The following is a 55,479-nucleotide window of genomic DNA, read 5'->3' as shown; positions in this document are numbered from 1 at the left end:
TCGGCGCCCGGGTGGGCGCCGCGGTCTTCGAGACCGGGGAGGCGCTGATCGCCTCCCCGGACGTGGAGGCGGTGGTGGTCTGCTCGTGGGGGCCGACCCACGAGCAGTACGTGCTGGCCGCGATCGCCGCGGGCAAGCCGGTGTTCTGCGAGAAGCCGCTGGCCACCACGGCAGAGGCCTGCCTGCGGATCGTGGAGGCCGAGGCCGCGTCCGGCAGCCGGCTGGTGCAGGTGGGCTACATGCGGCGCTACGACGCGGCGTACCGGGCGTTGAAGGCGGTCCTCGACGGCGGCGAGATCGGGACGCCGCTGATGATGCACTGCGCGCATCGCAACGCCAGCGTGCCCGGCTTCTACGAGAAGGAGATGGCGATCACCGACACCGCGGTGCACGAGATCGACATGGTGCGCTGGATGTTCGGTGAGGAGATCACAGGGGTGCGGGTGCTGGTGCCGCGCCGCAGCGCCAACGGGGGACAGCTGCAGGACCCGCTGATGCTGGTGCTCGAGCTGGCCGACGGGGTGCTCGTCGACGTCGAGATCTCGGTGAACATCCGGTACGGCTACGACATCCGCGGCGAGATCGTGGGCGAGAACGGCACGGCGTCGCTGGGATCGCTCAGCCCCGTGCACGTGCGATCGGCCGGGCGCTCCTCCGACCCGGTGCCGGCCGACTGGCGGGAGCGCTTCCTGCGGGCGTACGACATCGAGTTCCAGGAGTGGATCGACTCGCTGCGCGCCGGCGGGCAGCCGGTCGGGCCGAGCGCCTGGGACGGTTACGCGGCCGCCGTGGTCTCCGACGCGGGCGTGCTGGCCCTGCGAACCGGCGAGCACGTGCCGGTGGTCCTGGCCGACAGGCCCAAGCTGTACGCCGCGGAGGTCACCGCGCCCCGTCCCGTCGCCTCCGGTGGCGCGGCATGAGGATCGCGCTCGATCCCTACATGCTGCGCCGGGTGCCGCTGCTCGAGCTGCCGCGGGTGGTGGCCGACCTGGGCTACCACCACATCGAGCTGTCGCCCCGCGACGACTTCCTGCCGTTCTTCGTGCACCCGCGGGTGGACCGGGCCGGGGTGGCGGCGTTCCGCAAGGCGCTGGCGGACGCCGAAGTCTCCGTCGCGTCGGTGCTGCCGCTCTACCGCTGGTCCGGGCCGGACGAGGACGAACGGCAGGCGGCCGTACGGTACTGGAAGCGCGCCATCGAGATCACCGTCGACCTCGGCGTGAACGTGATGAACTCCGAGTTCAACGGCCGGCCTTCCGAGCCCGGCCGTAGCGAGGCCCAGTTCTGGCGCTCGATGGAGGAGCTGCTGCCGATCTTCGAGCGGGAGGGTGTGCGGCTCGTGCTCGAACCGCACCCCGACGACTTCATCGAGGACGGCCTCGGGGCGGTCAACCTGATCCGCGGCATCGACTCGGAGCTGGTCAGCTTCCTCTACTGCGCCCCGCACACGTTCCACCAGGGCGGCAACCTGGCCGAGATCCTCCGGTACGCGGGTCCGCTGCTCACCCAGTTGCACATCGCCGACACGTTCGACTTCCGTGCCTCGTCCGGGCTGCGCTACATCGTCAACCCGCCCGGCTCGCCGGCCCGCATCCACCAGCACCTGGACATCGGCCAGGGCGAGGTCGACTGGGACACGTTCTTCCGCACGCTGTCCGAGGTCGGCTTCGACGGCATCGCCACGGTGTGCGTCTTCGCCTGGGAGGAGCGGGCGGAGGACAGTGCCCGCTACAACCTGAGCCAGATCAACCAGTACGTGCAGAAACACGCCCGCCAGCCCTGAGCGCGCGTGGGGCCGCCGTTGTCCCGGCGGCCCCACAGCGTCTGCCTCGACCCTTTCCGCGTCAGGCCACCCCTTGCCCGCGGCGTCTTTCTCGCGGCGGCCCCCTTTCCGCGGCGGCCCCCTTCCCGCGGCGGCCCTTCCCGCGGCGGCCCCCTTTCCGCGGCGGCCCCCTTCTCGCGGCGGCCCCCTTCTCGCGGCGGCCCCCTTCTCGCGGCGGCCCCCTTCCCGCGGCGGCCCCCTTCCGTCGGACGCCTTGGCGGGTGTCAGTCGATCAGGGCGGCGTAGCGTGCCAGGTAGAGCGGCCAGCCCTGGTCGTTGGCGACGCCGTCGCGCAGCGACTCCCAGCCCGGGCCGTGCCGGTCGAGGTTGCGGTGCTCGAGCTCCACCCGCGTCCGGTCCGGCGCCTCCGCCACGAACCGCACCTCCACCTCGCTGGTGTTGTTGTCGAGGTCCGCCTCGATCTGCCACTGAACGCCGATGTCCCAGCTGAACACCACCCGGTCGGGCGGCTCGTAGGCCAGCACCCGCGCCCAGGCGCACTCGCTGCCGTCCTCCGCGCGGTCGTAGATGCGCCCGCCCACCCGCCGCTCGAACACGGTCTCGGCGATCGGCGAACTCATGATGTTGTGATCCCTCGGCTTGATGTCCGCGAACCGCGTCGTGAACACCTCGAACGCCCGCTCCAGCGGCGCCCGCACGACGACCTGTCGCAGAACCACCTCGGTCGTTGCCTCGGTCATGATCTCTCCTCGTCCTCGACGATCTCGGAAAAGCCCTGCAGTGTCCGCTTCCAGAACATGTCGAGCTGGTCGCGGAGCGCGGAGACACCCGCGGGGTTGAGCCGGTAGACCCGCCTCGTGCCGGACGCCTCGTCCTCGACGAGCCCGGCGTCCTTGAGCACCCGCAGGTGCTGCGACACCGCCGGCCGGCTGATCGGCAGCTCGTCCGCCAGCTCGCCCACGGCCCGTGGCCGTTCGGCCAGGCACTGCACGATGGCCCGCCGGCTCGGATCCCCCAGGATCTCCCACCCGTCGGCCCCTTGGTAAGTAGCCACGAACGGTAAGTTACGGCTTACCGAACCGCGAGTCAACCACTTCGGCGGAGGCAAATCCACGCCGGCCGTCACAACCGCCGTGCCCGTGTCCCTGCCGCTAACACCCTGGACGACCAGCTCGCCGCCGTGCCGGTCGTCGACGCTCGTGCTCCCGGCCGGTGCTCCTCAGCCGTGCATGCTGCGCGTCGCCCCGGCCCGCGCCGTCGGCGGCATCGCTGCTGGTGGAAGTGCGGCGGATCGACAGGCGGGCCGGCGGTCGGCACCATGCCGTGCATGGCTGCGGAGACATGGACGGCGCTGACCTCGCTCGGCGGGGTCGCCCTGGGTGGTGGGCTCTCGTATCTGGTGCAGCGCACCACCCAGCGAACGGCCGCGCGCATCGAGCAGAGCAAGCAGGAAACGGCCATGACGGAGGCGCGGCGGGCGGAGCGGCTGGCGTTGCTCGAGCGCTTCATCACCGTCGCCGCCGACGCGGAACGGTGTGCCTTCGCCCGCCCGCCGCACTGGCAGGAGGGCGACGAGTGGCACGCCCCAACGCAGGCTGTCATGCACCGCTTCTGGGTCGAGGAACGCATGATCCGGGTCCTGTTCCCGGTCGCCGTCCACGACGCCGCCCGCGCCTACTTCCTCGTCCTCAACGGCGCGGTGTGGGAGGGGCTCCCCGAGGGCCGGACCGTCGCCGACGTGATCGAGCAGCCGCACCTCACCTTCCTCGACACCGCCCGCGCCGCCCTGGGCTGACCGGCCCGGCACCGCCCGCGCGGCCCCGGGCTGACCGGCCCGACACCGCCCGCGCGGCCCTGGGCTGATCAGCTCGACGCCCCGCCCATGCCGCCGTGGGCTGATCGGCTCGGTTGTCAGACGCCCGCCTTGTCGGCGGCGGCGATCAGGTTGTCGGCGGCCAGGCGGAGACCCTCGATCTGGTCCAGTTCGGTGTCCTCGTGCTCGATGTTGACGGCCATGTCGGGGTCGATGGCGTGCAGCGCCTGGAGGAACGGCACCCAGAAGTCGTCGACACTGTGCCCGCGGCCCACGGCGACGAACTGCCACGACGGCTCGGTGGGCCATTGGTTGAGCGTGTTGCGGCCGCCGAGGTTGAGCGGGTTGCGGTCGGCGGGCGTGCGCGCGAAGCGGTCGTCCAGCACCCCGAAGCGGCGCACGTTCGCGTCGTTGATGCGCGTGTCCTTGGCCGCGGCGTGGAACACCCGATCGCCCAGGTACTCGGTGGCGGCCACGGGGTCCATGCCCTGCCAGAACAGATGGCTCGGGTCCATCTCGGCGCCGACGTGGGTGGCGCCGGTCTGCTCGATCAGCCGCAGCAGCGTGGGCGGGTTGAACACGAGGTTGTGCGGGTGCATCTCGATGCACACCTTGACGTCGGCGTCGGCGGCCCGCGCCTGGATGTCGCGCCAGAACGGGACGGCCACCTCCTGCCACTGGTAGTCGAGGATGTCGAGGTACTGGCTGTCCCAGGGGTTCACCACCCAGTTGGCCGCCGTCGCGCCGGGGTGGCCGCCGGGAAGCCCCGACATGGTCACCACGCGCCGCACGCCGAGCAGCGCCGCCAGCTCGATGCTGCGCCGCAGGTCGTCGGCGTGCCGGGGGCCGACCTGCGGGTCGGGGTTGAGCGGGTTGCCGTTGCAGTTGAGGCCGGTCAGCGTGATGCCCGCCTGGGTGTAGCGGCCGAGGTACTCCTCGCGGGCGGCCGCGCTGGCGAGCAGTTCGTCGATCGGGATGTGCGGCGCGGCGACGAAGCCGCCGGTGTTGATCTCGGCGCTGGTGAGCCCCAGCTCGCCGAGGATCTTGAGGGTGTCGTCGAGGGAGCGGTCGTGCAGGCACGCGGTGTAGGCACCGAGGCGCATGGTGGTCTCCTTCAGAGCTGGGCGGGCTTGTCGGTGGCGGACACGACCGCCTCGAGGACGCGCAGGTTGTGCAGGCCGTGGGCGAGGTCGGGGCACGGCGGCAGGCCTTTCGCGCCGGCGATCTGGTCGAGGAACGCGCGTGCCTGGTAGACGAAGAAGTCGTTCTGGCCGTGGCCGACCGTGGGGAAGTCCATCGGCAGGCCGCCGGCCACGTAGGGGTGCCAGGGGCCGATGTGGACGGTGCGTGCGCCGTTGACCGCGGGCTCGGCGCTCGCGTCGACGATGCCGAACTCGGCGGGGCGGGTCATGTCGAACGAGGCGCTGCCGTTCTCGCAGAACAGGTCGACCCGCAGCGTGTTGGCGTGCCCGAAGGCGACGCGCGACAGCGAGAACGTGCCGACCGCCCCGCTCGCGTAGTTGGTGGTGAACGTGCAGACGTCCTCGTTCTCGACGGGGACGAGCTCGTCACTCACCCGTACGCCCCCGGCGTGACCGACCGCGACACCCAGCGGCCTGGGCCGCTCGGTCACCAGCGTGGCCATCGTCGTGCCCTGCACGCCCGTGGTCGGGCCGCAGAAGAACTCGGCCAGGTCGGTCAGGTGGCTGCCGATGTCGGCCAGCACGCCCGAGCCCGGGCCGCCCTGGTAGCGCCAGCTCATCGGGCGCAGGGGGTCGAAGCCGTAGTCGCACCAGTAGTTGCCGACGAAGTGGCGCACCGGGCCGAGGGTCTGCTCCACCTGCTGCTTGATGGCGTTGAGGGCGGGGGAGCGGCGGAACGTGAAGCCGACCGCGCCGACCTGTCCCGCAGCGGCGGCGGCCGCGGCCACCATCGCCTCGCCGTCGGCCACGCCGGGCGCCAGCGGTTTCTCGCAGAGCACGTGCTTGCCGGCGGCGAGCGCGGCCTCGGTCACCTCGCGGTGCAGGCTGTTGGCGACCGCGACGCTCACCGCGTCGACGTCGGGCGCCTCGACGACCGCGCGCCAGTCTGTCTCGGCGCGCTCGTAGCCGTAGCGGGCCGCCGCGTCGGCGGCGAAGGGCTCGTGCAGGTCGGCGATCGCGACGAGACGGGGAGCGGGCCGGTCGAGGCCGAACACGGTGGCGGCCTGACGGTAGGCGTTGGCGTGGGCGCGGCCGACCATGCCCGCGCCGATGACTGCGACTCCGGTGGGCATCCGGCACCTCCTGAGGGGGATGGCGTTTAAAGCGCTTTAAGGCCCCTGTAATATCGATGTTGATCTCGCACGGTGTCAAGGCCTGCACGGGGAGTGAAAAGTGGATCAGCGACCGCGACTGTCCGACGTGGCCGAACGCGTCGGCGTCTCGCCCGCCTCGGTCTCGCTCGTGCTGCGCGGCGCGCCCGGTCCGAGCGCCGAGACCCGCGAGCGCGTGCTGGCGGCCGCCGCCGAGCTGGGCTATCGCGCCGACCGCACGGCCAGCCTGCTCGCGCGTCGCCGGCGCCACCTGCTGGGCGTGCTGCTCGACGTGCGCAACCCGTTCCACGCCGAGCTGGCCGAGGAGATCCACGTCGCGGCCGACCGGGCGGGTTACGAGCTGGTGCTGTCCACGCTCACCCGCGACCGCGACGAGGCACGCGCCGTCGAGACGCTGCTCGACTTTCGCTGCGAGGCGCTGATCCTGCTCGGGCCCGACGCCTCCGACGACGAGCTGGGCCGGCTCGCCGCCCGGGTGCCCTGCGTGGTGGTCGGCCGGATGTCGCGCGGCGCCGGGGTCGACGTGGTGCGCCCCGCCGACGACGTGGGGGTCGACGCTGCCCTCGACCACCTGATCGCGCTCGGGCACACGCGCATCGCGTTCCTCGACGGCGGTCGCGGCGCGGTGGCGGCTGCCCGGCGTCGCGGCTACCGCCGGGCGATGCGCCGGGCCGGCCTGCCCGCGCAGGTGCTGCCCGGCGACCACACCGAGCAGGGTGGCATCCGCGCGGGCCGGCTGCTGGCCGCCGACCCGCGGCGCCCCACCGCGGTCGTGGCCTCCAACGACCGCCTCGCCGTGGGCCTGATGGACGCGTTCGTCCGCGCCGGCGTCGACGTGCCGGGCCAGGTCTCCGTGGTCGGCTACGACGACAGCACGCTGGCCCACCTCGCCCACATCGACCTCACCTCGGTGAACCAGGACGCCCCGGCCCAGGCGCACAACGCGGTGCTGGCCGCGGTCTCGCGCCTCGACGGCGGCCGCACGACGGCGAGCGAGATGGTGCTCGTGCCCCGCCTGGTGATCCGTGGCAGCACCGCCGCGCCGGGAAATGTCGTACCCCCCGGGCATGCTCCGCCGGTAACGTCGTTGCCCAGCTAGAGCCGCATCCGGGAGGAAAGCCGTGTATCGCCAGGTGCCCGCGCAGGTCGATCTGCCCGCGCTCGACCACGACGTCCTGCGGTTCTGGCAGGCGAGGCAGATCTTCGCGCGCAGCCTCGAGCAGTCCGCGGGCCGCCCCGAGTGGGTCTTCTACGAGGGGCCGCCGACGGCGAACGGCATGCCCGGCGCCCACCACATCGAGGCCCGCGTCTTCAAGGACGTCTTTCCGCGCTACCGCACCATGAAGGGCTACCACGTCGCTCGCAAGGCCGGCTGGGACTGCCACGGCCTGCCCGTCGAGCTCGCGGTGGAGAAGGAGCTCGGCTTCAGCGGCAAGCAGGACATCGAGGCGTACGGCATCGCCGAGTTCAACGCCCGGTGCCGCGCGTCGGTCACCCGGCACACCGACGCGTTCGCCGAGCTCACCGAGCGCATGGGCTACTGGGTCGACATGGCCGACGCCTACCGCACGATGGACCCTGGTTACATCGAGTCGGTCTGGTGGTCGCTGCGGCAGATCTTCGACCGCGGCCTGCTGGTGGAGGACTTCCGCGTCGCCCCGTGGTGCCCGCGCGACCAGACCACGCTCTCCGACCACGAGCTCGCCCAGGGCTACGAGACCGACGTCGACCCGGCGGTCTACGTCCGTTTCCCGCTGACCTCCGGGCCGCTCGCCGGCCGGGCCTCGCTGCTGGTCTGGACCACCACGCCCTGGACGCTGGTGTCGAACACGGCCGTCGCGGTCCATCCGTCGGTCACCTATGTGGTGGTCACCGACGGCGCCGAGCACCTGGTGCTCGCCGAGCCGCTGGCTGCGCAGGTGCTCGGCGAGGGCTGGACCGCCACCGGCGAGACGTTCACCGGCAAGGAAATGGAGCGCTGGGCCTACCGGCCGCCGTTCGACCTGGTCGAGGTGCCCGACGCGCACATCGTCATCCTGGCCGGCTACGTGACGACCGACAGCGGCACGGGCCTGGTGCACCAGTCACCCGCGTTCGGCGCCGACGACCTGGCCAGCTGCCGGGCCTACGGCCTGCCGATGGTCAACCCGATCCTGCGCGACGGCACGTTCTCCGCCGACGTGCCGCTGGTGGGCGGCCAGTTCTTCCGTACGGCCAACGAGCCGCTCGTCGAGGAGCTGAGCCGCACCGGTCTGCTGTTCCGCCTCGAGCCCTACGAGCACCAATATCCGCACTGCTGGCGCTGCCACACCGCGCTGATCTACTACGCCCAGCCGTCCTGGTACGTACGGACCACGGCCGTCCGCGACGAACTGCTGCGCGAGAACGAGAAGACCACGTGGCAACCCGAGACGGTCAAACGCGGCCGGTACGGCGACTGGCTGACCAACAACGTCGACTGGGCGCTGTCGCGCAACCGTTACTGGGGCACGCCGCTGCCGATCTGGCGGTGCGCCGACGGCCACCTGACCTGCATCGGCTCGCTCGCCGAGCTGGGCGAGCTGGCCGGCCGCGACCTGTCCGGGCTCGACCCGCACCGGCCGTTCATCGACGAGGTGACCTTCGCCTGCCCGCAGTGCGCGGCCACCGCCACCCGTGTCCCCGAGGTCATCGACGCCTGGTACGACTCGGGCTCCATGCCGTTCGCCCAGTTCGGCTACCCCTACCGCAACAAGGAGCTGTTCGAGCGTCGTTTTCCCGCGCAGTTCATCTCCGAGGCGATCGACCAGACCCGCGGCTGGTTCTACACGCTGATGGCCGTGAGCACGCTGGTGTTCGACCGCTCGTCCTACGAGACCGTCGTCTGCCTCGGCCACATCCTCGCCGAGGACGGCCGCAAGATGTCCAAGCACCTGGGCAACATCCTCGAGCCGATCCCGCTGATGGACGCGCACGGCGCCGACGCGGTCCGGTGGTTCATGGCCTGCGTCGGCTCCCCCTGGTCCGCGCGCCGCGTCGGCCACACCACGCTGCAGGAGGTCGTGCGCAAGACCCTGCTGACGTACTGGAACACGGTCGCCTTCCAGGCGCTCTACGGCCGTGCCGCCGGCTGGGCCCCGTCCGCGGCCGATCCGGCGCCCGCCGAGCGCCCGCTGCTCGACCGCTGGGTGCTCTCCGAGCTCAACGACCTGATCCGCAAGGTCGACGAGGCGTACGCGGCGTTCGACACGCAGGAGGCCGGCCGGCTGCTCGCCGCGTTCGTCGACGACCTCTCGAACTGGTACGTGCGCCGCAGCCGCCGCCGCTTCTGGCGCGGCGAGCCGGCCGCGCTCGCCACGCTGCACGAGGCGCTGCGCGCGGTGACGCTGCTGATGGCGCCGCTGACCCCGTTCGTCACCGAGCGCGTGTGGACCGACCTCGTCGTCGCGGTCGACCCGGAGGCAGCCGAGTCGGTGCACCTCGCTGCGTTCCCCGAACCGGACGCGTCGCTGGTCGACCCGGCGCTGTCGGCGCAGATGGCGCTGGTGCGGCGGCTGGTCGAGCTGGGCCGGGCCGCGCGCGCCGAGTCCGGCATGAAGGTGCGCCAGCCGCTGTCCCGCGCGCTCGCGTCGGCGCCCGGCTTCGGCGACCTGCCCGCGGGCCTGCTCGCCGAGATCGCCGCCGAGCTCAACGTCGGCGAGGTCGCCCGGGTGGCGGGCTCCTTCGTGGACACCACGGCGAAGGCCAACTTCCGTACGCTGGGCCGCCGGTTCGGCAAGAGGGTGCAGGCCGTGGCCCGGTCGATCGCGGCGGCGGACGCCGCCGAGCTGAGCGCCGCGCTGCGCACCGCCGGCACGGCCACCGTCGAGGTCGACGGCGAGGCGATCACACTCACGCCCGACGAGGTCGTCATCACCGAGACCCCGCGGGCGGGCTGGGCCGTGGCCTCCGACGCGGGCGCCACGGTGGCCCTCGACCTGTCGCTGACGCCGGAGCTGCGCCGCGCGGGCATCGCCCGCGACGCCGTCCGCCAGATCCAGGAGGCGCGCAAGGCCAGCGGCCTCGAGGTCTCCGACCGCATCGAGCTGCGTTACCGCGCGGGCGACGACGAGACCGCGCTGGCGCTGACCGAGCACGGCCCGCTGGTCGCCGACGAGGTCCTCGCCACGTCCTACGCCGCCGGCGATCCCGGCTGGCCCGAGCCACGCGAGTTCACCGACGAGTCGATCGGCCTCACGTTCTGGCTGCGCCGGGTGTGAGCCACGGTCACCAGGCCAGCCAGACTGCGTTGTTCGCGGGCAGGAGAGGAGGTTCCCAGCGGTCCTCGAGGTCGTCGTCGCCGGGCCGGTGGCCGGCGTTGTACTCGCCCCGGGCGCGGTGGAGCACGTCGCGGGCGGTGCGGCGCATGGGCGTGTGATAGATCGTGTGCTCGAAGCCGGGCGTCATGCGGTCGCCGTAGACCTTGGCCGCGAAAACGTAGCCGCCGCGGAGCCGGTGACGGCAGGGCGGCCGCCGACGACGGCCCGCGCCCACGGAAGGGCCGGCGGGGGAAGGGTGGGCGCCGGAGAAAGGGCCGCCGCGGTGGGCGTCGGCGGAAGGGGCGCTGCAGTGCGCGTCGGGCGAGGATTCGCTGCGGTGGACGTCAGGGGAGGGGTCGCCGCGGTGCGCGTCGGAGGAGGGGCCGCTGCGGTCTGCGTCGGGCGAGGAATCGCTGCGGTCGGCGCCGGAGGAGGGGCCGCCGCGACGAGCGTCGGGCGACGGGCTGTCGCGGTGGGCGTCGGGCGACGGGCTGCCACGGTGGGCGTCGGGGGACGGGCCGCCGCGACGGGTGTCGGGGGAAGGGGCGCTGGGGCGGGCGTCGGCCAGGGTCTCGACGTGGCAATGGCCGTGTCGGTGGTCGTGGGTGAGGACGCCGGTGAAGTACTCGGTCACCCAGCCGGGGCGGGTGCGGTCGGTCTTGCTCATGTCTGCCGTCCTGACGGCGGGCCGCCCGCGCCGCCACCAAGGCGACGTCGGGAAGGCGGCCGCACCTAGGAGGGCGGCAGGTAGGGCGCGTCGGCGATCACGGCATCGATCATAGGGGTCTAGGCGCAGCCGAGAATGCCCGCGCGCTGCTTGGCCTGCAGGACGTGGCGGGCGGCGTCGTCGACGCGGGCGCGGAACGCCTGGTCCTTGCCGGCCCGGGCGATGAGGGCGCCGGCCATGGGCGCGGCGTCCGACGGCACGATCGTGAGCACCAGGTCGCCGCCGGCGGCGACGAAGCGTACGGCTCGCTGGGCGGGTGACCAGCCGGTGACCGCACGCGCGGCGCCCAGGTCGTCCGAGACCACCAGGCCGCGGAAGCCGAGCCTCTCGCGGAGCAGACCGGTGACCACGGGCTTCGAGAAGGCGGCGATCGCGTCGGGGTCGAGGCGGGGATAGCTCGCCGACGAGATCATCACGCTGGCCGTTCCGGCCCGGATGCCGGCCCGGAACGGGGTCAGGTACGGGTCGTCCACGGTGGCCGTGTCGTCGGTGGCGCCGGTGGAGACGTCGGTGTTGACCCGCACGCGGCCCAGGCCGGGGAAGTGCTTGAGGACGGTGAGCACCCCCTCGTCCTGCGAGGCGGGGACGACGGTTCGGATGGCGGCGGCCACCTTCGCCGGGTCGGAGCCGTACTGGCGGCGGAACGCGCCGATGGGCGGGTTGCGGGTGCCGAGGCTCGCCGGGACGGTGTCCGCGACCGGCGCGAGGTTGAGGTTCACGCCGATGGCGGCCAGGCGGCGGGCGCTCTCGCGGGTGGTGTCCCGCAGGGTCGTTTCCGGGCCGGCGCCGAGGCGGAACGCGGACGGCAGCCGCGGGAAGTCGGGGCCCTTGAGGGTCTGGACGCTGCCGCCCTCCTGGTCGAGCGCGACCAGCATGGGCAGCTCCGCGCGCTTCTGCAGGGCGGCGACGTCGGCCTTGATCCCGGCGGCGCGGTGGGTGCTGCGGCCGCGCAGGAACAGGCCGCCCACCTGGTAGCGGCGCAGGGTGTCGCCGACGCCGCTGGGCGCGTTCACCGGGACGCCGATCATGAGCAGCTGGCCGACGCGCCCGGGCAGGTCGAGGCCGTCCAGGGTGGTGGTCACGCAGTCGGGGGCGGGCGCCGAGGAGGTCGGTGCGGAGGACAGGGCCGTCGAGGAAGGCAGAGCCGGGGAAGCCGGAGCCGGGGAGGATTCCGGTACGGCGGACGGCGGGGCAGCCTCGGGGGAGGAGCTGCAGGCGCCGGCCGTCAGCAGCGCGGCGACCGCGGCGGCGGCCAGGCTTCGTCTCATCGGCGCTCACGCTAGCCAATCCGGACGGACGACGCAGCCGGGCGTGCTCCGATCGGGTGCGGTCCGCGGAGATCTTGTGAAGGCGACGCCGCGAACGGCCCGGAGGCAAGGGCGAGGAGCTGGACGGGGGTCAGCGGGCGCGGAGGCCCTCGAAGGCGAGCGCGGTGACGGCGTCGGCGATGGCCTCGGCGCCGCCGGGGCGGGGGCGGTACCACTCGGTCAGCGAGTTGACCATGCCCAGGAGCAGGCGCGCCGCGGTGCGCGGGTCGACGTCGGGGCGTACGCCACCCTCGGCCTGGGCCTGCTTGACCAGCTCGGTGACCAGGCCGTCGAACTCGCGCCGCCGCGCCAGCGCGTGCTGCTCGGCCTCGGTGTTGCCGCGCACGCGCAGCAGCACCGTCACGTACTCGAACCGCTCGGCCAGCACGAGCACGCTGCGCCGGATCAGCTGCGCGAGCCGCTCGCGCGCCGGCACGTCGAGATCGCGTACCTCGTCGGCCGCCTCGAACAGCCCGTCGAGCGCCCGATCCATCGCCATCTGCAGCAACTGCTCCTTGCCGCTGATGTGGTGATAGACGCTCGACTTGGTGATGCCGAGCGCGACCGCAATGTCGTACATGCTGGTGTAGTCGTAGCCGTTCTCGTTGAACAGCCGCACCGCGGCGGCGAGCACCGCGTCCAGGTCGTGCCCGGGGCGACCGCGCCGGCGAGGCTCCTGAGCGGGTGCCATTGTGCCTCCCAGGTCTTGATTACCGACCGAACGGACGGTAGATAATGATGGTATCCGAGCGCAAGGGAGCGCAGCGCCGATGACCACCCCGGCTGAGTTGTACGACAGGCATTCCGAGCTGCTCGACCAGGCTGTCCGCGCGACCACCGTGCGCGACTACTGGTCGGCCTTCCCCGAGTCACCGAGCAAGTCGGTCTACGGCGAGCAGGCGGCGCCCGAGGGCGAGCGCGCGTTCCGGGCCCTGCTCGGCAAGCCCTTCCCGATCGAGGCGCCCGGCGCCACCGGCAGCGTCAGCACCGAGCGCTCACCCTGGGGCCTCGAGCTGGGCATCAGCTACCCCAAGGCCGACCCGCTCGCGCTGATCGCCGCCGCCCGCGCCGCCACCCCGGCCTGGCGCGCCGTCGGCCCGCAGGGTCGCGCCGGTGTGGCCGCCGAGATCCTCAAGCGGATCAACGCCCGCTCGTTCGAGCTGGCGCACGCGGTGCAACACACCACCGGCCAGGCGTTCGTCATGGCGTTCCAGGCCGGCGGCCCGCACGCGCAGGACAGGGCGCTCGAGGCGGTGGCGTACGCGCTGGCCGCCACCACCCGCATGCCCGGCACCGCCGAGTGGAGCAAGCCGCAGCGCGGCGGCGACCCGTTGCGCCTGAGCAAGACCAGCACGGTCGTCGGCCGCGGCGTCGGCCTGGTGATCGGCTGCAACACGTTCCCCACCTGGAACTCGTACCCCGGCCTGTTCGCGAGCCTCGTCACCGGCAACCCCGTGATCGTCAAGCCGCACCCGGGCGCCGTCCTGCCGCTCGCGATCACCGTGCAGATCTGCCGCGAGGTGCTCGCCGAGGCCGGCCAGAACCCCGACCTGGTCACGCTCGCCGTCGAGGAACGCGGCGACGGCATCGCCGCCACCCTCGCCACCCACCCCGACGTACGGATCGTCGACTTCACCGGGTCCAGCGAGTTCGGCAACTGGCTCGAGGCCAACGCCCGCCAGGCCGTCGTCTACACCGAGAAGGCGGGCCTCAACACGGTCGTCGTGGACTCCACCGACGACTACAAGGGCCTGCTGCGCAACCTGGCCTTCTCGCTGTCGCTCTACAGCGGCCAGATGTGCACCACCCCGCAGAACATCCTGGTGCCGCAGACCGGCATCGAGACCGACGCGGGCCACCGCAGCGTCGACGAGTTCGGCGCCGACCTGTCCGCGGCGCTCGACAAGCTGCTCGGCGACCCGGCCCGCGCGGCGGGCACGCTGGGCGCGATCGTCAACGACGGCGTGCTGGCCCGGCTGACCGAGGCGGGCACCGCGTCCACGGTGATCCACCCGAGCGCCGAGGTCGCCGACGAGCAGAACCCCGGCGCCACGATCCGCACCCCGGTCGTCATCCGGCTCGACGCGGCCGACGAGAAGGCGTACACCCGGGAGTGGTTCGGGCCGGTCTCGTTCGTCATCGCCACCGAGTCCACCGAGCACAGCCTGCGGGTGCTGGTCGAGACCGTACGGGCACACGGCGCGCTCACGGCGCTGGTGCACTCCACGAGCCCCGAGGTGCTGGCCGCGGCGCGCGAGGCGGCTCTCGACGCCGGCGTGCACCTCGCCGAGAACCTCACGGGCGGCGTCTTCGTCAACCAGACCGCCGCGTTCAGCGACCTGCACGGCACCGGCGCCAACCCGGCGGCCACCGCCTCGCTGACCGACGACTGGTTCGTCGCCGGCCGGTTCTTCACGATCCAGTCCCGTCACCACGTCTGAGCAGGGAGACCCTTTCATGGCCGAGGCCTACCTCGTCGGCGGCGTCCGCACTCCGCAGGGCAAGTACGGCGGCGCGCTCGCCGGCTCCCGCCCCGACGACCTCGCCGGGCTGGTCGTGCGCGAGGCCGTCGCCCGCGCCGGCGTGCCCGCCGAGGCGATCGACGAGGTGGTGCTCGGCGCCGCCAACCAGGCCGGCGAGGACAACCGCAACGTCGCCCGCATGTCCGTGCTGCTCGCGGGCCTGCCCGACACCGTCCCCGGCTACACGGTCAACCGGCTGTGCGCGAGCGGGCTCACGGCGATCGTCTCGGCGGCCAACCAGATCCGCGCGGGCGAGGCCGACCTGATCGTCGCGGGCGGCGTCGAGTCGATGACCCGCGCGCCCTGGGTGATGCAGAAGCCGGGCACCCCGTGGGCGCGGCCCGGCGAGGTCGTGGACACGTCGCTGGGCTGGCGGTTCACCAACCCGGCGTTCAAGGCGCACGACAAGCAGGCCGGCACCGGCCCGGAGGACAGGCGGATCACGCTCAGCATGGGCGAGACGGCCGAGGAGGTCGCCGCGCTCGACGGCATCACCCGCGCCGAGAGCGACGCCTTCGCGCTGCGCAGCCACGAGCGCGCGATCGCGGCCATCGACGCGGGCCGGTTCGACGGCGAGATCGTGCCGGTCGGCGACGTCACCGCCGACGAGATCCCGCGCCGCGGGTCCACGCTCGAGAAGCTGGGCAAGCTCAAGCCGGTGTTCCGCGACGGTGGCGTGGTCACGGCCGCGTCGTCGTCCCCGCTGAGCGACGGCGCCGCCGCGCTGGTCGTCGCCAGTGCCGAGGCGGTCGAGCGGTACGGGCTGACGCCGCGCGCCCGCATCGTGACGGCCGCGAGCGCCGGCGTGCCGCCGCAGATCATGGGGCTCGGCCCGGTGCCCGCGACGGAGAAGGCGCTGGCCCGCGCCGGCTGGGACGCGAGCGACCTCGACGCCGTCGAGCTGAACGAGGCGTTCGCCGTGCAGTCGCTCGCGGTGATCCGGCGGCTCAAGCTGGACGAGGAGCGCGTCAACGCCGACGGCGGCGCGATTGCCCTGGGGCACCCGCTGGGCTGCTCGGGCGCGCGCCTGACCGTGACGCTGCTCGGCCGGATGGAACGCGAGAACGCCCGCCGCGCGCTCGCCACGCTGTGTGTAGGCGTGGGCCAGGGCGTCGCGATGCTGGTGGAGCGTCCGTGAGCGGCCGGCGCGGGTCAGGGCTTCGCGATGCTGGTGGAGCGGCTGTGAGCGGCCGGCGCGGAGCGGTGACCACCGGGCGGGTGGCCGGCGTGGGCGGGCCGCGGGACGCGGCGGGGCGGCGATGAGCACGATCGCGGTCGAGGAGCTCGACGACCGGGTCGTGGTGACGTTGCGCCGGCCCGAGGCGCGCAACGCCATCAACGCGGCCATGGTCGCCGAGCTGCACGACGTGTGCGCGGCCCTCGAGGCGCGACCCCGGCTGCTGCTGCTCACCGGCGACGGCGGCACGTTCGCCGCGGGCGCCGACATCGGCGAGCTGCGTGAGCGCGGTCGCGAGCAGGCGCTGCAGGGGATCAACAGCCGGCTGTTCGACCGGATCGCGCGGCTGCCGCTGCCGACGGTCGCCGCCGTCGACGGCTATGCGCTGGGCGGCGGGGCCGAGCTGGCGTACGCGTGCGACGTGCGCCTCGCCTCGCCGGCCGCGGTGTTCGGCAACCCCGAGCCCGGGCTGGGCATCCTCGCGGCGGCCGGCGCCTGCTGGCGGCTGCGCGAGCTGGTCGGCGCCTCGGTCGCCAAGCAGGTGCTGCTCGCCGGGCGGCGCCTCGACGCCGACGACGCGCTGCGCTTCGGGCTGGTCGCCGAGGTCGTGCCGGCCGGGGAGTTGCTCAAGCGGGCGCACGGGCTGCTCGACCGGATGGGCCGGTCGGGGGCGCTGGCGCTGCGGCTGACCAAGCTGGTCGCCGACGGCGGCGGGCACCCGCTGACCGACGACCTCGCGCAGGCGATCCTCTTCGAGTCCGAGGAGAAGCGCGTACGGATGGACGCGTTCCTGGCCGGCGGCCGGTCGTGAGCGCGCCGCAGCCTGCCGTGCCGAAGGTGGTCGCCGTGATCGGCGGCGGCCGCATGGGGGCCGGCATCGCGCAGGTCTTCGCCGTGGCCGGCTCGGCGGTCAGCCTCGTGGAGCGCGACCCGGCGGCCGCGGCGGCAGCCCGTGACCGGGTGGCGATGGGGCTGCTGCGCGCGGCCGGCAAGGGCCTGCTCGCGGAGTCCTCCGACGCGGTGCTCTTGCGGCTGCACCTCGTCGACGACGTGAGCGGGCTGAGCGCCGCCACCGATCTGGTGGTCGAGGCGGTGCCCGAGGACGCGGCGCTCAAGGTGCGCGTGCTGGCCGCCGCCGAGCGGACGGTCGGCGACCAGGCGGTGCTGGCCAGCAACACCAGCTCGCTGTCGATCGCGGGGCTCGCCGACGGGCTGGCGGACCCCGAGCGGTTCCTCGGCATGCACTTCTTCAACCCCGTACCGGCCAGCAAGCTCGTCGAGATCGTGACCGGCCCGCAGACCGGCGACCAGGCGCGGGAGGCGGCCCGGTCGTGGGTCGCCGGGCTGGGCAAGACCGAGGTCGTCGTCCGCGACTCGCCCGGGTTCGCCACCAGCCGGCTCGGCGTGCTGCTCGGCCTCGAGGCGATCCGGATGCTCGAGGAGGGCGTCGCCGACGCGGCGTCCATCGACCGCGCGATGGAGCTGGGTTACCGCCATCCGATGGGCCCGCTGCGCTCCACCGACCTGGTCGGGCTCGACGTGCGGCTGGCGATCGCCGAGCACCTGCACCGTGAGCTGGGCGAGCGGTTCGCCCCGCCGCGGCTGCTGCGCGACAAGGTGGCCCGCGGCGAGCTGGGCCGCAAGACCGGGCAGGGCTTCTTTCCCTGGGAGGCGTCATGAGCGAAGAGGTTTTCACCGCGACCATCGAGAGGGACCAGCGCGTCGAGCCGCGCGACTGGATGCCCGACGGCTACCGGAAGACGATGATCCGGCAGATCGCCCAGCACGCCCACTCCGAGATCATCGGCATGCAGCCGGAGGGCGCCTGGATCACCCGCGCGCCCACGCTGCGCCGCAAGGCGATCCTGCTGGCCAAGGTGCAGGACGAGGCCGGGCACGGGCTCTACCTCTACTCCGCGGCCGAGACGCTCGGCGCCGACCGGGGCGACCTGACCCGCCGGCTCATCGACGGCCGCCAGAAGTACTCGTCGATCTTCAACTATCCGACGCTCACGTTCGCCGACGTCGGGGTGATCGGCTGGCTCGTCGACGGCGCCGCGATCTGCAACCAGGTGCCGCTCTGCCGCAGCTCGTACGGGCCGTACGCCCGGGCGATGATCCGCATCTGCAAGGAGGAGTCGTTCCACCAGCGGCAGGGCTACGAGCTGCTGATGACGATGATGCGCGGCACCCAGGCGCAGCGCGACATGGTGCAGGACGCGGTGAACCGGTGGTGGTGGCCGTCGCTGATGATGTTCGGCCCGCCCGACGCGGAGTCGCCGAACACGGCGCAGTCGATGGCCTGGAAGATCAAGCGCCACACCAACGACGAGCTGCGGCAGCGGTTCGTCGACATGAGCGTGCCGCAGGCCGAGGCGCTCGGCGTCACGCTGCCCGACCCGGACCTGCGGTGGAACCCCGAGCGCGGGCACCACGACTTCGGCGAGGTCGACTGGTCGGAGCTCAAGCGCGTGATCTCGGGCGACGGGCCGATGAACGCCGAACGGATCGGTCACCGGCGCCGCGCCGACGAGGAAGGCGCCTGGGTACGGGAGGCGGCCGCGGCGCACGCGGCCAAGAGGCGGGAGGTGCTCGTATGAGCGAGGTCCGGCACGAGTGGCCGCTGTTCGAGGTGTTCGTGCGGGCCAAGCGCGGCCTCAACCACGTGCACGTCGGATCGTTGCGCGCCGCCGACCCCGAGATGGCCCTGCACCACGCGCGTGACCTCTACACCCGCCGCAACGAGGGCGTCAGCATCTGGGTGGTGCGCTCCGACGACGTGGTCGCCTCCGGCCCCGAGGAGAAGGACGCGTTCTTCGGGCCCAGCGGCGACAAGGTGTACCGGCACCCGACGTACTACGCCATTCCCGACTCTGTCCCGCACATCTGAGGCCGCGATGTCCTTCGACGACGCCTACCAGGCCCTCACCGACCACGACGACGACGCGCGCTGGGCGTACGGGACGGGGTTCGCCGACCCGCTCGCCGGGGTGCCCACCGAGCTGCCCGACGGCGCGGAGCCGGCCGATCTGGCCGCGTACTGCCTGATGCTCGGCGACGACGCGCTGATCCTGTCGCACCGGCTGCAGCAGTGGGTGACCCGCGCGCCCGAGCTCGAGGACGAGATGGCGATCGCGAACATCGCGCTCGACCTGCTCGGTCAGGCCCGGCTGCTGCTGACCCGGGCGGGGGAGGCCGAGGGCGCCGGACGCGGCGAGGACGACCTGGCCTATCTGCGCGGGCCGGAGGAGTTCCGCAACGTACGGCTGGCCGAGCGCGCCGACGCCGACTTCGCCCACCTCGTCGCGCGGCTGCTGGTCTTCGCGACCTGGCGGCTGGCGCTGCTCGAGCGGCTGTCGGCGACCCGCGACCCGGTGCTCGCGGCGATCGGCGCGAAGGGCGTCAAGGAGGTCACCTACCACCGGGAGTACGCGGCCGGCTGGACCGTGCGCCTCGGCGACGGCACCGAGCTCTCCCACCGGCGCATGCAGGCCGCCGTCGACGAGGTGTGGCCGTTGCTGGACGAGCTGTTCGTGCCGCACGAGGTCGAGCAGCGGCTGGCCGCCGCCGGCATCGCGGTCGATCCCGCGTCGCTGCGCGCGGAGTTCGACGCGGTCCTCGCCGAGGTCCTGGAGGTGGCGACGCTGCGCCGGCCCTCGCCCGGCACGTCCGCCGGTGTTCCGGGCCGAGGCCGCGACGGCGTGCACGGCGACGAGCTGCGCGTGATCCTCGACGAGCTGCAGGGCCTGGCCCGCGCCACGCCGGGCGGTGCGTGGTGACCCCGGCGGCGGGCGCGGCCGAGGTGGCCTCCGCCGTCACCGATCCCGAGCTGCCGTTTCTCACGCTGGCGGACCTGGGCATCCTGCGGGAGGTGCGGGAGACCGCGGACGGCGTCGAGGTGACGATCACGCCGACCTACTCGGGGTGCCCGGCCATGGAGGCGATCGGCGCCGACCTGCGCCGGAGGTTGCGCGCGGCGGGCTACGAGCGCGTCAGCGTGCGGACGCTGCTCGCCCCGCCCTGGACCACCGACTGGATCACCGAGTCGGGCCGCGCCAAGCTTGCCGCCGCGGGGATCGCTCCGCCCGGGCCGGCGCCGCGCCGCGCGGGCGGCCCGGTGCCGCTGGTGCTGGGCGTCCGCGAGGAACGGGTCGCGTGCCCGCGCTGCGGCGAGGAGCACACCGAGCGGCTCGCCGCGTTCGGCGCGACCGCCTGCCGGGAGCTGCGGCGCTGCCCGGCCTGCCGGGAGCCCTTCGAACACGTGAAGGAGATCTGACGTGCGCGACTTCCACGCGCTGCGGGTCGCCGAGGTCGAGCGGCTCTGCTCCGACGCGGTGGCGGTGACCTTCGAGGTGCCCGGCGACCTGGCGGACGTCTACGCGTTCCGGCCGGGGCAGTCGCTGACCGTACGGCGCCCCGGCGACGAGCGGGACGAGCGGCGGTCGTACTCGATCTGTGCTCCCGCCGGCGCCCGGCCGCGCATCGGCGTCCGCGAGGTGCCCGGCGGGCTGGTCTCCGGCTGGCTCGTGCACGACGTCCGGGTGGGCGACGCGGTCGAGGTCGCGCCGCCGTCGGGCACCTTCACGCCCGACCTCGAGGCGGGCGGGCGGCACGTGATGATCGCGGCCGGCTCGGGGATCACGCCGGTGCTCTCGATCGCGGCCTCGCTCCTGCCCAACCCCAAGGCCCAGGTCGCCGTCCTGTACGGCAACCGGCGCGCCGACACGGTGATGTTCGCCGAGGAGCTCGCCGACCTCAAGGACCGGCACCCGTCCCGGCTGGAGCTGGTGCACCTGCTGTCGCGCGAGGCCCGCGAGGTGGACCTGCTCAGCGGCCGGCTCGACGGGCCGAAGCTGCGCGCGCTGCTGCCGGTGCTGATCGACGTGCCGGCGGTCGACCACTGGTGGCTGTGCGGACCGTACGGGATGGTCGTCGACGCCACCGAGGTGCTCGCCGAGGCCGGGGTCGCGCCCGAGCGGATCCACCGCGAGCTGTTCTGGGTCGACGAGGCGCCGCCGGAGCCCGTACGCGCGGAGGCTCTCGCGCAGGAGGGCAGCGAGGTGACCGTGCTGCTCGACGGCCGGGCCACGACGATCACCGTGCCGGCGTCCGAGACCGTGCTCGACGGCGCCCAGCGCACCCGGCCCGACCTGCCGTTCGCCTGCAAGGGCGGGGTCTGCGGCACGTGCCGGGCCCGGGTGGTCGAGGGCGAGGTGACCATGCGGCGCAACTTCGCCCTCGAACCGGCCGAGGTGGCCGCCGGGTTCGTGCTGACCTGCCAGTCGACGCCCGCGTCGCCCACGGTGACGGTGAGCTTCGACGACTGAGGCGACGGCTACGGCTTGCGCGCGAGCGCGAAGATCTGGCGCTCCTCGGGGCCGCCGGCCGGGGCGAAGGTGACCGTCTCGATGCTGACCACGGTGAAGCCGTGCGCCTCGAGCACCGCGGCCAGCTCCGGCTCCGGATAGCCCGAAACGGTCACCGGTACGCCCAGGAACTCGACCGGCACGCTGTCGCCGTCGAAGTCGACCATGCCGATGCCGAGGTGCCCGCCGGGCTCGAGCCAGCCGTACGTCTTCTTGAGGGTGCGCTCGATGTCGGCCCTGCTCAGCATCAGCAGCGAGAAGAACGCGGTCACCGCGCCGAAGGTGCCGAAGTCGTCGGGCAGCTCCTTGACGTCGGCGTGCACGAACTCCGCCGCCGGCACCTGCTCGCGGGCCAGTCGCAACATCCCCTCGGAGATGTCCACGCCCACGACCCGGTGATCCGCCTCGGTCAGCAGCTGGGCGGTTGGCACACCCGTGCCGCAGCCCAGGTCGAGCACCGCGGCGCCGGCCGGCAGCAGCGCGGCGATCCGCTCGACGAGCGCGGTCTGGAAGGGGTTGTGGCTGTGCTCGCCCTGGTACTGCTCGGCGAGGTGATCGAAGGCCTCCATCCGCCGCACGCTACCGGCGGTATGGATCTTTCTCTATGAGACGCTCGTCCCCTGTGGACGAGCTCAACGGAGGATCTTGGTGACGCGTTCGCCCGCTATCCGCTCGTCGAGCCGTGCCTCGTCGAGGTGCGCGCAGAGCACGATCGACGCGCCCGCCGACAGCGGCGCCAGCAGCCAGATCAGCGGGTGCTCGGGCCCCGCCGCGTCGATCAGCACCCGGTCGCCGGCGCCGAGGCCGTGGCGCTCGGCCACACCGGCCGCCACCTGAGCGAACTGGGCGTACGTGGTGCCGTCGACGGTGGCGGGCAGGGTCTCGTCCGGCCGAAGCCGCGGGGCGGGCGTGCCGAGACGGGGGGCGCACCGCGGTCGCGAAGTCGAGGTAGCCGTCGGGCACGTCGTGCGGCGCGGAGCCGAGCGCGAACCGGTGGCGGCCGGTCGGAACGTCGTCGAGCCAGCTGCCGATGCGGCTGCGGTGCACGAAGGTGACGTCCAGCGGGTCGCCGGCGGGCTCGAGCCCCGCGGTGGCCCAGCCGCGGATCGACAGCTCCAGCCCGGTCGCCCACGCGCCGAGCAGCACGGCCGCGGTCTGCCAGTGGGGCGGCAGCAGCACGGCGGCGGTGTCGCCCCGGCCGAGCCCGCATTCCTCGGTGAGCAGCGCGGCGGTCGCGGCGGCCCAGCCGCCCAGCTCACCCGCGGACAGCCCGGTCCGCTCGCCGGTCGCGTCGTCGTAGTACGTGATCAGGTCGGCCGCCGTCATGCGAGCAGCCTAGGCACGGCCGGGTGAGCGGCTCAGGCGGCCCGGTCGAGGCGGCGGCAGTACGTGGTCAGGGCGTGCACGGTGCGGGGGCCGGCGACGCCGTCGGGGATCAGGCCGGCGTGGGTCTGGAACGCGCGCACTGCCTCGGGGAGGTCGGCGCCGGCGGGCATGCCGGCCCCGGCCAGCAGCTCGCGGACGCAGGCCGGGTCGGGCGGCGGGGGAGCGTTCCAGCCGATCACGCCGCCGACCGCCGTGCCGACCACCGTGAGCATCGCTCGTGCGGACATCTCGTGCCTCCTGCCGGTTGGGTGACTCCAGCATCGGGCGGCGAGCTGTGCGGGACATCGGACCGGCGTCGCGAGGTGCTGTGCGCCGGTGCGACTTTCGGCCGACCCGCGGGTGTGCCCGGCGGCCGGGGCATCGAGGGCGGTCGTGATCCGCCGCATACAGCCAACCCACAGACGCCTCACCGGCTGCCGACAAGGTCCGGAGCCACTGTTGCCCTACCAGCCAACGAAGTGAGGCGTCGCCATGACCGACCTGATGACCCGGCCCACCCACCCCGACCACACCAGCGGCGACCGCTACCACGACCACGTGTCCCCGCCCCCGCCGCCGGCGCCGCCGTTCGTACCCTCGGAACCGCCCTCACCCGGCGACCGGCGGTGGCCGCGCCGCCTGGCCGGTGGGGCCGCGGTGCTCGCGTTGATCGGCGCCGGGGGCACCGCCGGAGGCGTGGTCGCCGAGCGCTACCTGATCGACCACCCGGACACCGCCGCGACCGCGTCGACCGCGTCCGCCGCCACGACGACCGTCACCGAGGGCGATGACCTCGCCGCGATCGTGAAGGCGGTGCAGCCCAGCGTCGTCACCGTGATGGTCGACGACGCCCGCTCGTCGTCGCTCGGCTCGGGCGTCGTGATCGGCTCGAACGGCCTCATCCTCACCAACAACCACGTCGTCGAGAGCGACGGCACCGTCAGCGTCCGCCTGTCGACCGGACAGACCGTTCCCGCCCAGGTCGTGGCCACCGACACCACCCACGACCTGGCTCTCGTGCAGGCGAGCGGTCTGTCCGGGCTCACTCCGGTCACGTTCGGCACCGACGACAGCGTCGCCGTCGGTGACACCGTGCTGGCCTTCGGCGCGCCGCTCGGCCTCGAGAACACGGTCACCTCGGGCATCGTCTCGGCGCTCGACCGCAGCATCAGCACCGCCACCGAGTCCGCGACCGGCGGCGGCAGTGAGCAGCTCACCGGGCTGCTGCAGACCGACGCCGCCATCAACCAGGGCAACTCCGGCGGCGCGCTGGTCGACCTGTCCGGCCACGTGATCGGCATCAACGTGGCGATCGCCACGGCCGGCGAGGACTCGACCGGCAGCATCGGGGTCGGCTTCGCCATCCCCGCCGGCACCGTCACCGCCGCGATCCAGCAGATGCAGTCCCGGATCGGCTGAGGGTCGAGGGGAATGTGGCCGAGCGGGCCTGCCGGGCGAGGAGCCGGGACCGTACGGTTCGCTGGTGAATCCGGCTGCCGTCCTTCCGGCCCCCGCCCCGCCCGCGCCGCCCCGCCCGGCGGTGGTCACCGTCGCGTTCTGGTTCCAGGTGGCGCTCGTCGGGCTCCTGCTGCTCGCCGTGGGGGTGTCGATCGCCGATGCCGTGCGCTACGACGGCCTGATCGACGAGGCGGCCCGCACCACCACCGCCGACCCGCTGGATGTGGCCTCCGAGCGGGACGGCAACGTGACCGGCCTGCTCGTGGCCGGGTTGCCGCTCACCGTGCTCGCGCTGTGGCTGGGCATCACCGTGCTGTGGGTGCGCCGCGGCAACAACGTGGCCCGCATCCTGACCTGGGTCGGTCTCGCCGCCCCGATCGGACTGCTGCTGCTGGCGTGCGTGTTCGGCAGCTTCATCGGTCTCGCCGGCCTGCTGCTCTTCGGTCTGCTCGCCGGTCCGCTCGAGGAGGAGCCAGCACCGGTGGGCGAGGACGCCGGCTTCGACGATTTCGCCTGGGAGGACGGCGGCTTCTACGACCGCCTCTGGACGCTCGACGGCGGGGGATGGTCGCTGGCGTACGACGCGGTCCGCGGCACGTCGCTGGCGGTCGCCTTCCTGTTCGCCATCGCCACCGCCGTGCTGCTGCTCACCGGGCCGGCGAACCGCTACTTCCGCCCCGACCGCGCGGGCGCCAACCCGCCGAGGCAGACGTACGGCCCCATGCCGTTCCACCCGCCGATGCCGCCCGCATTCTGGAGCCCGCCGCCGTTCGTCCCCGCCCCCGGGCCGTCGCCGTTCGGTCCGCCGGCCGCGCCGGCGCCGCCGGACCCGTTCGTGCCGCCGCCCGCGCCGGCGCCGCCGGGCCCGTTCGTGCCGCCGCCCGCCTCCGGTGGCTCGCCGGAACGCCCGCCGACCCCGTAGGCGCCCGCGGCGAGCCGGCGACCATCGCCGCGAGCGGCCCCGGTCAGCCCGCCAGGTGGCCCCAGCGGTCCTCCAGCTCCCGCCACGTCCCCTGGTCCTCGACCTTGCCGGCGATCAGCACGACCACCCGGTCGGCCTGGCTCAGCGCCGCCCGCTTGGAGGTCGAGCCCACCACCGTGACCCCGTGGGAGCGCAGCGCCCGCCACAGGTCAAGCTCGGTGGTGACGTCGAGCGCCGAGGACACGTCGTCGGCGATCAGCAGCTCGGTGCGCGGCGCCAGGGCCCGGGCGAGCGCCAGCCGCTGCAGCTGGCCGCCGGAGAGCCGGGTGCCCTTGTGCCCGATCAGCAGCTGGAGCCCGCCGCCGGCCGCCGCCAGGTCGTGCTCGAGCTGCGCCGTGGACACCGCGTCGGCGGCGTCCACCTCGTGGCCGAGCCGGATGTTGTCGGCGACCGTGCCGGAGAGCACGCGCGGCAGCTGGGCCACGTAGCCGACCTGGTTGGGCCGCAGGAACACCTCGGGCTCGCCGACCGGCTCGCCGTTCCAGCGCAGCTCGCCGACGTGGTGCACGATGCCGGCCAGCGCGCGCAGCAGCGACGACTTGCCGGAGCCCACGGGCCCCACCACGAGCACCAGCTCGCCGCGCGTGACCGTCAGGTCGACGTCCTGGACGCCGACCGTGCCGTTCTCGTGCACGGCGCTGAACCCGCGCAGCTCCAGCTTGCGCAGCGGGTTGCGCGGGGCGGTCGGCGGCGCGGGGGCGGTGCCGGCCGCCAGGTCGACGCCGGGCACGTCGGCCGAGTACTCCGCCACGCCGGTCATGGCGACCGTGCGGCGGGTCCACACCCGGGCCGAGGGCAGCTGCGACACCAGCGACGCCGTGGTCCAGGCGAACCAGCGGGCGGCGCCCAGCGTGGCGACCGCGATCAGGGTGGCCGCCGCCGACAGCGAGCCGGACAGGTACATGCCCCAGGCTGCGATCGGCAGCAGGCCGCTGGCGATCGACGGGGTGGAGCGCGCCCACACCTGGATGGCGATCTCGCGCCGCTGCAGCTCGCTGCGGGTGCCGTCGAGGCGGGCCAGATGGTCGAGCACCGGCTCGGTGGCGCCCGCGAGTTTAACCGTGCGGGCAGCCGACAGCGACGACACCAGGGCCGTGGCGAACGCCGCGCGCGCGGCCACCGTGCGGCGGGCGGCCGTCTCGAGCCGCGGGCCGAACAGCGTGGCCGCCAGCCCCGAGACGACCATCGTGCCGAGGAAGAACAGCGCCGGCACGAACGACTGCGACGCGAGCGTCATGGCGACGATCATCACCAGGCTGGTGGCGTTGTCGATGAGGTTGTCGGCGAGCATGACCACGCGCTCGGTGTCGCCGCCCTGCGCGACCACCTCGGCGGGGGTGTGCTTGCTGACCCGGCGCGGGCCGATCTGGCCGTGCACCAGGCGCAGGCTGATCCGCAGCATCTGGCGGACCCACCACTCCGGGAACCACGCGCCCGTGTAGTACAGCGTCGGGATCGCGACGATCAGCCCGGCCGCGATGCCGATCGCCGGGTACAGCGGGCTGCCCGCGTCGTCGACGACGTCGGCCCACAGCAGCGGCAGGATCGCGCCGTCGAGGCCCAGCAGCACCAGGAAGACGAACAGCGAGACCGCGCCCAGCCCGTACCGCTTGTCGTTCATGGTCAGCCGGGCGATCTCGCGCATCGTGCGGGCGCGCGGCGGCTCCGGCAGCGGTGGCGGATCGAGCGGGGGCAGCGTGTTGGCCAGCGCCTCGGCGCCCAGCTCGACCCGGGCCGCGGTGTCCCAGTCGTGCTCCTCGACCAGCACGGCGCCGCCGCCCGAAGTGGTCGCCGGGACCGCCAGGTTGCTGCTGGCCATGAGCTCGGCGAAGCGCCGCGACTCGCGCAGCGGGCCCGCCTCGAGCACCTCGCCGTCGGCGAGCACGACCACCTCGTCGCAGCGCTGCACGGACGACAGCCGGTGCGCCACGATCACGCCGATGCGCCCGGCGAGCAGGCGGTCGGTGGCGCGCTGCACCCACGACTCGGTGACCGGGTCCATCCGCGCGGTCGCCTCGTCGAGGATCACCACGTGCGGGTCGCGGACCAGGATGCGGGCGAACGCGACCAGCTGCTCCTGACCGGCCGACAGCTTGTAGCCGCCCTCGCCGAGCTTGGTGTCGAGGCCGTCGGGCAGGCTGTCCGCCCACGCGGTGAGCCCCAGCTCGTCGAGCGCACGGGCCGCCCCGGGCAGCAGCGCGGCGTCGAACAGGGCGATGTTCTCGGCCAGCGTGCCGGCGAGGATCTCCGTACGCTGCGGAACGATCGCCGTCCAGCGGCGCAGGCCCTCCACGTCGAGGTCGTTGAGGTCGACCCCGCCCAGGAACACGCTGCCGCGGGGCACGTCGACCGCCCGCGTCAGCACCTTGGCCAGCGTGGACTTGCCCGACCCGGTCCGGCCGATGAGCGCGTACGACCGGCCGCGCGCGAACGTGAGGCTGATGTCGCGCAGCGCCGGCGGCCGGGTGCTGTCCGCCTCGCCGTAACGGAACGTCAGGTTGCGGACGACCAGGTCGCCGTCCACCGGGGGCACGCCCTCGGTGGGCTCCTGCGGCACGTCCTGCAGCAGCTGCACGCGGCTCCACGCGCCCAGCGCGTTCTGCAGCTCGGGCACCATGCGGGTGACGTGCTCGAGCGTGCCGCCGAAGCCGAGCGCGAGCAGCCACACCGCCGTCAGCCGCGCGCCGTCGATGTGCTCGTTGATCAGCGCCCACGCGCCGACGACGACGAGAACCGCGATGAGCGTACGGGTGATCGCGCCCGCCCCCATCGTGATGCGCGCGGACGAGCGCCAGACGAGCCGCCCCCGCCGCAGCACCTCGGCGGCGCGTTGCGCGTACAGCCGCCGTACGTAGGGAGCCGCCAGGCTGGTGCGGACGTCGTCCTGACCGTGGATCGACTCCTCCATCACCGCGGCCAGATCCGACCAGGCCTCCTCCTCGGAGATCCGCAGCGGCGAGATGCGCTGGATCGGCTTGCTCAGCGCCAGGTAGAGGATGATCGACACGATCACCATGCCGATGCCCGCGGGCCACCACACGAAGAACGCGGTCACGATCGAGAACACCGCGACGGCCACCGACTGCGCGATCCGCACCCCGCTGCCGCGCAGCTGCGCGCCCACCTCGTAGACGTCGGCGTCGATGCGGTCGAGCAGCTCGCCGACCGGCGTGTTCTCGAGCGTCGGCAGGTCCTGCCCGAACGCCACCCGGTTGAGCCCGCGCCGGATCCGCGCCGCCCAGTCGGCCGTGAGCCGCGCGGCCACCAGCCCCACGAAGACGTCGCTGAGCACCGAGGCGACCAGCGCGGCCGCCAGTACCCCGAACAGCGGCGCCGACCGGTTGACGAGCACCTGGCCGGCCAGCGCCAGCGCGCCCGCCGACCCCGCCGCCCCGACCAGCACGAGCGCCGCGGCGAGCGCCGTGCGGCCTCTCGAGGTGGCCCATAAGTCGCGAAGCAGGCGCATGGAGATCGTCCTCTGCGGGGGTGGGGTGGGGTGGCGGTGCTTCCATCCTCACAACCCGGCAGATGGTGTTCAACGGAATTACGTCGCGCACCGGCATGGCGCCTGTCACCATCGGTCGTCGTGGTTCCCGCAGCCGTACGCGCCAAGGCCCTGGAAGCCGGGGCCACGGCCTGGCTGGCCGCCCTGCCCGCGCTGGCCGCCGAGCTGGCCGGTCGCTGGGGACTGCGCCTCGGCGACTCCTACGGCGACGCCACCGAGGCGTACGTCGTGGCGGCCACCCGGCCGGACGGCACTCCGGCCGTGCTCAAGCTCGTCGTGCCCCGCCCCGGCAACGCCGCGGATCACGAGATCGCCGTGCTGCGGCTGGCATCCGGCAGCGGGTGCGCCCGCCTGCTCCGGTGCGACCCGGCGCGGGGCGCGCTCCTGATCGAGGGTCTGGGCCCCGCGATGTCCACGCTCGGCCTGCCCCAGCCGCGGCGTCTGGAGCTGCTCTGCGACCTGGCCGCCGCGGTCCGGCGCTCGCATCCCGCGCAGGACTCCGCGATTCCCCTGCCGACCGGGGCGGACAGGGCCGCCCAGCTGTCCGCGGGCATCCGGCGCAGGTGGGCGGCGCTCGGGCGGCCGTGCTCCCGGGCGGCGGTCGAGCAGGCGCTGGCCGCCGCGGAGAGCCGCCGCCGCGCCCACGACCCGGCGCGGGCCGTCCTCAACCACGGCGACGTCCATCAGTGGAACGCGCTGCGGCACGGCGACGGCTTCAAGCTCGTCGACCCCGACGGCCTGTGGGCGGAGCCGGAGTGCGACCTGGGGGTCCTGATGCGCGAGGACCCGGTCGAGCTGATGGCCGGTGACCCGTGGGACCGGGCCCGATGGCTGGCCGCGCGCACCGGCACCGACCCCACGGCGATCTGGGAGTGGGGCTTGGCCGAACGGGTCAGCACCGGCCTGGTCCTGACCGCGCTCGGCGTGCAGCCGGTGGCCCGCGACATGCTGGCCGCGGCCGACGGCATAGCGTCCGGAGAACCACTCGGAGGATCGCGGCAGGGGAGGCGTGGACGGACATGAATGTTGATCACGACGAGGCGCGGGCGGCGTTCCTGGCCGGGCTGGACGCGTTCGTGACCTGTGCCGGGGACCTCGGCGACCGCGACCTCATGGCGGCCAGCCGCTGCACCGGCTGGACCGTCGGCGACGTGGTCGTCCACGTCCACCTCGGGCTTCAGGAAATGCTGCTGGGGCTGGTGAGCAGCACCGGCGAGCAACCCGGCACCGACGCCGCGACGTACTGGCAGGGTCCGCCGCCGGCCACCGACGACGAGGCCGACGAGGTCGCCGGCATACGGTTCGTCCGGCTGCTGGGCGCGGCCTACCGGCGGCCGTCCGGCGCGGTGCGCCACCTGCTGCCGACCGTGGCCGGCGTCCGCGCCGCCACCGCGCGGCTCGAGCCCGGCGCCGTGCGTTTCCAGGGGCACGTCCTGAGCAGCGGTGACTTCCTGGCCACCTGGGCCGTCGAGCTGGCCGTCCACCACCTCGACCTGGGGCGCGAGCTGACCCTGCCCCCGCCCGCACCCGCCGCGCTGCGGCTCGCCCGCTCGACCGTCGAAGCCCTGGCCGGCCGCGCCGCACCGGGCTCGTGGGCGGACGACACCACCGTGCTCCTCGGCGCCGGGCGCGTCCGGCCGGATGCTCGGCAGCAGGCGGAGGCCCCCGAGCTCACCGGCAAGCTCCCCGTCCTCGGCTGAGGCCGCTACTCCGCCCGGCCCGCTCGCAGCGTCAGCAGCGTGATCTCGCTGGGGGCGAAGATCCGGAACGGCGGCCCCCAGAACCCCGTCCCGCGGCTCGTGTAGAGCTGCGTGCGTTCGGAGTGACGCGACAGCCCCTGCAGCACCGGCTGGTCGAGGCGCACCAAGTAGTGGAAGGGCCACATCTGCCCGCCGTGGGTGTGACCGGAGATCTGCAGGTCGACGCCGTGCCGGACGGCGCCGGCGATCTGCGCCGGCTGGTGGGCCAGCAGCAGCACGGGCAGTGACGGGTCGGCGCCCTCGAGCGCCGCCGCGTGGTCGGCGTGGTGGCCGGGCACGCCCGAGCCGGCCGCCGTACGGTCGTCGACCCCCGCGACGACCAGCGAGTCGCCGCCGCGGGCGACCACCACGTGGCGGTTGTGCAGCGCCTCCCAGCCCAGCGCGGCCATGTGCTCGACCCAGCGCTGGGCGCCGCTGAAGTACTCGTGGTTGCCGGTCACGTAGACGCGGCCCAGCGACGCCCGGATGTCGGCGAGCGGGGCGGCCTGCTCGCGGCGCTGGGCGACCTCGCCGTCGGCGATGTCCCCGGTGTGCGCGACCAGGTCGGCGTCGAGCGTGTTGACGACCTCGGTGACGCGCCGCGACCAGCGCGCCCGGTCGATCGGCCCGTAGTGCGTGTCGGTGAGCAGCACCAGCCGCAGCCCGTCGAGGCCGCGGCCGAGCCGGGGCAGCACGACCTCGACCCGCCGGACCCGCGGCACCCGCCGGGCCTCGGCGTAGCCCCAGACCAGCAGGACCAGCGCGACCACCGCGACCGCGGCCGCCACGACGCGCGAGCGCGCCGGGTCGTCGACGCCGGCCAGGCGCAGCACCAGGCCGAGCAGCTGGCCCAGCAGGGACCAGACGAACAGCACCCAGACCACGCCGAGCATCGTGTCCGCGACGACCGCGGGACCGTCGCGATGCCGGGAGCCGTGCCCCGCGACCATCAGCGCCGGGAACGCGGCCACCGCCACCGCGAAGACCACCGTGCCGGCGACCCGCGCCAGGTCGGGCGCCCAGATCAGCGTCCACCACGGCACCCCGAACAGCAGCAGCAGCACCACCGCCAGGGTCAGCGCGAACCGGATCGCGCGCCCCGGCCGCCGGCGGCGCGGCTCGGTCTCGACTGCTTCACCCACGGACACGAGTTGAACTATGACACCTCAGGACGGGGGACTGCCCACTCCGCGCAGCAGCCCGGCCGGCACCACCAGGTCGGCGGCCGTCCGGGTGGCGGCGATCAGCTCCGCGTTGCGCTCGTCGGTGCCGGTCGCCCACTCGGTCGCCGCGGCCTCGTCCTTGCCGAAGCGCACGTGCCGCTCGATCAGCCGGCGCAGCCGCTCGGGCCGGTCGAGGTCGGCGTACCAGACCTCGGCGAGCAGCTCGCGCACCGGCCGCCAGTCGGCCGCCTCCAGCAGCAGGTAGTTGCCCTCGCTGACGATCAGCCGGGCCGCGCGGGGGATCGGGATGGCGCCGGCGATCGGCTGCTCGATGACCCGCTCGAACCCGGGCGCGTAGATCAGCTCGTCCCGGTCCTCGATCAGCCGGCGCAGCAGGGCGGCGTAGCCGAGCGGGTCGAACGTGTCGGGCGCGCCCTTGCGGTCGCGGCGCCCCAGCCGCTCCAGCTCGACGTCGGCCAGGTGGAAGCCGTCCATCGGCACGTGCGCCACCCACTGCCCGGCGCTCAGCCCGGGCGGCGGCGCGGGGGCGAGCGCGGCGACGAGCTCCTCGGCGAGCGTGGTCTTGCCGGCGGCGGGCGGCCCGGCGATGCCGAGCACCGCCCGGCGGCCGTCGGCGACCAGATTCCGGGCCCGCGAGACCAGCGCGTCGAACGTCAGCGTCATGGCGATCACGGTAACCGCGTCGGATCGAGGACACGTGTCTCCACCCGGGCGCCGCGAGGCCCTATACCGGTGCGGGGAACCACGGGGGAACAACATGATCACTGCGAGTGCCGTGGCCGCCGCGATGGCGGTCACGCTGATGAGCGCGGCTTCACCGGCGAGCGCGGTTCCAGCGGCGAGCGCGGTTTTACTGGCGAGCGCGGCTTCACCGGCGAGCGCGGTTTTACTGGCGAGCGCGGCTTCACCGGCGAGCGCGCCGGAGCCGGTGCAGCCCCGGGATGCCGGGGTGGCGGCCGGGCCGTTCGGCTCCGCGGTGGACCGGCGGGGCCGGGTCTACGTGACCGAGGGGGACACGTTGATCCGGCTGACGCCGCGCGGGCGCCGGGCCACCGTCGCCCGCTTCCCGAGCCGCATGGTGCCGGCGCCGGCGCGGCTGCCCGACGGCACGCCGCGCGGCATGCCGGTGCGGATGCCCGCGGTGCCCAGCGCGGTCGCCCGGGGGCCCGACGGGGCGCTCTACGTCGGCGAGCTGACCGGCTTCCCGTTCCCGCCCGGGCGGGCGCGCGTCTGGCGCGTCGTGCCCGGGCGCGCGCCCGAGGTGTACGCGGGCGGCCTCACCGCCGTGGTGGACCTCGCGTGGGGGCCGGGCGGGCTGTACGCGCTCGAGATCGCCCGGCACGGCCTGCTCAGCGGCGACCGCGCGGGCGCGCTGGTGCGGATCTCCCCGGACGGGCGGCACCGCACCGTCGCCGCCGACGGGCTGACCGCGCCCTCCGACCTGACCGTGCGCGGCGGCATCGCGTACGTCTCGACCTGCGGCGACTGCGCGGGCGAGGGGACCGTACGCAAGATCGTCCTAGCCGGGTAGCCCGAGGCGCAGCCCGGCCACGCCCGCGGGCGACAGCGGGCGTGCGGTCGCGCGCGACAGCTCCTCGCGGACGGCCGCGGGCAGCTCGTCGGCCAGCTCGCGCAGCCGGGGGTAGAGGTCGAGCACGTCGCGGTGGGTCAGCGCGCCCAGCCCGATCAGCAGACCATTGACCGCGCCCGGCGTGTGCACCAGCTCGGCGCAGAGCTCGCGGCGCCACCGGGGGTCGTCGACGCGGGTGGCGAACTCCCGCGCGATCCGGTTGCCCGCCGGCGACGGCTCCTCGGGCGCGGCGTGCCGCCCGGCGCGCGCGGGCACCGGGGCCAGGCGGCAGGCGATGCCGAGCAGCCGGGCGAGCTCGGGCACGGTCAGCACGTCGAGCCCGGACGCGCAGGTCTCGCACAGGCGGTAGTAGGTGGCGGCGTGCACGAGCGTCGCCGGCCGGGGGCAGTCTCCGAGCGGGCCGCACAGCCGGTCGAGGATGATCTCGGCGAGCGTGCCCTCGTGGTCGAAGCGGCCGACCCCGAAGTAGGCGGCGGGGGCGCTGCGATATCGGGTCAGAGCGGTCCGGGCACTGGTGAATCCGTCGGAAGCCACACTGATGTGCGGAACACCGCTCTCGGCCTGCAGCTGGATCAATCGGAACATATGCCGTCGCCCCCGGGGAGTGAAGGACCGTCGTCGACCGGGGGTACGGGTCCGGCGGCGCGACGGTTCACCGATCAGGGCCGTCTGCTGCGGAAATTCCGGCCGGTGAGCCGGAACGAGTCGTACGTGAGGGCGTGCAACGCATAGATGCCCGCCGCGACGACCACGAACATCGCCGCCAGCACGGCCGCCAGGTCGCCGTCGAGGGCGCGCCAGGCGGCCGGCAGCAGGGTCACCCCTAGCACGACGGCCGCCTGACAAGTAGCCTCCGCGCAGCGCAACGGATCGAATGTCATACCCTTCACCCTTCCGGGTGGGGAACCCCGCGCGCCTCCGCCCGGAGCGGGACCGGTCGGTACGACTTTCGGCAGAGGGGGATCGACCCGAAACCCGCACCATGCGCACCGGTTCCGCCTAGCGTGGAACCTCAGACCACAAGGCGTACGAGGACGACCGCGTGACCGTGACGACGAGGCCGGGCTGGGCCACCCTGCCGGCGCTCATGTACCACTCCGTGTCCGCCGTGGGCGGGCCGATGCGAGACCTCGCGGTGCCGCCCGCGCTGCTCCGCGAGCAGTTGCAGGCGCTCAGCGCTGCCGGGTACCGGCTGGTCGGCCTCACCGAGGCGCTCGACCTGCTGGCCGCCGGCAGCACCGACCGCCTGCTGGCCGTCACGTTCGACGACGGCTACCGCGACTTCCTCACCGAGGGCGTGCCGATCCTGCGCGAGACCGGCGCCGGCGCGACCCTGTACGCGTCGGTGGGCCACCTGGGCGGCACCGCCGGGTGGCTGGGCCGCTGGGCTCCCGACTTCGGGCCGATGCTGACCTGGGACGAGCTCGGCGAGGTGGCCGCCGCGGGCGTCGAGATCGGCAACCACAGCCTCATCCACCACCCGCTCGACGTGCTGCCCGCGCGGCAGCTGCGCGACGAGATCGCCCGCAGCCACGACGAGCTCGAGCAGCGCCTGCAGCTCAAGGTGCGGTCGTTCGCCTACCCGCACGGCTACAACAGCCGGCGGGTCCGCGACATCGTGGCGGCCACCGGGCACGAGAACGCGACCGAGGTCGGCCGCCGGCTGCACACGCCGGGGGAGAAGCGTCTGGCGGTCCCGCGGCTGCAGCCCACCCCCGACCACCGCGGCGCCGACCTGGTCGAGCTCGTCCGGCGCGGCGAGGGCGGGCTGATCCCCCGGGCCAAGCAGCTCGCGCAGCCCGGGTGGCGCGCGGTGCGCAAGGTGGCCCGCGCGTTCGGGCGCAACCTCACATGAGGCGCCGGGCCCTGCTGGGGCTGGCGGCCGCCGTGCCGCTGGCCGGCTGCGAGACGTACCGGTCGAACGACACGGTGCCGCCGGTGGCGTCGCACCCGCCCGCCACGGGCAGCGCCTCGTCCGCGAAGGCCGTGGTGACCGAGGGCGGCGGGGCGGTGCCGTTCCAGCGCGGCAAGGTCATGCTGGGGGCGTACGTCGATCTGCAAGGTCTGGGGGCCGGCGCGGGGATCGCCCTGCGCCGCCGTCAGCTGGGGCGCCCGGAACGCATCGTGCACCGCTATCTGTCGTGGACCGACCCGTTGCCGGTCTCGGTGGCGTACGTGCCCTCGAAGAGCACGCTGATGCTGTCGTGGCGGGGCCCGGCCTACTCCGAGGTCCTCGGCGGCGGCGCGGACAAACTGATCGCCAAGGCCGCGCGGCGGATGGCCCAGCGGAAGCGGCCCACGCTGATCCGCTGGGCGTGGGACATGAACCGCGACTTCTACAAGTGGGGCGGACCGGCCAACAACCGCGACACCGCGGGCTACGTCAAGGCGTACCGGCGGATCCACGGCATCTTCCGCGACGAGGGCGCGGACAACGTGTCGTGGGTGTGGAGCCCCAACTGGAATTCGCGGCCCGGCGAGTCCTGGAACGCCTACACGAACTACTATCCGGGTGATGAGTACGTCGACTGGGCCGGGGTGTCCGGCTTCGCCCAGACCCAGTCGCCGGGTGAGATGTTCGACGAGTTCTACGCCACGTACGCGACCCGGAAGCCCATCATGATCAGCGAGGTCTCGGCGGTGGACCGGGGCGGCAGCACCAAGCCCGACTGGATCACCTCGTTCCGCGACTGGATGAAGGCGCACCCCGCGGTCGGCGCGGCGGTCTGGTTCGACACCGACACGCACCCGAGCTCGCGGGAGAACTGGCGCATCGACTCGACGGCCGCGACGCTGGCGGCCTACAAGGCGATGTCGAACGACCCGGTCTTCACCGGGTGACCGGGGGAGCACACCGGACGGGCCGCCCCAACCACCGCGCCCCGTCCGGTCCCCGCCGCCGGTGGCTGGCCCTGTTCGTCGTGCTGGTGCTCACCGGCGCCGTGGCCGCCGGATACCGCACCTGGTTCTACGAGGGCGCGCCCGACGTCGAAGCCGCCGGACCCGGCTACTGGGTGTCGACCCGCGGCTCCGACGACGCCGACGGCAGCCCCGGCGACCCGTGGAAGTCGATCGCGCACGCCGTGCAGGTGGCGCCCGCCGGGTCGAAGATCTTCGTGCGCGAGGGCACGTACGCGCCGTTCGTCGTCTCGCGGCCGAACCTCACCGTGACCAGCGCCCCCGGCGAGCACGCGACCGTCGAGGGCGTCTCGGGCGTCCGGGACGGGATCCTGGTCGGGGCCGCCGGCACGACCATCACCGGCCTGACCGTCCGCGGCTGCGTGCCCAAGCCGAACGCCGACGTCAACATCAACGGCGACCACGGCAGCGGCATCCGCGTGCACAAGACGAGCAAGGTGACGATCAGCGGGGTCACCGTGCGCGACAGCCACGGCGAGAACGCGGCCGGCCTGCCGGTCGGGTGCTACGGCATCCTGGTGACCGACTCCGAGGACGTCCGGGTCACCGGCTCGGAGGTCATGAACAACGGCGCCGGCATCGGCGTGACCGGCGGCGGCAAGGGCGTGCTGGTCGACAACAACGACGTGCACGACCAGGACCGGATCATCCAGAACAGCGACCAGGACGGCGACGACTTCGGCGGGTACGGCCTGTCGGCCACGTTCCTGTCGGCCAAGCCCGGCCCGGTGTTCCGCGACAACAAGGTGCGCCGCAACCACGGCCCGTCGCAGGACTACGGCATCGACGGCGGCGGCATGGAGATCTACGACGCCGCCAACGTCACGATCAGCGGCAACACGTTCGAGGCCAACGACGGCGTGATGGAGACCGGCACCGGCAACGGCGGCGGCTGCGCCAACAACGTCTTCTCCGGCAACAAGGCCGTCGGCGGCACCGGGCCGGCCGGGTTCGAGAACGACACCGGGCTGGTGCTGCGGTGCGCGGCCGGGCTGACGGTCAGCGGCAACACCTTCAGCAACATGGACAAGTTCACGTTCCTGATGGCCACCGGCTCGGACTTCGCCGGCAGCATCGAGGGCCTGCGCATCACCGGCAACACGGTGACCCGCAACGACAGCGCGGCCGTCTTCCGCCTGCAGATCGACGGCGGCGCCTCGCCCAACATGGTGATCGACAAGAACACGTACGAGACCGGCGACAACAACTTCGCCGTGCTCAACGGCTCGACCTCCGAGGCCTCCGTCCCGTACGACCAGTGGGTCTCACGCACCGGCTTCGACAAGGCCTCGCAGCTCAAGCGCTAGGGCGTTCGCCAGCCTGCGTCGCGGCAGGCCTTGGTGAGGGCGGTGGAGGCGGTGCGCCAGTCGGCGTTCGTCTCGTCGGCGCGGCGGCCCAGCTCGAGGGCGCGGTTGCGGATCGCGTCGTTCTCGGTCTCGGCGGCCGACGCGGTGACCTTGTCGGCCAGGGCCAGGCGGGCGGTGTCGCTGCGGGCCCGGCCGGCGCCGGCGGCGAAGTCGTCGCAGGCGCGCACCGCGGCGTTGTCGAGGGTGCCGGCTTCCTCGGTCCCGCCGCCGCGGGCCTGGCTGACGAGCAGGGCGACGCCCGCGAGGCCGGCGACCGCCAGCACGGTGAGGGCCCGCCTGCTCATCTTGAACTTCAGCTTCACGGCTAGAGGCTATCCGGACACCGGGTGCGGATGGTGCCTTCACTCACGAAACCGCCCGCCCCCGCCGAGGGCGGGAGCGGGCGGCGCGAGTCGTGCGGGTCAGTTCGCGGCGGCCTGACCGGTGAGCTGGAAGATCGCCACCCCGGGGCCCTGGTAGAAGACCTTCCAGTTGGACGAGGCCCGCAGCGCCGCGTCGAGCGACTGCATCGCGTCGTCCTGCGCGGTGCCGAAGTAGTCGGTGTAGTCGTCCATCGCGTCGCTGACCACCAGGTAGTTCGTGGGGTAGTTCATCGACCGGATGTACGTCTCGATGTCGGGCAGTCGGCTGCCGTTGAGGTTGCCGGTGAACAGCGGGTCGCCGATCAGCGAGATGTCCACCGACACGTGGCCCTTGTTGAAGTCGCCGTAGTTGGCCTCGAGCTTCGTCGGGAAGTTCGGCGCCACCAGGATCAGGCCCGAGCCGGGCTCCGCGTTGGCGTAGAAGTACTCCGCGGCGTCGATGTCGGTGGCCCGCACCTGGTGGACCATGAGCTGGCCCTGCAGGCCCTGCAGGCCGGCCAGCAGCAGCACGGTCAGCATGACGCCGGAGGCCAGCATCGCGGGCACGCCCCGGCGGCCCTTGCCGGCCCACAGCACGCCGATCAGCAGCCCGACGAACGGCATCGAGAAGGCGAACACCCGGTAGATCGCCTCGCCGCCGTAGTTGCCGGCGACGAGCGTGACCATCGGCAGGAAGCCGATCACCGCGGGCACCAGCACCCGGCCCAGCTTCTTGCGGGACAGGAAGATCGCCACCAGCGCGGCCAGCCACAGGCCGATCGCCAGGGCGCGGGCGACCGTCGCCGAGAACTCCTGCTCGGGCGTCTTCCAGCTGGCCGAGTTGCCCGACGCGTTCGACAGCAGGTCGAAGCTGAACAGGCTGTACTGGCTGTTCACCGAGCCGAGCCGGGGCACGAAGAAGATCAGCATGAGCGCCACGAGGCCGACGAGGAACTTCTTGGGGCGCAGGATGCCCAGGATCGTCAGCGCGAACAGCGGCACCATCATGAGCACCGGGCTCAGCTGGTGCGACACGACGATCGCGGCGAAGATGCCGGTCGCGCCCAGGGCCGCCCAGCGGCGGGTGCGGGCGTCGGCCGGGATCCGCGGCGGCATGCCCTGCACCAGCCAGGCGCGCAGCCGGCCGATGCGGCCCTTCGGCTCCGCCTTGATCTCGGGCGCGCCGATCAGCCAGCGGGCCACGATGACCCAGAAGGCCAGCATCAGCGCGTAGACCAGGGCCTGCGGCGAGAAGTAGCCGATGTCGACCCACATGCACGCCTGGAACAGCAGCACGGCGAGCGCGATGATCCGCCGGTCCTGGGTGAACTGGCGCAGCAGCGCGGCCGTCATCAGCGAGGTGATCAGCGCGAACGTCAGCGACGACCAGGCCGCGAACGAGATGGCGTCGATGCCGGAGATGTGCGAGAGCATCGCGACCGCGGAGAAGAAGCCGGGCCACTGCTGGTAGATGTCGCTGCCGCTGATCAGGCTGCCGTTGTCGCGGATCAGGTCGACGACGCCGACGTGCTTGTACGTCCAGGCGTACTCGATGGTGCCGTCCAGCAGCGGGACGGTGGCCTGCATGACGATCGGCAGCACGACCAGGGTGGCGGCCAGCACGAGCGGGCGGGCACGGCCGAACAGCTCGACCGCGAAGCCGATGAACAGCAGCAGCATGCCGACCACGAACGGCACGCCGAGCGCGGCGCTGAAGCCGTAGAGCCCGACCTCGTCGGGGGAGAGCTGGGCGAGCGCGAGGATCCACAGGCCGACGCCGGCCAGCAGCGTCACGAACGGGATGGCGCCCAGCACGACCCCGTTGTCGACGGTGGCGTGCGGCTTGCCGGCCCGGCCCAGGATGAGCGGCACGCCGGCCCGGGTGAGGCGGAAGAACTGGTACGCCGAGCCGATCAGCGTGGCGCCGGCGAGCACGCCGATCCAGAGCGCCGGCTGCCAGACCCGCAACCACAGCGTGATCGCCGCGAGCAGCGTGAGCACCGACAGGCTGCCGGCCACGGTGAGCGCCCAGGAGACCAGGCGGCTGCGCACGTTGGCCACGGAGAGCAGGGCGGCGCCCGGGCCGAACAGCGCCAGCACGAGCAGCAGCGCGAGGCTCAGCGGCCCCTCGGGGACCACCAGGGCCAGCAGGCCCGCGACGGCGGCGACGACGCCGGCCAGCGCGAACTCGGGCCGGTGGTCGGCGCCGGTCTCGTGGTCGGCCGCGGCCGGCTGCTCGGCCAGGGCGCCGACCGGCCCGCCCGTGGTGGGCACGGGGGCGGGCATGAAGCGGGTCTCCGACGAGTCGTCCGGGCCGACCGGGATCCGGACGGTCTTGTCGCCGACCTCGAGGCGGGTCGTCGCGTCCTTGTCGACGGTGGAGATGACCGCCGTCGCGTCTGGTGCCGGCCTGGCCTCGCCGGCGGCGCCGACCACGATCCGGACGGTGGAGTCACCGACCGGCTGGTCCGGCTTGTCTGCCGAGCGTTGCTGCATTGGTTCTGGGCCTCCGTACGTCGTGGCGCTGGCGCCCGGGACGCGTCACGGGCAACGCGACCCCGGTCGATGTTCCTATGCCTGGGTGCGGACCTTGGCCCGTGCCGCGCGGCGGGACTTCAGATAGGCGCGCGGTCCCGCCAGCATGCCACGGCGGTTGGCCGCGAGCAGCTCTTGCGGGAAGTCGTCGCGGATGGTGGCGGTGCGGGCGGTGTCCTTGCCGGTCATGTCCTTCAACGCCCCGGGCACCAGCTTGAGCAGCGGGAAGATCAGGGCCGGGCGGGACATCAGCAGGCTCGTGTAGGCGGCGACCAGGCCGGTGCCGTAGCCGACCATCTGCTTGCGCAGGCCCTCGAGGTCGCGCCGGTGGTAGTGCCGGGTGACCGCGCTGGGCTGGTAGACGATCGTGCCGCCGGTGAGCAGCACCTGGGTGAACGCCAGGGTGTCCTCGGAGCCCATCGCCGGGGTGCCGGCGCCGAGCGCGGTGTCGAACAGGCCGATCCGCTCGATGACGCCGGGCCGGAAGGTCATGTTCGCGCCGGTGCCGAACGGCGGCAGCGGGTAGAGCGGGCTCTGGATGTGCGCGGTGTGCGGGCCGAACTCGTCCGGCTTGAACCCGCGGCCCTTGCTGTGCCCGCCGAACTGCTCGAACCAGACCTGCGCCTTGGTCTCGAGCTCGGCCGGCACGATGACGCCCGAGATCACGTCGGCGTCCGGGTGCTCGTGCAGCGCCCGGGCCACCTCGGCCAGCCAGTGCGGGTCGGCCACCTCGTCGTCGTCGAGCCAGGCCAGGATCTCGCCGGGGGCGGCCTTGACCGCGGTGTTGCGGGCGAACGACAGGCCGGCCTTGGGCTCCAGCAGGTAGTCGACCGGGCCGCGGCGCGCGGCGGAGCGGACGACCTCGGCGGTCGCCTCGCTGACCGGGGCGTTGTCGACGACCAGCACGCGGAAGGAGGGGTACTCCTGGGCGAGCAGGCTGTCGAGGCAGCGGGCGAGCTCGCCCGGGTGCTCGCGGGTGCAGACCACGACGGTGATGTGCGGGGCGGTCTGCAGCACGGCGCGGCGCCGGGCCAGGAACTCGGGCTCGCTGGCCGGGTTGAGCCCGTGCACCGGCACCGCGGCGCCGTCGAGGCGGGGGCGTACGACCTCGCCCAGCTCGGCCTCGACCGCGGCGGCCAGGTCGGCCGGCTGCAGGCCCTGCCCGGGGATGTCCAGCAGCAGCGCTCCCACCGGCTCGGAGAACAGGCGGACCAGCAGCCAGACCTGTTCGGCGCGGCGGCCGTCCGGCTGCACCGCCGGGATCAGCGGCAGCGGCTCGGACAGCTCGAGGTCGCGGACGATGCCGGGCACCGTCGACGTCTCCTCGATCGAGGCGATGCGCTGGGTGGGGATGGCCACACGGTTGACGTCGGCACTCATCGGGCGGTCTCCAGCGTGGGGGTCTTGGGGGTGCGCCGGGCGGCGACGGTCTCGACGACGCCGCCCCAGCCGGCCGCGGCCACGCCGGCCACGATGCCGCCGGCGCGCAGGAAGTGGTCGGCGCCCTTGCCGGTGAGCCCGAGGCCGAGGTTGCGCAGCGCCGCCTTGGGCAGCGACCACAGGTAGTCACGCTCGGCGCCCAGCGTGTCGCTGCCGCCCGCGTCGAGGCCGGCCATCTGCACCTTGCCGCGGCCCTCGGCGTAGCAGCGCTTGACGAACCAGGGGAACGTCGAGCGGTTCGCGGGCACCTCGTGCCGGATCATCGCGTCCGGCACGTACATCCAGTGACCGCCGGCGTGGGCGCTCATCCGCAGGCAGAGCTCGGTGTCCTCGGGCCGGTTGCGGTCGCCCAGCTTGCCGAAGCCGACCCGGAAGCCGCCGACGGCGTCGAACACCTCGCGGCGGACCACCATGCTGGCCGACCAGACGTTGCGGATCGGCGAGGTCTCGGTGGGCATGCCGGCGTACGAGCCGCCGACCGCCCACAGGAACTCCGCCGGCATCCACCGGGGCTCCGGGCCCTCCCAGGCCGGAGCGATGCCGCCGCCGGTGCCGACCACCCGGGGGTCGGCGAACGGCTCGACGAGCCGGCCCAGCCAGTCCGGGCCGGCGGTGATGTCGTCGTCCATGAAGGCGACGAGGGCGGTCTTCGCGTGGAAGGCGCCGGTGTTGCGGTTGCCCGACACGCCCTTGGCGTAGGCGTTCTCGAGGACCGTCACGCCCGGCAGGTCGCGCTGGATGCGCTCGAACAGCGCCGGGTTGTGATCGACGACCACGACGACTTCGGCGGGCTCCGCCTGCTGCGACGTGGCGCAGGCGACAGTCCGCACGAGCGAGGACCAGCGCTGTTCCGTGTGCGTCGGAATCACGATGGTCGTGTCGAGGGGGGTGGAATCCACGGGAGCGTCTCCTACGAGCGAGGGGAGTGGGGACGGGCGCGGTGGGTTCAGCCGAGGCGGTTGATGTCGGTGCTCACGGCGCCGACCTCGTCGCGCTCACGCTCGGGCTGCGGGCGCGGCGCCGGCACGGGCTTGGCGCTCATGCCGTGCGCCCGGCTGCCGGGCTGCTGGTGGACGATCACGCCACCTGGGCGGCGCTCGCCGCTGCGCTTCTGGCTGCGCATCCGGCCGTACTCGCTGAAGATCGTGCGCAGCACGCGGAAGCCGTCCCGGAACGTGTTCAGGTTGGTCTCGCCGTGGATGCGGCGGTGCTCGATGCTGCCGACCTCGCCGACCTTCATCCCGTCGACCGCGGCCCGGATGTTGATCATCGTCTCGATCTCGAAGCCGTCGCCCCAGTGCTTGGTGCCGTCGGTCTTGCGCGGCAGCTTCGTGTCGGGCAGGTCGAGCACCGGCACGACCGTGCGCCAGAACGCGTTGTAGCCGTAGCAGAGGTCGGTGAACCGGGTCCCGAACAGCACGTTGACGACCAGGTTGAGCCCGTCGTTGCCGAGCTTGCGCAGCTTGGTGATGTCGTGGCTGTGGCCGCCGTGGTTGAACCGGCTGCCCTTCACGAAGTCCGCGCCGTCGACCAGCTTCTTGACGAACAGCGGGATCTCGGCCGGGTCGGTCGAGCCGTCGGCGTCGATCATCACGATGATGTCGCCGGTGCAGGCCTCGAAGCCGCAGGCGAGCGCGTTGCCCTTGCCGGTGCGGGTCTGCTGCACCACGACCACGTCCGGGCGCAGCTCCCGGGCGACCTCGACGGTGCGGTCGACCGAGCCGCCGTCGACCAGCACCACCTCGTCGATGTCCGCCGGCAGCTTGGCGAACACGTGAGGCAGGTTGCGCTCCTCGTTCAGGGTCGGAATCACCACGCTCACGGTCGGTGACGTACCTCCGTCACCCCACGTGTTCGCAGCGGGCGTCGAAAACTCCATGTCGGTCCCTTCCCGGGGCGGCAATGCGGTTCGGTCGGCAAATCTGGTGGCAAGAAGCGTAGGGCTTTCGCTTCTGTCGACCAACGTAGCAAGCCGCTACCAAGCGTCAACTGACCGAAAAGACAACGTGTCGGCGACCGGGAGGATCATTGTCGCCAACCGGATGACCGCAGTGTATTCACACGGGCAACTGGAGAAGATGTTCGTCACATCGTTACCTCAGGTAACGGACATTTGCGTACCGGAGTGGCGCGTCACCCATCAAGGGGACAAGTGCCGCATAGGCGTACCTGGATGACGCGATCGGGCATGTCAGCAATGCCGGATTACTCGGAGTGAAGTGGGTCACCGAATACGGACATTACCGAGCGTACGGGTACGGGTGCAGTTCGGTTATCGATCCATCGACGAGTGGTCCCTCGCCGGCGGGGTATGTATCGCGGCTGGTCACCAAACCGCCTCGCCCCCGTAGCCTCCGGGCCGCCTTACCGTTGGTGAGACGATGAACGTTGATGAAGCACTTTGTGTCTGCGGGCACGCGCCACGTGCCCACCAGCACTACCGGCAAGGGACCGAATGCGCTCTGTGCGGAGCTCGGGGCTGTCCGCGCTACCGGCGGCCGAGCTGGTGGCGCCGCCTGCTGTCGAGGAACTGACGGGGTGTCCGCCAGGTGGTCCTCCGGTCGCGAATACCTACTAGATCTGTAGGCTAAGTCTCACATCGAGCGCCGCGGCGACGTGCGGCGCACGACAGGAGGGACTTCCATGGCACTTCCCGACTTCCTGATCGCCGGTGTGCCCAAGGCCGGGACGACCGCCCTGCACGCGGCGTTGGTGGGTCACCCCGAGCTGTTCCTGCCGGCGGTCAAGGAGCCCAAGTTCTTTCTCTTCGACGGACCGCCGCCGGACCACGGCGGCCCCGGGGACGTGCAGACCTATCAGGAACACGTCTGGCGGCAATCCGACTACGAGGCGCTGTTCGCCCCGGCGCCGCCGGGGACGCTGCTCGGCGAGGCGACGCCGTTCTACCTGCACGACCTCGCCTCGCACGAGCGGATCAAGTCGCTGATCCCGTCCGCCCGGCTGATCGTGCTGCTGCGCGACCCGGTCGACCGCGCCCACTCCAACTGGACCCACCTGTGGAACGCCGGGCTCGAGCCGGAGGCGGACTTCCTGGCCGCCTGCCGCGCCGAGCCGGCCCGTGTCGCGGCGGGCTGGGCCTCGTTCTGGCACTACGTGGGTCTGGGCAGGTACGGCGAGCAGGTGCGCCACCTCTACGAGCACTTCCCGCGCGAGCAGGTGCTGCTGCTGCGCTACAAGGAGCTCAAGGACACCCCGGCCGCCACCCTCGACCGGGTCTGCGAGTTCCTCGGCGTGCGCACGGGCGTGCTGACCTCGGTGCCGCGCGAGAACGTCAACCGGCACTACGTCGAGGACAACCGGGTGAACGAGGTGCTGCGGCTGCTGCTGCGCACCGGCGGCACGTTCGGGCACCGCTTCCCGGTGCCGCTGCGGCTGGCCGCCCGGGGGCCGCTGCTGACGCTGCTGCACCGCAAGCACGGCAACCGGCCCGTGACCACGCCGGAGGAGCGGGCGGCGCTGCTGCCGCTGTTCGCCGACGACATCGCGCTGCTGACCGAGGTGACCGGGGAGTCGTACGACGACTGGCTCTCGGTCGACCGACACGCCGCGCGCTCGTAATCCCCACCTGCCCGGTAGATAACGCACACTTGTCCGGTTACTCTTCGCCCTGTCACTGCCGACACATCTGGGAGCCGCCTTGTCCACCGGAACCGCGACCCTGCCGCTGCCACGCTGGGACGAGTCCACCGTCGTGGTCGAGCCCCCCGGTGACGAACCGGGAGCGTGGTCGGGCGCGCCCAGCTCGATCGTCGCGGACGGTCACGTCTACCTGGCCTACCGGGTGCGCCTGCCGATCGGCGAGGGGCGCGGCATCGCCAACGTCGTGGCCCGCTCGGCCGACGGCATCACCTTCGAGACGGTCGCCGAGGTCACCAAGGAGCAGTTCGGCGCCGAGTCGCTGGAGCGCCCGGCGCTGGTCCGCACGCGGGAGGGCCGCTGGCGGCTCTACGTGAGCGCGGCGACGCCCGGCACCAAGCACTGGCGGGTGGAGCTGCTCGAGGCGGCCACCCCGGAAGGCCTGGCCACGGCCACCCCGCGGGTCGTGCTGGCCGGCGACGACACCGCCGGGGTCAAGGACCCGGTGCTGCACCACGACGCGCACGGCTGGCACCTGTGGGCGTCGGTGCACCCGCTGGAGAGCTGGGACGACGCCGACCGGATGACCACCGAGTACGCGACCAGCCCCGACGGGGTGCACTGGACCTGGCGCGGCACGGCGCTGGCGGGCCGGCCGGGGGAGTGGGACGCGCGGGGCGTACGGGTCTCGTCCGTGCAGGTCGACGGCGACGAGATCACCGTGGCCTACGACGGGCGCGCGACGGCCGGCGAGAACTGGGAGGAGCGCACCGGGGTGGCCCGCGGCAGGCGCCTGGCCGACGGCTCCTTCGGCGAGCTCACCGCCGAGCCGGGCGAGCCGCTGGGCAGCCCGCACGCCCCCAACGGTCTGCGCTACCTGAGCCTGGTCGAGCTGCCCGACGGCCGGCGCCGCGTCTACTACGAGGCGACCCGCGCGGACGGCGCCCACGACCTGCGTACGGAACTGCTCTGAGGTTCGGTGAGAGCGTTGTCACCTTTGACCGGGCCGAACCGTGGCCCATCGACGGGGTGCATTAGCTTCTGATCCGACGCCAGGTGCCCGCGGTAAACGGCGGCGCCGTCGATGGCGGGGTCTCTCCCACAAGGAGCGACTCCGCCATTTTCCTTGGCCACCGGTTCGCTCCCGTCGTGCACCCGGCGATCTTCTCCACCGGCCGTCCCCGGCCGCCGATGGTGCCCCCTGACGCGACAACCATCCACGGGCCAGGGGAGAGATCATGCTCGGAGCCGCGGTATCCATCGTTCCCACGTTCATCGCGCCGGAGCCGGCCTACCCCGCGCCCGTGGCGGACTGGTGCGCCGACGTCGCCGAGCCGACGATCCTGGTCGTCGACGACGACGAGGACGTCCGTGACCTGGTCACCACCAAGCTGGTCGCGGCCGGCTACCGCGTGATCACCGCGGGCGACGGCGCCGCCGCGCTGCGCCAGGTCGTCACCGAGCAGCCCGACATGGTGATCCTCGACGTGTCGATGCCCGGCCTCGACGGGCTCAGCGTCTGCTACGAGCTGCACTCGTCGGCCGACACCGCGCAGATCCCGGTGCTGATGATGAGCGGCCACTCCCGCCAGGTCGACATCGACCTCGGCATGACCGTCGGCGCCGACGACTACCTGGTCAAGCCGTTCAACCCGGCCGAGCTGGTGCGCCGCGTCCGCTGGCTGCTGCTCGCCAACGGCTAGAGCGCCCGCAGAAAAGAGCGAAGGGCCCGCCCGTACGGGGCCACGGTCGTCAGGTCGGCGTACTCGCGCGGCCCGTGCTGGCCGTCCCCGCCCGGCCCGAAGATCACCGCATCCACGCCGCGGGCCGAGTAGTGCCGCCCGTCCGCGGCGCCGTGCTTGGCCAGCAGCTCCCCCGCGAAGCCGGCCTCCCGGGCGGCCGCCCGCAGCAGCCCCACCTCCCGGCTCCCCGGGTCGGCGTGGTGCGGGTGGCCGAGCGCCTCCACCGTGGCCTCGAGCCCGGTGACCTCGCCGAGGTGCGCCGCGATCTCGGCCGCCGAGCGCCCCGCGAAGTCCCCGTCCTCCGCCGGGAACCGCACGTCGAGCCACGCGCCGGCCTCGTCCGGCACCTGGTTGACCGCCCGGTTGGGCGTGTCGATGCGGGCCACGTTCACCGTGGTGCGCCACGCCTCTGCGGGAGGCACCGGATAGCGCGCGAGCAGCCGCCCGACCCCCTCGGTCACCCTGAGCAGGGCGTTGTCCCCGAGCCACGGGTACGCCGCGTGCGCCGCCCGCCCCTTGGCCGCGAGCCGCACGTGCGCCAGCCCGCGCGACTCGTTGACCACCCGCAGCCCGCTCTGCTCCCCGATCACGACGAACCCCGCCCGCACCCCCTGCGCGATCTGGTGCGCCGTGCCGTCCGCGCCGCCCACTTCCTCGTCCGTGACCAGCTGCAGCGCGACCGGAAAGCCCAGCTGCGGCGCCACCTCGCGGAACACGTGCGCCATGACCAGCGCCGCGACCTTCATGTCGTGCGCCCCGCGCCCGTAGAGCCTGTCGCCCTCTATCCGCGGCACGAACTGCTCGGGCGCCCCCGGCACGACGTCGAGGTGCGCGTTGAGGATGACCCGGAATTCTCCTGGAGGTGCGCCCGCTTCCCGCGCGTCCGCTTCCCGCGCGCCCGGCCCCCGCGCGTCGGCTCCTCGCGCGTCCGGTTCTTGCGCGGCGGGCCCCCGCGCGTCCGCTCCTTCCGCGCTCCGGCCTCGCGTCCCTCTCACGCCGCCGGCGGTCCATGCGTCTGCTGCCCGCGGGCCCGTCCCTCGCGCGCCGGCCGCCTGTGTGTCCGCCTCCCGTGCGTACGTCGGCCGCCCACCCGCCCCTCGCGGGCCCGCAGAACTCGCGCCCGCCTGCCGCGCGCCTCCTGGCCGCCCCACAGACAGCAGCGCGCTCGGCTTGCCGTTCGACTCGAAGCGCCGCACCTCGAAGCCCGCCCCCACCGCGTCGATCACGAGGTCGAGAGCCCGTCGCAGCTGCTCAGGCCGGTCCGCCGTGGACGGGATCGCGATCAGCTCACAGGCCCGCTCAACAAGATCATCCACCGGTGCGCCTCCCAGACCCCCACCCACCCGGGGCGTGGCGTCGCCGAGCCTACGCCGCAGCGCGCCGGCGCATGGGGTTGTCCACAGGCGTCGAATCTGTCCACAAGCGGGCGTCCTTCCGCTTGCTCGAGCGGTCGCGGCCCGGTAGACCGTCGGGAGCCCCGCCCCGCCGGCGTGCGGCTGCACCTGTATGCTCGCTCGCGACCGGACTGGGGGAGGTCAACTGACTGTCGGTCGGCGAGGATCGCGTCACCGCCGACCTGATACGACGCCGACTCGTTTGCCTGGCGCGGGGCCACGGTGCTGCGACAAGGCGGGCGCTGCGCAACGTCCGCAAGCAACCGATCGCGGCGGCCGAGCTGATCACCGCGGGCCGAGCTGGTCGCAGGCCGAGCCGATCGCCGTGGGCCGAGCTGGTCGCGGCGGGCCGAGCTGGTCGCGGCGGGCCGAGCTGGTCGCGGCGGGCCGAGCTGGTCGCGGTGGCCGAGCTGGTCGCGCGGCCGAGCTGGGCGCGCGGCCGAGCTGATCACCACGGGCCGAGCTGGTCGCGGTGGCCGAGCTGATCGGTCGCGCTGCCGGTGGCCGGTCGGAGCGGCGGACGAGGCAGAGCGCACCGGCCGCGCTGTCCGGCGGCCGAGCAACCCGCCCAGGCGGACAGGGGCGGAGCGGATCGGCGGCCGAGCGACCCGGCCGAGTCGCGGGCGTCGCTACCTCGGCGACTCGAGCTGTTTCCGATGGGAAGACGCGAGCCCCGATTACCGAGCCCCTCCCGGCGCGCAATTCCGCGCGCAATCTCCCCGCAACATTCGCCCTGTCCGGCATCCGACGAAACGCCGGACGGAGGAGCCGGTCCAAAAAGGGCACGAAACGTCTGCCGAATTTCCATCGTGAATTTGCGCCGTCAAGAAATTGCCCGCGGCGACCGAAGAGACCTCTATCACTTACCGTGCTGCCCGCTCACGGAGCGTGCGGCCTGTCACAGTCCGCCGTTGCACTGAGGCACCGCCCCGCGACAGCGCGTCAATCCCAGTGTCTTGACAATCCGATCTACGCGGCATACTCCGAGCCGTACAGATGACGCCCCGGGTGGTCGGCGTACAGCATGCAGTTGCTGTCGTCCTCGTCGAGGCTCCCGCGGGCGGCCGGGCACTGCCCGATGGCGTTGATCTCCGAGGCGCTGAGCGTCCACTGCACCCACCACCCCGTCCCGGCGGCGTGCTGGCCCAGGCCGGCGTGTGCGCCCGCATGACGCTGCTCCAGCTCGCAGTGCAGCACCCGGTCGAGCCCGTGCGAGGGGCGGGGCAGCCGCCCGAGCCAGCCCACCTGCTGGCGGTCCAGCTCGATGCGGGCGGGGCAGCGGTGCGCGTCCACGACGGCGAGCGCGGTGACGAAGTTGCCGGCGCCCTTGCGGGAGCGGATCAGGCCCTCGGTGCGCAGCACGCGCAGCGCGGACTGGACGGTGGTGCGGGCGACGCGGTGCTCCCCGGCGAGCGTGTGCTCGGAGGGGAGCTTGGCGCCGGCCGCGAGGGTGCCGGTGAAGATCTGGTGGCGGAGCTCGGCGGCGATCTGCTGGTACGGCGAGAGGGCGGTGTCGGGGGACATGCTGCGACTGTGGCGTGGCCGGTCAGGGCCGAACAAGTGCGCAGCCGCGACTGTCTGTCACGACTCGGCGGGCGGCAGGGAGCGCTGACGGTCGCGCGGGGACAGGGAGGGCGGGGTGTCGCGGGACGCCAGCGGGGGCTGCGTGCCGCGGTCGCGCAGCAGCGGGGTGGCCCGGTTCCACCGTGGACCACCTGCGTCTTTGCGGCGGCGGGCGAGGCCTGAGAGGGCCTCGAGCACGACCCGGTTGCCGAGCATGGCGGTGATCTCGGCATGGTCGTACGGGGGTGAGACCTCGACGATGTCCATGCCTACTACGGGTAACTCGTGGCAGATCCGCGAGACGCTGTCGAGCAGCTGCCGCGCGGTGAGGCCGCCGGGCTCGGGCGTGCCGGTGCCGGGGGCGTGGCCGGGATCGCACACGTCGATGTCGACGGAGAGGAAGACGCCGTCGCAGCCGTCGAGGGCGGTCGCGAACGCCTGGTCGAGCACGGCGTCGAGCCCGCGGTCGACGATCTCGCTCATGTGGAACGAGGTCATGCCCTGATCGGCCATCCAGTCGAGCACGTCGGGGCCGGGCCAGTAGCCGCGCAGGCCCAGCTGCAGGAAGCGGTCGCCGCGCACGGCGCCGGACTCGATGAGCCGGCGCATCGGCTGGCCGTGGCCGTACAGCGAGCCGAACTCGATGTCGCCGGTGTCGGCGTGCGCGTCGAAGTGGATCACCGAGATGCGCCCGGCGCCGTGGTGGCGGGCCACGCCGGACACGTCGGGCCAGGTGATGGTGTGGTCGCCACCGAGGATCAGCGGGATCGCGCCGTGCGAGGCGACGAACGCGACGGCGTCCTCGATGGTGTCGCAGCTGCGCTGGATGTCGCCGCTGAAGACCTCGAGGTCGCCGGCGTCGAGCACGGTCAGGTCGCCGCCGAGCGCGTCGACGCGCATGGCCAGGTGCGGCCGGGAGGCGTCGTGCGGCAGGTAGTCGGTGCCGCGCAGCACCTGCGGGCCGAAGCGGGCGCCGGGGCGGTGCGACGTGCCGCCGTCGAACGGGGCGCCCAGGATGACGACGTCGGCCTCCGCGTACGTGGCGGGCTCCTGCCAGTCGCAGGCGGGCACGCCGAGGAACGTGTGGTCGGGGCCGTACATCGGTCCGTATCGCGTCACGCCGGGGAATGTATCCCCATACGGTGACCCGGTACAGCGTTTCCGCTCGCGCGCCCCGGGTACCGCGTTCCGAAGATCTGAGGGAGGCAGGGAGCACATGCGGACGCTGGGCGGGCGGTATCAGCTCGTGCGACGCATCGGCATCGGCGGCATGTCCGAGGTCTGGCGCGGCCACGACCGCGTGCTCGACCGTCCGGTAGCGATCAAGATCATGGGCCCGTCGGTGGAGGGCACGCTCGGCGACATCGCGGGCGTCGACCTCGTCCGCGCGGAGGCCCGGTCGGCGGCCCGGCTGGCGCACCCGAACGTGGCGGGGGTGCACGACTTCGGCACGTCCCGCTCGGAGCCGACCGCGCCCGACGTCCCGTACATCGTGATGGAGCTCGTGGAGGGGCAGACGCTCGGCGCCCACCTGGCTGCCGGTCCGCTCGACTGGCGCATCGGCGTGCGGATCTGCGCCGAGGTCGCGGCCGCGCTCGCCGCCGCGCACGCTGAGCAGGTCGTGCACCGCGACATCAAGCCCGCCAACGTCATGCTCACCCCGTCGGGCGCCAAGGTGCTCGACTTCGGCATCGCGGCCTCCGCGGGCGTGCCGGACCCGAACCCCGACATGCCGGTGATGGGCACTCCGGCGTACGTGGCCCCGGAGCTCTTCGAGGGACTGCCCGCCACCCCGGCCAGCGACATGTTCGCGCTGGGCACCCTGCTGCACCAGTGCATCACCGGGCGCCTGCCGTGGCGCGCCGAGACGCCGACCGAGCTGGTGTACGCGCAGCGCTACCGCGACCCCGACCCGCTGCCCGAGCTCGACGGCCTGCCGCCCGAGGTGGAGGACCTGGTGTCGCGCTGCCTCAACCGCGACCCGCGGGAGCGGCCGACCGCGATGGTGGCGGCGCTCTTGCTCGCCGAGGCCGTGGACGCCCGCGTCTACGTGCCCATTCAGGACCTGAGCGCCGAGTCGGCCCGCCCGTCGATCTCGCCGTGGGACCAGCGCGCCGCGGAGGAGCCGACCTCGGTGGCGGTGCCGAACGGCGCGGGCCGCCACCGGGCCGACTGAGGGCCCGCGGGCTCGGCCACGCGGCACCACCAGCGGGACGGCGGGGCACGGGCTCAGCTGCGCGGCACCACCACCACCGGACGGCACGCCCGGCGCACCAGCCGGGTCGAGACGCCGCCGAGCAGCACGCGCCGGGCCGGCCCGTAGCCGCGTGAGCCGCAGAAGAGCACGTCCACCTCGTCGAGGTCGGCGAGCGTGTCCACGACGTCGCCGGCCACCACCTGCCACTCGGCCGTCACGCCGGGCACCGACTCGGCGGCGCGGCGCAGCGAGGACTCGTACGTCTCCCGGGCCGTCTCGAGGAAGGCGCGCTCCGCGTCCTGGCCGATCAGGAACGGCAGCGTCGCGTCGGCCTCCGCCACCACCGTGTAGAGCCGCAGCGTGTCGCCGGTGCGGCGGGCGACCTCGGCGGCGGCGGTCAGCGCGGCCCGGCCGTCGGGCGTGTCGACGTACGCCACCCCGATGCGCCGCTGCCCGGTGGGCGTGGGCAGCCCGGCGGGAGCGATCGCGACCGGGCAGGCGGCGCCCGCGAGCAGCCGGTCCGCCGTGCTGCCGGCCGCGAGGCGCTCCTTGGTGGCGTGCCGCCCGGACCCGATGACCAGCAGCGCCGCGCCCGTCTCCTCGGCCAGGTCGTGCAGGCCGTGCGCGGCCGAGGAGGACGCCACCATCCGATAGTCGACTTCCCCGCGTACGTCCTCCAGGTCCTTGCGGGCGGCGTCGAGCACCTGCTGTGCGGCGCGGTGCCGGTCGGCGACCCACTCGGCGTCGATCCGGCCCGAGCCCAGCGCCGCCGGGGCCGCGTGCACGACGGCGACCACCAGCGGCACCCCGAGGGTCTCGGCGAACCAGCGGCCCAGCGCCAGCGCGTCGGGCGAGGTGGGACCGCCGTCCACGCCGGCGATCACGGGCCCGGGGATCGGCTCGGTCACGGCTGGTCACCGTCCTCGGGGCGGTGGTGGTCGCGCGCCCAGCCGGGGGTGGTGCTCTGCTCGCTGCGCAGGCGGGAGTTCTTGTAGCCGTACAGCCAGTAGATGACGAGGCCGATCGCCAGCCACACCACGAACCGCACCCAGGTGTCCCACGGCAGGTCGCTCATCAGGTAGACGGCGAACGCGATGCCGAGCAGCGGCAGCACCGGCGACCACGGCACGCGGTAGGGCCGCGGCATCTCCGGCCGGGTGCGCCGCAGCACGATGACGCCGATGTTGACCAGCACGAAGGCGAACAGCGTGCCGATGTTGACCAGCTTGACGATCTCGCTGAGCGGCACGAGCGCGGCGAGGATGGCGATCAGGACGCCGAGCACGATGGTGAGCCGGGCGGGGGTGCCGTACCGCTGGTTGACCTGGGCGAGCCGCTGGGGGAGCAGCCCGTCGCGGCACATCGCGAAGAAGATGCGGGTCTGGCCGTACATGATGACCAGCACCACGCTCGTGATCGCGACGACCGCGCCGAGCGCGAGGACGGCGGCCGCCCAGCTGATGCCGGCGCCCTCGTCGAGCGCGGCGGCCAGCGGCGCGTCGCTCGCCTTGAGCTGGTCGGGCGAGGCGATGCCGATCGCGCCGACGGCGGTGAGCACGTAGAAGATCGTGCAGATCACCAGCGAGCCGATGATCGCCAGCGGCAGGTCGCGCTCGGGCTTGCGGGCCTCCTCGCTGCCGGTCGAGACCGCGTCGAAGCCGATGTAGGCGAAGAAGATCACCGCCGCTGCCGAGGTCACCCCGTCCACTCCCGAGGGCGCGAACGGCTGGAAGTTGCCGGTGCCGAAGTTGGCGAACGCCACCACGATGAAGAACAGCAGGACGACGAGCTTGATCACGACCATCACGAGGTTGACCCGCGCGCTCTCGGTCACGCCGCGCACCAGCAGCAGCGTGATCGCGAGCACCACGAACACGGCCGGCAGGTTGAAGACGCCGCCGTCCTCGGGCGACTTGGCGATCGCGTCGGGCAGCGCCACCCCGAACGCGGAGTCGAGGAACGCGTTCAGGTTGCCGCCCCAGCCGACCGCGATCGCGGCGACCGACACCCCGTACTCCAGGATCAGGTCCCAGCCGATGATCCAGGCCACCAGCTCGCCGAGGGTGGCGTACGTGTAGGTGTACGCGCTGCCCGCCACCGGGATCGACGAGGCCAGCTCCGCGTACGACAGCGCGGAGAACGCGCACGCGACCGCCGCCAGCACGAAGGACAGGATGACCGCGGGGCCCGCGATCCCCGCGCCCTCGCCGATCACCACGAAGATGCCCGTGCCGATGATCGCGCCGACGCCCATCGCGGTCAGCTGCGTGGCACCCACTGCTTTCTTGAGACCGTGGCCCTCCTCGGCCGTCTCGGTGATGAGGGACCGGACGTCGCGTATCGCGAAGATGCCCGGCCGTCCCGGAGTCGTGGCCATGTCACCCCTCCCGTCATCGGCTGCCGCCTATGTGACTTTGGGCATACCAATGGTCACCGCGCAACTGCACAGCGAGATCGGGCACCGGCGCCATGCGTACGGGGGCACGCGCACCGGGTGTCCGCTGTGGCCGTGGAAACCGGCGGCAGCCTGCGAGGGAGGACAAAGCCGGGGTACGGTGACGACGGCGGGACCGCAGGGTACGGAGGTTCGGATGGGCGAGGCGGTGATGACCACCCGACGCCAGGCCGACGGCGCCATCGTCGTCGACGTGCGCGGCAGCCTCGACGCGGCGACCGTGGGCGCCCTGCGCGACATCCTGCTCGGCACGGTGCAGCGCGAGCGGCCGATGACGCTGATCGTCGACCTCACCTTCGTGACGTTCATGGATTCCCAGGGCATCGGCACGCTGGTCACCGGCTACAACGCGGCCCGCGAGGTGGGCACCCGGTTCGTGCTGCGCAACCCGAGCGAGTTCGTGCACCGTCAGCTGCGGGTCACCGGGCTGACCGACATGTTCGGCCTGCCCCCCTCGTCGTCGTCCAACCAGAGCTACACCCCCTGATCGCCGACGGCGCGCGGTGGCGGCCCGCGGCGGCTAATGTGCCTTCATGGAGCGCGCGGCCGGTGCCGGCATCGAGGATGCCTGTCTGCCCCGTGAGCCCGACTGGCTGACGCTGCCGGCCGCGAGCGGCAGGTGGTGGTCGCTGACGCTGGACGTGCGGGCCCTGCGCGCCGAGGTGACCGCGCGGATCTGGTCGCCGGCCCAGCCGACCGCCCGGGTGCTGGTCGCCCACGACGGTCCCGACTACGACAAGCACGCCGCCCTGGGCCGCTACGTGGCCGCGTCGATCACCGCGGGCCGCATCGAGCCGTGCCACCTCGTGCTGCTGCCGG

The 55,479-nt window shown here is 73.3% G+C and carries 53 protein-coding genes and 1 pseudogene (2 of these 54 only partly in view); 28 read left to right on the top strand and 26 right to left on the bottom strand.

Annotated features, from left to right (window positions below; all coding sequences use genetic code 11):
- Positions 1–920, top strand: the 3' portion of a protein-coding gene (locus tag ACSNN8_RS22260; RefSeq protein ID WP_436651200.1) for a Gfo/Idh/MocA family protein. Its footprint begins 127 nt before the window's first position; 920 of the gene's 1,047 nt are visible here — the last part of the coding sequence; its start codon lies off the left edge, out of view; it ends in the stop codon at positions 918–920.
- Entirely contained in the window at positions 917–1,783 is an 867-nt protein-coding gene (locus ACSNN8_RS22255) for a sugar phosphate isomerase/epimerase family protein (protein ID WP_436651199.1), read from the top strand. The genes ACSNN8_RS22260 and ACSNN8_RS22255 overlap by 4 nt, the downstream gene beginning before the upstream one ends.
- Positions 1,784–2,046: 263 nt before the next feature.
- On the opposite strand, the gene ACSNN8_RS22250 is transcribed toward ACSNN8_RS22255, so the two are convergent.
- Together ACSNN8_RS22250 and ACSNN8_RS22245 are read right to left on the bottom strand one after the other, a co-directional pair.
- On the bottom strand, positions 2,047–2,523 hold the full coding sequence (locus ACSNN8_RS22250) for an SRPBCC family protein (protein ID WP_436651198.1): 477 nt from the start codon (positions 2,521–2,523) through the stop codon (positions 2,047–2,049).
- On the bottom strand, positions 2,520–2,837 hold the full coding sequence (locus tag ACSNN8_RS22245) for an ArsR/SmtB family transcription factor (protein ID WP_436651197.1): 318 nt from the start codon (positions 2,835–2,837) through the stop codon (positions 2,520–2,522). The genes ACSNN8_RS22250 and ACSNN8_RS22245 overlap by 4 nt, the downstream gene beginning before the upstream one ends.
- Positions 2,838–3,110: 273 nt before the next feature.
- Here ACSNN8_RS22245 and ACSNN8_RS22240 point away from each other — a divergent pair, with 273 nt between their 5' ends.
- Positions 3,111–3,578 carry a hypothetical protein gene (locus ACSNN8_RS22240; RefSeq protein WP_436651196.1) on the top strand — a complete coding sequence of 156 codons (468 nt, stop codon included), beginning with the start codon at positions 3,111–3,113 and terminating at the stop codon, positions 3,576–3,578.
- Positions 3,579–3,694: 116 nt separating this feature from the next.
- On the opposite strand, the gene ACSNN8_RS22235 is transcribed toward ACSNN8_RS22240, so the two are convergent.
- Together ACSNN8_RS22235 and ACSNN8_RS22230 are read right to left on the bottom strand one after the other, a co-directional pair.
- Positions 3,695–4,699, bottom strand: coding sequence for a sugar phosphate isomerase/epimerase family protein (locus ACSNN8_RS22235; protein WP_436651195.1), 1,005 nt, complete (start codon positions 4,697–4,699; stop codon positions 3,695–3,697).
- Between the two features lie 11 nt (positions 4,700–4,710).
- Entirely contained in the window at positions 4,711–5,871 is a 1,161-nt protein-coding gene (locus ACSNN8_RS22230; protein WP_436651194.1) for a Gfo/Idh/MocA family protein, read from the bottom strand.
- A gap of 100 nt (positions 5,872–5,971) precedes the next feature.
- Here ACSNN8_RS22230 and ACSNN8_RS22225 point away from each other — a divergent pair, with 100 nt between their 5' ends.
- On the top strand, positions 5,972–7,009 hold the full coding sequence (locus ACSNN8_RS22225; RefSeq protein WP_436651193.1) for a LacI family DNA-binding transcriptional regulator: 1,038 nt from the start codon (positions 5,972–5,974) through the stop codon (positions 7,007–7,009).
- Positions 7,010–7,031: 22 nt separating this feature from the next.
- Positions 7,032–10,148 carry an isoleucine--tRNA ligase gene (gene ileS, locus ACSNN8_RS22220; RefSeq protein WP_436651192.1) on the top strand — a complete coding sequence of 1,039 codons (3,117 nt, stop codon included), beginning with the start codon at positions 7,032–7,034 and terminating at the stop codon, positions 10,146–10,148.
- Positions 10,149–10,155: 7 nt separating this feature from the next.
- Here ileS and ACSNN8_RS22215 read toward each other — a convergent pair whose 3' ends face one another.
- The 3 genes from ACSNN8_RS22215 to ACSNN8_RS22205 form a co-directional block, all read right to left on the bottom strand.
- Positions 10,156–10,854 (bottom strand): hypothetical protein, encoded by a 699-nt coding sequence (locus tag ACSNN8_RS22215; protein ID WP_436651191.1) that lies wholly within the window; start codon positions 10,852–10,854, stop codon positions 10,156–10,158.
- A 119-nt stretch (positions 10,855–10,973) separates the two neighbouring features.
- Positions 10,974–12,182: a glycoside hydrolase family 3 N-terminal domain-containing protein gene (locus ACSNN8_RS22210; RefSeq protein WP_436651190.1), complete on the bottom strand. Its 1,209-nt coding sequence runs from the start codon at positions 12,180–12,182 to the stop codon at positions 10,974–10,976.
- Positions 12,183–12,312: 130 nt separating this feature from the next.
- Complete coding sequence (locus tag ACSNN8_RS22205) at positions 12,313–12,912, bottom strand: TetR/AcrR family transcriptional regulator (RefSeq protein WP_436651189.1); 600 nt, start codon at positions 12,910–12,912, stop codon at positions 12,313–12,315.
- A gap of 79 nt (positions 12,913–12,991) precedes the next feature.
- Between ACSNN8_RS22205 and paaN the strand changes: the two genes are divergently transcribed.
- The 9 genes from paaN to paaE all read left to right on the top strand — a co-directional run bounded on the left by paaN (position 12,992) and on the right by paaE (position 21,247).
- A complete protein-coding gene (gene paaN, locus ACSNN8_RS22200) occupies positions 12,992–14,662 on the top strand; it encodes a phenylacetic acid degradation protein PaaN (RefSeq protein WP_436651188.1) in 1,671 nt (556 codons plus the stop codon).
- A 16-nt stretch (positions 14,663–14,678) separates the two neighbouring features.
- Positions 14,679–15,881, top strand: coding sequence for a thiolase family protein (locus tag ACSNN8_RS22195; RefSeq protein ID WP_436651187.1), 1,203 nt, complete (start codon positions 14,679–14,681; stop codon positions 15,879–15,881).
- Between the two features lie 121 nt (positions 15,882–16,002).
- On the top strand, positions 16,003–16,731 hold the full coding sequence (locus ACSNN8_RS22190; RefSeq protein ID WP_436651186.1) for an enoyl-CoA hydratase/isomerase family protein: 729 nt from the start codon (positions 16,003–16,005) through the stop codon (positions 16,729–16,731).
- A 17-nt stretch (positions 16,732–16,748) separates the two neighbouring features.
- A complete protein-coding gene (locus ACSNN8_RS22185) occupies positions 16,749–17,600 on the top strand; it encodes a 3-hydroxyacyl-CoA dehydrogenase family protein (protein ID WP_436651185.1) in 852 nt (283 codons plus the stop codon).
- Complete coding sequence (gene paaA, locus ACSNN8_RS22180; RefSeq protein ID WP_436651184.1) at positions 17,597–18,520, top strand: 1,2-phenylacetyl-CoA epoxidase subunit PaaA; 924 nt, start codon at positions 17,597–17,599, stop codon at positions 18,518–18,520. The genes ACSNN8_RS22185 and paaA overlap by 4 nt, the downstream gene beginning before the upstream one ends.
- Positions 18,517–18,810, top strand: coding sequence for a 1,2-phenylacetyl-CoA epoxidase subunit PaaB (gene paaB / locus ACSNN8_RS22175; protein WP_436651183.1), 294 nt, complete (start codon positions 18,517–18,519; stop codon positions 18,808–18,810). The genes paaA and paaB overlap by 4 nt, the downstream gene beginning before the upstream one ends.
- 157 nt (positions 18,811–18,967) lie before the next feature.
- Positions 18,968–19,699: a 1,2-phenylacetyl-CoA epoxidase subunit PaaC gene (gene paaC / locus ACSNN8_RS22170; protein ID WP_436651968.1), complete on the top strand. Its 732-nt coding sequence runs from the start codon at positions 18,968–18,970 to the stop codon at positions 19,697–19,699.
- Positions 19,693–20,196 carry a 1,2-phenylacetyl-CoA epoxidase subunit PaaD gene (gene paaD / locus ACSNN8_RS22165; protein ID WP_436651182.1) on the top strand — a complete coding sequence of 168 codons (504 nt, stop codon included), beginning with the start codon at positions 19,693–19,695 and terminating at the stop codon, positions 20,194–20,196. The genes paaC and paaD overlap by 7 nt, the downstream gene beginning before the upstream one ends.
- Position 20,197: 1 nt before the next feature.
- Positions 20,198–21,247 (top strand): 1,2-phenylacetyl-CoA epoxidase subunit PaaE, encoded by a 1,050-nt coding sequence (gene paaE / locus ACSNN8_RS22160; RefSeq protein WP_436651181.1) that lies wholly within the window; start codon positions 20,198–20,200, stop codon positions 21,245–21,247.
- 8 nt (positions 21,248–21,255) lie between these two features.
- Here paaE and ACSNN8_RS22155 read toward each other — a convergent pair whose 3' ends face one another.
- From ACSNN8_RS22155 to ACSNN8_RS22140, 4 genes and pseudogenes are all read right to left on the bottom strand, one after another.
- Positions 21,256–21,855: a class I SAM-dependent methyltransferase gene (locus ACSNN8_RS22155; protein ID WP_436651180.1), complete on the bottom strand. Its 600-nt coding sequence runs from the start codon at positions 21,853–21,855 to the stop codon at positions 21,256–21,258.
- A 63-nt stretch (positions 21,856–21,918) separates the two neighbouring features.
- The gene (locus ACSNN8_RS22150; protein ID WP_436651985.1) at positions 21,919–22,107 is read right to left on the bottom strand and encodes a hypothetical protein; all 189 of its coding nucleotides are present in this window, start codon (positions 22,105–22,107) and stop codon (positions 21,919–21,921) included.
- Positions 22,108–22,159: 52 nt separating this feature from the next.
- Positions 22,160–22,612, bottom strand: a pseudogene (locus ACSNN8_RS22145) (TIGR03089 family protein); the annotation flags it as partial.
- A gap of 32 nt (positions 22,613–22,644) precedes the next feature.
- Entirely contained in the window at positions 22,645–22,899 is a 255-nt protein-coding gene (locus ACSNN8_RS22140) for a peptidoglycan-binding protein (protein WP_436651179.1), read from the bottom strand.
- A gap of 244 nt (positions 22,900–23,143) precedes the next feature.
- On the opposite strand from ACSNN8_RS22140, the gene ACSNN8_RS22135 reads away from it, so the two are divergent.
- The gene (locus tag ACSNN8_RS22135; protein WP_436651178.1) at positions 23,144–24,070 is read left to right on the top strand and encodes a S1C family serine protease; all 927 of its coding nucleotides are present in this window, start codon (positions 23,144–23,146) and stop codon (positions 24,068–24,070) included.
- A 64-nt stretch (positions 24,071–24,134) separates the two neighbouring features.
- Positions 24,135–25,031, top strand: a complete 897-nt coding sequence (locus ACSNN8_RS22130) for a hypothetical protein (protein WP_436651177.1) — start codon at positions 24,135–24,137, stop codon at positions 25,029–25,031.
- Positions 25,032–25,074: 43 nt separating this feature from the next.
- On the opposite strand, the gene ACSNN8_RS22125 is transcribed toward ACSNN8_RS22130, so the two are convergent.
- Positions 25,075–28,557: an ATP-binding cassette domain-containing protein gene (locus ACSNN8_RS22125; RefSeq protein WP_436651176.1), complete on the bottom strand. Its 3,483-nt coding sequence runs from the start codon at positions 28,555–28,557 to the stop codon at positions 25,075–25,077.
- Positions 28,558–28,677: 120 nt separating this feature from the next.
- On the opposite strand from ACSNN8_RS22125, the gene ACSNN8_RS22120 reads away from it, so the two are divergent.
- Positions 28,678–29,619: an aminoglycoside phosphotransferase family protein gene (locus tag ACSNN8_RS22120; RefSeq protein WP_436651175.1), complete on the top strand. Its 942-nt coding sequence runs from the start codon at positions 28,678–28,680 to the stop codon at positions 29,617–29,619.
- On the top strand, positions 29,616–30,296 hold the full coding sequence (locus ACSNN8_RS22115) for a maleylpyruvate isomerase N-terminal domain-containing protein (protein WP_436651174.1): 681 nt from the start codon (positions 29,616–29,618) through the stop codon (positions 30,294–30,296). Before ACSNN8_RS22120 ends, ACSNN8_RS22115 begins: the two co-directional genes overlap by 4 nt.
- A gap of 5 nt (positions 30,297–30,301) precedes the next feature.
- Here ACSNN8_RS22115 and ACSNN8_RS22110 read toward each other — a convergent pair whose 3' ends face one another.
- Complete coding sequence (locus ACSNN8_RS22110; protein ID WP_436651173.1) at positions 30,302–31,483, bottom strand: metallophosphoesterase; 1,182 nt, start codon at positions 31,481–31,483, stop codon at positions 30,302–30,304.
- An 18-nt stretch (positions 31,484–31,501) separates the two neighbouring features.
- Entirely contained in the window at positions 31,502–32,182 is a 681-nt protein-coding gene (locus ACSNN8_RS22105; RefSeq protein WP_436651172.1) for a nucleoside/nucleotide kinase family protein, read from the bottom strand.
- A gap of 94 nt (positions 32,183–32,276) precedes the next feature.
- Between ACSNN8_RS22105 and ACSNN8_RS22100 the strand changes: the two genes are divergently transcribed.
- On the top strand, positions 32,277–33,050 hold the full coding sequence (locus tag ACSNN8_RS22100; RefSeq protein WP_436651171.1) for a ScyD/ScyE family protein: 774 nt from the start codon (positions 32,277–32,279) through the stop codon (positions 33,048–33,050).
- Here the strand turns inward: ACSNN8_RS22100 and ACSNN8_RS22095 are convergent.
- Positions 33,039–33,644: a hypothetical protein gene (locus ACSNN8_RS22095; RefSeq protein ID WP_436651170.1), complete on the bottom strand. Its 606-nt coding sequence runs from the start codon at positions 33,642–33,644 to the stop codon at positions 33,039–33,041. The genes ACSNN8_RS22100 and ACSNN8_RS22095 overlap by 12 nt on opposite strands.
- A 125-nt stretch (positions 33,645–33,769) precedes the next feature.
- On the bottom strand, positions 33,770–33,991 hold the full coding sequence (locus ACSNN8_RS22090; RefSeq protein WP_436651169.1) for a hypothetical protein: 222 nt from the start codon (positions 33,989–33,991) through the stop codon (positions 33,770–33,772).
- 161 nt (positions 33,992–34,152) lie between these two features.
- Here ACSNN8_RS22090 and ACSNN8_RS22085 point away from each other — a divergent pair, with 161 nt between their 5' ends.
- From ACSNN8_RS22085 to ACSNN8_RS22075, 3 genes are read left to right on the top strand one after another with little or no spacing between them, the layout of a single operon-like run.
- Positions 34,153–34,965: a polysaccharide deacetylase family protein gene (locus ACSNN8_RS22085; protein WP_436651168.1), complete on the top strand. Its 813-nt coding sequence runs from the start codon at positions 34,153–34,155 to the stop codon at positions 34,963–34,965.
- On the top strand, positions 34,962–35,951 hold the full coding sequence (locus ACSNN8_RS22080; RefSeq protein ID WP_436651167.1) for a glycoside hydrolase family 26 protein: 990 nt from the start codon (positions 34,962–34,964) through the stop codon (positions 35,949–35,951). The genes ACSNN8_RS22085 and ACSNN8_RS22080 overlap by 4 nt, the downstream gene beginning before the upstream one ends.
- Positions 35,948–37,336, top strand: coding sequence for a right-handed parallel beta-helix repeat-containing protein (locus ACSNN8_RS22075; protein ID WP_436651166.1), 1,389 nt, complete (start codon positions 35,948–35,950; stop codon positions 37,334–37,336). The genes ACSNN8_RS22080 and ACSNN8_RS22075 overlap by 4 nt, the downstream gene beginning before the upstream one ends.
- Here the strand turns inward: ACSNN8_RS22075 and ACSNN8_RS22070 are convergent.
- From ACSNN8_RS22070 to ACSNN8_RS22050, 5 genes are all read right to left on the bottom strand, one after another.
- Complete coding sequence (locus ACSNN8_RS22070; RefSeq protein ID WP_436651165.1) at positions 37,333–37,698, bottom strand: hypothetical protein; 366 nt, start codon at positions 37,696–37,698, stop codon at positions 37,333–37,335. The genes ACSNN8_RS22075 and ACSNN8_RS22070 overlap by 4 nt on opposite strands.
- Positions 37,699–37,797: 99 nt before the next feature.
- Positions 37,798–40,233: a hypothetical protein gene (locus ACSNN8_RS22065; RefSeq protein ID WP_436651164.1), complete on the bottom strand. Its 2,436-nt coding sequence runs from the start codon at positions 40,231–40,233 to the stop codon at positions 37,798–37,800.
- 75 nt (positions 40,234–40,308) lie between these two features.
- Positions 40,309–41,652 carry a glycosyltransferase gene (locus ACSNN8_RS22060; protein ID WP_436651163.1) on the bottom strand — a complete coding sequence of 448 codons (1,344 nt, stop codon included), beginning with the start codon at positions 41,650–41,652 and terminating at the stop codon, positions 40,309–40,311.
- Positions 41,649–42,611 carry a glycosyltransferase gene (locus tag ACSNN8_RS22055; protein ID WP_436651162.1) on the bottom strand — a complete coding sequence of 321 codons (963 nt, stop codon included), beginning with the start codon at positions 42,609–42,611 and terminating at the stop codon, positions 41,649–41,651. Before ACSNN8_RS22055 ends, ACSNN8_RS22060 begins: the two co-directional genes overlap by 4 nt.
- A 47-nt stretch (positions 42,612–42,658) precedes the next feature.
- Positions 42,659–43,591 (bottom strand): glycosyltransferase family 2 protein, encoded by a 933-nt coding sequence (locus ACSNN8_RS22050; protein ID WP_436651161.1) that lies wholly within the window; start codon positions 43,589–43,591, stop codon positions 42,659–42,661.
- Between the two features lie 764 nt (positions 43,592–44,355).
- On the opposite strand from ACSNN8_RS22050, the gene ACSNN8_RS22045 reads away from it, so the two are divergent.
- The 3 genes from ACSNN8_RS22045 (at position 44,356) to ACSNN8_RS22035 (ending at position 47,012) form a co-directional block, all read left to right on the top strand.
- Positions 44,356–45,291: a sulfotransferase domain-containing protein gene (locus ACSNN8_RS22045; protein ID WP_436651160.1), complete on the top strand. Its 936-nt coding sequence runs from the start codon at positions 44,356–44,358 to the stop codon at positions 45,289–45,291.
- 79 nt (positions 45,292–45,370) lie between these two features.
- Entirely contained in the window at positions 45,371–46,282 is a 912-nt protein-coding gene (locus ACSNN8_RS22040; RefSeq protein WP_436651159.1) for a hypothetical protein, read from the top strand.
- A 265-nt stretch (positions 46,283–46,547) separates the two neighbouring features.
- Complete coding sequence (locus tag ACSNN8_RS22035; RefSeq protein WP_436651158.1) at positions 46,548–47,012, top strand: response regulator transcription factor; 465 nt, start codon at positions 46,548–46,550, stop codon at positions 47,010–47,012.
- Here ACSNN8_RS22035 and ACSNN8_RS22030 read toward each other — a convergent pair.
- The 3 genes from ACSNN8_RS22030 to speB form a co-directional block, all read right to left on the bottom strand.
- Positions 47,009–48,046, bottom strand: coding sequence for a M20 family metallopeptidase (locus tag ACSNN8_RS22030; protein ID WP_436651157.1), 1,038 nt, complete (start codon positions 48,044–48,046; stop codon positions 47,009–47,011). The two genes, ACSNN8_RS22035 and ACSNN8_RS22030, sit on opposite strands and share 4 nt — an antisense overlap.
- 1,368 nt (positions 48,047–49,414) lie before the next feature.
- A complete protein-coding gene (locus tag ACSNN8_RS22025; RefSeq protein ID WP_436651156.1) occupies positions 49,415–49,969 on the bottom strand; it encodes a GntR family transcriptional regulator in 555 nt (184 codons plus the stop codon).
- Positions 49,970–50,026: 57 nt separating this feature from the next.
- Positions 50,027–51,127 (bottom strand): agmatinase, encoded by a 1,101-nt coding sequence (speB, locus tag ACSNN8_RS22020; RefSeq protein WP_436651155.1) that lies wholly within the window; start codon positions 51,125–51,127, stop codon positions 50,027–50,029.
- A gap of 97 nt (positions 51,128–51,224) precedes the next feature.
- Here speB and ACSNN8_RS22015 point away from each other — a divergent pair, with 97 nt between their 5' ends.
- On the top strand, positions 51,225–52,184 hold the full coding sequence (locus ACSNN8_RS22015; RefSeq protein WP_436651154.1) for a serine/threonine-protein kinase: 960 nt from the start codon (positions 51,225–51,227) through the stop codon (positions 52,182–52,184).
- A 53-nt stretch (positions 52,185–52,237) separates the two neighbouring features.
- Here ACSNN8_RS22015 and ACSNN8_RS22010 read toward each other — a convergent pair whose 3' ends face one another.
- Together ACSNN8_RS22010 and ACSNN8_RS22005 are read right to left on the bottom strand one after the other, a co-directional pair.
- Positions 52,238–53,113 carry a universal stress protein gene (locus ACSNN8_RS22010; protein WP_436651153.1) on the bottom strand — a complete coding sequence of 292 codons (876 nt, stop codon included), beginning with the start codon at positions 53,111–53,113 and terminating at the stop codon, positions 52,238–52,240.
- Positions 53,110–54,582: an amino acid permease gene (locus tag ACSNN8_RS22005; RefSeq protein ID WP_436651152.1), complete on the bottom strand. Its 1,473-nt coding sequence runs from the start codon at positions 54,580–54,582 to the stop codon at positions 53,110–53,112. Before ACSNN8_RS22005 ends, ACSNN8_RS22010 begins: the two co-directional genes overlap by 4 nt.
- A gap of 214 nt (positions 54,583–54,796) precedes the next feature.
- On the opposite strand from ACSNN8_RS22005, the gene ACSNN8_RS22000 reads away from it, so the two are divergent.
- Positions 54,797–55,147, top strand: a complete 351-nt coding sequence (locus tag ACSNN8_RS22000; protein ID WP_436651151.1) for an STAS domain-containing protein — start codon at positions 54,797–54,799, stop codon at positions 55,145–55,147.
- 46 nt (positions 55,148–55,193) lie between these two features.
- Positions 55,194–55,479, top strand: the 5' portion of a protein-coding gene (locus tag ACSNN8_RS21995; RefSeq protein WP_436651150.1) for an alpha/beta hydrolase. 488 nt of this gene lie beyond the right edge of the window; the window shows 286 of its 774 coding nt (coding positions 1–286); its start codon is at positions 55,194–55,196; its stop codon lies beyond the right edge, outside the window.

The sequence above is a fragment of the Actinoplanes sp. URMC 104 genome (genome assembly GCF_051386375.1).
GTDB lineage: Bacteria > Actinomycetota > Actinomycetes > Mycobacteriales > Micromonosporaceae > Actinoplanes.
The sequence above is the reverse complement of the archived record's forward strand: the minus strand, read 5'-3'. Positions and strand labels throughout refer to the sequence as shown.

Excerpts from the sequence above, each read along its gene's own strand:
- ACSNN8_RS22255 (WP_436651199.1), top strand. The coding sequence starts at position 917 with ATGAGGATCGCGCTCGATCCCTACATGCTGCGCCGGGTGCCGCTGCTC.
- ACSNN8_RS22250 (WP_436651198.1), bottom strand. The coding sequence starts at position 2,523 with ATGACCGAGGCAACGACCGAGGTGGTTCTGCGACAGGTCGTCGTGCGG.
- ACSNN8_RS22240 (WP_436651196.1), top strand. The coding sequence starts at position 3,111 with ATGGCTGCGGAGACATGGACGGCGCTGACCTCGCTCGGCGGGGTCGCC.
- ACSNN8_RS22235 (WP_436651195.1), bottom strand. The coding sequence starts at position 4,699 with ATGCGCCTCGGTGCCTACACCGCGTGCCTGCACGACCGCTCCCTCGAC.
- ACSNN8_RS22230 (WP_436651194.1), bottom strand. The coding sequence starts at position 5,871 with ATGCCCACCGGAGTCGCAGTCATCGGCGCGGGCATGGTCGGCCGCGCC.
- ACSNN8_RS22215 (WP_436651191.1), bottom strand. The coding sequence starts at position 10,854 with ATGAGCAAGACCGACCGCACCCGCCCCGGCTGGGTGACCGAGTACTTC.
- ACSNN8_RS22210 (WP_436651190.1), bottom strand. The coding sequence starts at position 12,182 with ATGAGACGAAGCCTGGCCGCCGCCGCGGTCGCCGCGCTGCTGACGGCC.
- ACSNN8_RS22205 (WP_436651189.1), bottom strand. The coding sequence starts at position 12,912 with ATGGCACCCGCTCAGGAGCCTCGCCGGCGCGGTCGCCCCGGGCACGAC.
- paaN (WP_436651188.1), top strand. The coding sequence starts at position 12,992 with ATGACCACCCCGGCTGAGTTGTACGACAGGCATTCCGAGCTGCTCGAC.
- ACSNN8_RS22195 (WP_436651187.1), top strand. The coding sequence starts at position 14,679 with ATGGCCGAGGCCTACCTCGTCGGCGGCGTCCGCACTCCGCAGGGCAAG.
- ACSNN8_RS22190 (WP_436651186.1), top strand. The coding sequence starts at position 16,003 with ATGAGCACGATCGCGGTCGAGGAGCTCGACGACCGGGTCGTGGTGACG.
- paaA (WP_436651184.1), top strand. The coding sequence starts at position 17,597 with ATGAGCGAAGAGGTTTTCACCGCGACCATCGAGAGGGACCAGCGCGTC.
- paaB (WP_436651183.1), top strand. The coding sequence starts at position 18,517 with ATGAGCGAGGTCCGGCACGAGTGGCCGCTGTTCGAGGTGTTCGTGCGG.
- paaC (WP_436651968.1), top strand. The coding sequence starts at position 18,968 with ATGCTCGGCGACGACGCGCTGATCCTGTCGCACCGGCTGCAGCAGTGG.
- ACSNN8_RS22155 (WP_436651180.1), bottom strand. The coding sequence starts at position 21,855 with ATGGAGGCCTTCGATCACCTCGCCGAGCAGTACCAGGGCGAGCACAGC.
- ACSNN8_RS22140 (WP_436651179.1), bottom strand. The coding sequence starts at position 22,899 with ATGTCCGCACGAGCGATGCTCACGGTGGTCGGCACGGCGGTCGGCGGC.
- ACSNN8_RS22135 (WP_436651178.1), top strand. The coding sequence starts at position 23,144 with ATGACCGACCTGATGACCCGGCCCACCCACCCCGACCACACCAGCGGC.
- ACSNN8_RS22125 (WP_436651176.1), bottom strand. The coding sequence starts at position 28,557 with ATGCGCCTGCTTCGCGACTTATGGGCCACCTCGAGAGGCCGCACGGCG.
- ACSNN8_RS22115 (WP_436651174.1), top strand. The coding sequence starts at position 29,616 with ATGAATGTTGATCACGACGAGGCGCGGGCGGCGTTCCTGGCCGGGCTG.
- ACSNN8_RS22105 (WP_436651172.1), bottom strand. The coding sequence starts at position 32,182 with ATGACGCTGACGTTCGACGCGCTGGTCTCGCGGGCCCGGAATCTGGTC.
- ACSNN8_RS22100 (WP_436651171.1), top strand. The coding sequence starts at position 32,277 with ATGATCACTGCGAGTGCCGTGGCCGCCGCGATGGCGGTCACGCTGATG.
- ACSNN8_RS22090 (WP_436651169.1), bottom strand. The coding sequence starts at position 33,991 with ATGACATTCGATCCGTTGCGCTGCGCGGAGGCTACTTGTCAGGCGGCC.
- ACSNN8_RS22080 (WP_436651167.1), top strand. The coding sequence starts at position 34,962 with ATGAGGCGCCGGGCCCTGCTGGGGCTGGCGGCCGCCGTGCCGCTGGCC.
- ACSNN8_RS22065 (WP_436651164.1), bottom strand. The coding sequence starts at position 40,233 with ATGCAGCAACGCTCGGCAGACAAGCCGGACCAGCCGGTCGGTGACTCC.
- ACSNN8_RS22060 (WP_436651163.1), bottom strand. The coding sequence starts at position 41,652 with ATGAGTGCCGACGTCAACCGTGTGGCCATCCCCACCCAGCGCATCGCC.
- ACSNN8_RS22050 (WP_436651161.1), bottom strand. The coding sequence starts at position 43,591 with ATGGAGTTTTCGACGCCCGCTGCGAACACGTGGGGTGACGGAGGTACG.
- ACSNN8_RS22045 (WP_436651160.1), top strand. The coding sequence starts at position 44,356 with ATGGCACTTCCCGACTTCCTGATCGCCGGTGTGCCCAAGGCCGGGACG.
- ACSNN8_RS22035 (WP_436651158.1), top strand. The coding sequence starts at position 46,548 with ATGCTCGGAGCCGCGGTATCCATCGTTCCCACGTTCATCGCGCCGGAG.
- ACSNN8_RS22025 (WP_436651156.1), bottom strand. The coding sequence starts at position 49,969 with ATGTCCCCCGACACCGCCCTCTCGCCGTACCAGCAGATCGCCGCCGAG.
- ACSNN8_RS22015 (WP_436651154.1), top strand. The coding sequence starts at position 51,225 with ATGCGGACGCTGGGCGGGCGGTATCAGCTCGTGCGACGCATCGGCATC.
- ACSNN8_RS22005 (WP_436651152.1), bottom strand. The coding sequence starts at position 54,582 with ATGGCCACGACTCCGGGACGGCCGGGCATCTTCGCGATACGCGACGTC.
- ACSNN8_RS22000 (WP_436651151.1), top strand. The coding sequence starts at position 54,797 with ATGGGCGAGGCGGTGATGACCACCCGACGCCAGGCCGACGGCGCCATC.